Below are 55,473 nucleotides of genomic sequence, written 5' to 3'. Positions count from 1 at the left end.
TTGCGTCGCCGTGCTGTGCGTTCAGATCGAACACGACGTAGTTGAGCACCTGAGCCAGGTCTTCATCGCTTGCGCTCGCAAAGCTCGGCATCTTGAAGTTGTAGCTCTTGTCGTTCACCTTGATCTCGCCAAACATGCCGTGCACCACCGTCGACGTGAGTTGTGCGCGCCCTTGCGCCGTCGTTGAATATCTGCCCGGATACTCCGTGAGCGGCGGCGCGAGTCCGTCCTGACCCTTGCCGCCTGCCTGATGGCAAACGGCGCATTGCGCGTCGAACATGCTCTTGCCCGCGGGGTAGTGCGCGGCCTGTTGCGCGTGCGCGATGCCCGCCGTCGCAAACGATGCAGCCGCCGCGATGCACGCGGCCCCGATTTTTGCAGCGTGATGTGCGTTCATTGTTTGGCTGCTCCCAGCAGGACCGAAACCGAACAGTGATAGTTCGAATTGCCGTTCGCCATACACCAGTTGATGTCGTTGTCGAGCGACAGCTTGTACAGCGGCTTCTCGCGTTCATTGCGATTGCAGAAGCACTTGCCGCATGACGTCTTGCCGCAGCAGTCGTTGTACGAAACGATGTAGTCGGAGCCATCGTGCGGATTGCGGCAGGTGCCGATCCACGTGATCGGCGAAGGGGTCGTGCCCGGCGGGCAGCTGCTCGACGTGCCGCCGCAGCAACTGCACAGCCAGCCGTCGATCGCGCAGTACTTCCAGTAGTCGCAGCTCATCGGGTCGTCGCTCGCACCCGATGCGGCGGCACCCGATGCACCCGATGCACCGGATGCACCGGATGCACCCGGCGCCGCCTCGGCCGCATACGCGGTGCGATCGACGGGCAAGAGCGGCAGCATCGCCGAGCCGACCAGCACCTTGCCGAGCTTCGCCATCGCGCTGCGCCGCGAACTGCGCTGCGCGACGCCGCGCGCCGACTTCTCGAACCATGAATCAAAAACGCCCATATGTTGTTCTCCGCTCAGGTTGAAAGAAGGTTCGGTGCATCACACGTGCTGTGCGTGCTGCTCGTGGCGACGATCGCCGTGCACGAACTCCTGCAGCGACGCGACGCCGCGCTCCTTCGCTTCGAACAGGCTTTCCAGATGCTCGCGTGTGTTCACGAGACCCTTTGCGCGCACCTTGCCGCTGTCATCGAGCAGCACGGCATACGGCAGCTTGCCGATCTGGTAGGCCATGCCGAGCTCTTGCGACAGCACATACGGGAAGCGCTCGAGGTTGTGCTTCTGCGCGAAGCGCGTGTGCCCGGCGAGATCGCCATCGCTCGCGAGCACGATGTTGACGGGCGTCGCTTCGCTGGCTTGCAGCGACGGCAGCAAAGGCAGCAGCTTCTTGCAGACGGGGCACGTCGGCGACAGGAAGAACAGCAGCGTGGCCTTGCCCTGCGCCTCGATGCCGCCCACTTTCACTTGAGAGCCGCGAATGTCGGCGAGTTCGAACGTCGGTGCGATCGCGCCGACGGCGGGCCCTTTGTCGATCATCAATGCGCCTGCGGGCATGATGCGTTCGTACAGAATGCCGACCTGGCGAACGAGAGCGAGACAGATCGCGCCGAGCGCGAGAACGGCGATCCACAACAGCGCGGTGGAAACGGTGAGAGCGGTTTGCATCATGAATTCCTCAAGTGGGAGAGGCGCGGCACGTTGGCGAGCAGCACATCGAAAGTAAGCAGTGCGCAGACGATCAGCAGCACGGCGAAGAAAAGCGTCAGATAGTCGAACCACACGACCGACCGCGCGGCGGGCTCGATGAACGCAGTGGCGGCGAGCGCCGCGAGCAGCAATGCGCGCGCGACATGAAACCAGCCGATGCCGCGCGGCGCGTTTGCTTGCATTGCGGTTTGCGTTGCCGCTTGCGTCGCCGCTTGCGTTGCCGCTTGCATCGCTGCGAAGCCCGAGCAGCCGCAGTCGATATCGGTGTGGCCGCGCACGATGTTGAATGCGAGACCCGCCGCGAATACGAGCAGCAATGCGATGAGCGCGATGGCACCGAAGATGCGCGTATCGGGGAACAGCAGTGCCGCTGCGCCGAGCGTTTCCGTCGCCGCGATGACGAACGCGGCAGGTGCCGTCAACGCATCCGGCAACAATCGATAACCGGCGAGCGCATGACGGAACGCGGCAGGGCGCCGCCATTTGGCGACGGCGCCAAGCAGCATGACAATCGCCGTGCTGGCTTGCGCGAGCGTCGCGAGTACAGGATCGATCATCATTGCGGCCTCACGGATTGACGAGCAACGTCGACGTATTGCCGACCTGCTTTTCGACGTTGCGCAGCTTGCCCGTGTGCGCATTCATCACGACGAGATCCGACGTGCCCGTGATGCCGTAGAAGAGCGGCTGGTCGTCGTCGCTGACCTGGATCGACGCGAGCGGGTCGATCTTCTGCTGCGACAGATCCCAGCGTGCGATGCGCTTCTTCGTCTGCAGGTCGTACACCCAGATTTCCGTGCCGGGGTCCTTGTGCGAGCCTTCTTCGCCCTTGTGCATCGCGACGTAATAGCGATGCAGCTTCGCCTGCACGGCCGTCTGCTGCATGCCGCCCGGACGCCAGCCTTCGGCGCGCTCGGCGTCAGTCAGCAGCGACCACGGCTCGCCGAACACGGGCTTGTCGCCATGAAAATCCGCCGAGCGCACCATGCCGTGAAAAGTCGTGAACAGATAGCCGCCCTGATACGGCGACGCGTTGATAAAGGCCGGGTCCTTGTCGACGTCGATGAACGCATCGGACATCGTGCGCTTCGCTTCCTTGCCGTTCGCATCGAGCGTGACGGTCAGCGCCTTGCCGCTTTCGCACAGCCCCGTGAAGCGGTCATTGCCCGACGGAAACGCGAGCACGCATGCCGCCATGTCGATCTCCGACAGCACCTTCTTCGATGCGACGTCGATCACCGTCACGGAAGCGGCGGGCGTGATGTTCGATACGTAAAGGCGCTTGCCGTCCGCGCTGAACGTGGTGTTGTACGGCGTCGGAATGTGCTGGCCGTGCTTCGGCGGAATCACGATTTCGCCTGTGTGATCGAGCGTCGCGTTGTCGGTCAGCTCGACGACGTCGGTGCGCTCGCCGTGCGAGCCGCGCGCGAAGTAAGTCGTGGAAACGAAGCTCGTCTTGTGATCGGGCGAAATCGCAAAGCCCGGCGCAAAGCCCGCGTCGATCTGGCCGAGCAGCTTGTTCGCGTCGGCGTCGTACAGATAGACGCGCGCATCCGTCATCGACGGCATCGAAATGTCGACGACGAATACCTCGTGCGGATGCCACGGCGGCAGCTTCTGCACGGTCAGTTCTTCGGGCTTTTCGATTGCGTGCGCGCTGCCGATGCATGCAGCCGCGAATGACAGCGTCGCCGCGATGCGCGCGGTTCGTCGCCTTGTTCTCATGTCGCCTCCAGTGATGATTCACGATGTGTGAGGCGACTTTAGATCGACGAAAAATCAGGCCAGCGCCGAAACCGGCAACGCGTGCGTGCCGATTTGGGATATTGGTAGTCTTGCTGAAAGGGATGTAGGGCGTGTGTTGGCTTGCGTTCGGTGGATTCGTCGGCGGTTAGGGTTTGTCACGAGCGGTTCGTCACAAGCGGTTCGTCACGAGAGGGGCAAACAGGTTGCACCCGACCGTGACGCGTCAAGATCACATCGCCGTATCGCCGCCGAGCGAAGGCGAGATCGTGCTGTCGCGGTTCGGATCGTCGACGCGTTCGTCGGCGCTCACGGGCCGCATCGAAACGGGCGGGTGATCGTGGTGGCACGACTCGACGGTGCCGTTGACGAGGCACTGCTGAAATGCGTCGGCGTCCTGTTTGTTCGCGAACGTGTAGGCCGTCTGCTCGACCTGGACTTGCGTGTCGGATGTGCGAATCGTCGTGATGGTCATGATGTGCTCCCTCTTTCCGCGTGTTCACTCACGGTGTTGGGCGCAAACGGTATGCCCACGATTTCGGGCAAAAACAGCGCTGGGCGGAATATCGCTTGCTGCTTCGACACGATGCGAACCTCGATGGAGACGCACATGCATCCGCCTTCGCGCTCGCGAACGATGCTGAGCCGCCGGGCATCGCTGATCTCAGCCGCCGCGCTGCTCGGCGTCCTCTACGCCGGCAGCCCGATCGTCACGCCGCTTTATCCGCTGTATCAGCGCGCGTTCGGCCTTTCGGAGTTGATGGTCACGCTCGTCTATGCGGCATATGTGATCGGTAATCTCGGCGCGCTGTTCGCGTTCGGCCGCGTGTCGGACCGCGCCGGGCGCCGGCCCGTGAGCCTGCTCGTGCTCGCCGTTGCGATAGTCAGTACGCTGCTGTTTCTTTTCGCCATGCATCCCGCGTGGCTCTTCGTCGCGCGCGCGGCGAGCGGTCTCGCCATTGGTGTCGGCGCGGCCACGGCGACGGCATGGATCGCCGAACTGCATCCCGACGACGACAAGGCCGCCGCGAGCCGCCTCGCCGCGGCCGTGAATCTCGCCGGTCTCGCAGCAGGCGTACTGATCGCGGGTCTCCTCGCGCAGTTTGCGCCGTGGCCGCTGCGCACGGTGTTCGTCGTCTACGTGCTGGTTCTGGCCGGCACGACGGCGATGACGGCAAGAGCCTGCGAAACGGTGAACCATCCGGCGCGACGCCTCGCGGAACTGTCGTTCGAGCCGCGCATCGGCGTGCCTTCCGGGCTGTATATGGCGTTCGTCGCGCCCGCCGTCACGGCCTTTGCGACGTTTGCCCTGCTCGGCTTCTATGCGGCGCTGCTGCCGAATCTCATGCAGAACAGCATGCATACGCACAACGCTGCGCTGAGCGGCGCGGTCGTCGCCGAACTGTTCGCGGCGAGCACCGTCACCGTGATCGCGACACGCACACTCGGCGCGCGGGTCGCGATGTCCGCCGGCCTGTGGCTGCTGCCGCCCAGCCTTGCGTTGCTGTTATGGGCGCAGGTCGCGGGCTCGATTGCACTGCTCGTCGTCGCGACGGCGCTCGGTGGCGTTGCGTCGGCACTGGGCTTCCGCGGAAGCCTTCAGGAAGCGAACCGGATGGCGCCCGCCGCGCAGCGCGCGGAATTGTTATCGGCGTATCTGTTGTGCTGCTACACGGGCAACTCGCTGCCTGCCGTGGGCATCGCGCTGCTGTCGCGCAGCGTCGGGCACCTGTGGGCCGATGTGGTGTTTGCGGCCGTGTCCGCGGTGCTCTCCGTCATCGCGCTGACAGTCGGCGGTCGTCATGTGCGGCGCGCGGGGTAATCCGGCTGATCGAACGGGAACGAGCGTTGCTGGTTTGATCGTCTCGGTGCGCGCACTGCGGCCGGAAATTCACGCCACGGAGGCATGAAATGGCAAACACGATCAACGAGCAGCAGAACACGATGGACGAACCGGGTGGACCGGAAGCGCCGCTCGCCGACGAAAACACACGGCGCGCGAAGACGAAAAACAAGCGGACGGACAAGGCAGCGCATGGCGAGCCGACCGATCCTGACTTCGAGCCACCCGTCGTTCCCGGCGATACGAACACAGCGTCGCGCGGTTGAATCATCCGTTGCGCCGACATTGTCTTCCGATCAACACACGGACACACGTCATGCAAACCGATCCGACAATCGATCCCATCGCGGACCCGGCCAATCAGCCACTCGACGAACCCGAAGAGCAGCCGCGTCCGGCGCCGGGCATGCCGCCCGACATGGACCCACTTGCACCCACGCCATCGCCCGAAGAGGAAGAAGAGACGCAGCGCCCAGCACCCGGCGACGACGACGCAAGTTTCAAATAGCGCCCACGACTAACGCGTGCCTGGTGGGCCTTCGCTGTTTCGTATCGGCGAAGGCCCGGCCGCAGCTATTTGTTGCTGCCCGCACCCGTGCCGTACAGGCCGTTATCGAAACCTCCAGCGCCCTCGGCCTTGTGTTCCGGCTTCGCTGTCGCGTCGCGCTCCTTCTGCGCATCGACGGCTTGCGGCCTGCTCGATTCGAGCATATGTGCGGGCGGCGGATCGGACTTCGAGCCCATCGGCGCGCTGCGGTTTTCCTGCGGCATGTTGCCGTTCGGCGCCGTGATCTGCGCGACGGCGGCCGTACATAGCAGCATCGCGCATGCTGCGCTTGCCGAAGAAAGCAGTTGGTGCATCAAGGAAGAGATTCGATTCGTATGCATAGCCGGGTATCCTCGCAAAGTTACTGTAAGCGAGCAGTCCACGTGCCTGCATCTCCTTGCTGCTGCGAATGTGGCTATGCGAATGTGGCTATGTTTGAAGCGCTTGAGTTGTGAAGCGCGAACCGACCTCACGCGGACCATGCTCATGGCACGGTCACCACAACAATGGAACCCAATTCATGGGCGGCTGAGCGCACGGCGTGCGGGAATCGCCGCCGCGCTCGCGGGTCTGGATTTGCGCACGACCTGTCTCGCAGGCAGAAAGCGCCAGACGAGCAGCACGAGCGCAAGCAGAGCGGGGCACCAGCGAACATTGGTCGCGACGGGCGTCGGATGCGCGAACCGCGCGTCGGTCAGCGGCGCGCGCAGCGAATCGGCAGCGGCCAGCCGCTTGTAGCCGAAGCCGAGATGCCCAGCGACGGCTTCGAGATACGTCTCGCGAAGCTCCGACAGTTCTTCGTGGCTCTCCGCTGTGGCGGGCGTGCCGGGCGTCGGCTGAAGCTGGCGCACTTCGTCGGCGCGCCAGAAGCCGGTGCGCACGCCGTCGGCGTTCGTCTTCGGTATCGGCGCCGGCTGATCGCCGCCGACGCCGATCAGCCAGCCATGCACGAGTCCTTGCGGAATGTCGCGCACGCTGGTCTCGTTCGGCGCGACAGGGGGCGCTTCCTGGCCATCGGTGATGAAGACGATATCGGTGTTGTGGCCGAGGTCCGCTGCCGCGCGTATCGCCGAATAGAGGCCGCCTTGCGCGATCACGCTGCTGTTCACCCAGCGCATCTTTCCCGTGATCTGATCGAGCGACGACAGCAACGCATCGTAGTTGCCGCACACTTCGACGGGCGCGAGCAACAGCAGCGAGCGCTGATTCGAGAACACGCTCCAGCCGATCTCCGATCCGCATGGCAGGTGCTGCAACGCATCGCTCATCGCGGCGCGCGCGAAGTCGAGACGGCTGATCGGCTTGCCGTCCATCGAGACGTCCTCGACATCCATGCTCTGCGTAATGTCGAACGTGACGACGTATCGGAAGATGGGGCGCGTGAACTGCACGGGCGGCATCCACACGGCGGCAGCGAGCAGCAGCGACGCCAGCGGAAGCTGCCACCAGCGGCGCCCCAGATGCAGCAGCGATGCGCGTCGCAGCGCCTTCACGGCAGTTCCTCCGGCGCCGCGCCGCGCACGTTGATGTTGTGCTGCTCCTTGACGTCCTTGTCGTCGTCGGCGGTGTCCTGGGCTTCGGGCGCGAGCCGCAGCGCGCGCTCGAGGTTGTAGCGCGCGTCCCAGTCGCCGGGGTCCAGGCGCAGCACCTCGCGATAGCGTGCCTTCGCGTTTTCGAGCATCGGCGGCGAGCGCACGGGCCCTTGCGCGTCGTCGCCCGCGGCTTCGCGCAGATACATGTTGGCGAGATCGTAGAGCGCAATGCGGCCCGTCTCGCTCGACGGCGCGAGCCGCCCAAGATCGTAATAGCGCTTGCCCGCTTCCGCATGCTGGCCCGCGCGCGCGAGCGCGACGGCTTGCGCGAGCCGCACGGCCGGGTCCTGCTGATGCGCGGCTGTCTTGCTCCACTGGCCCGGCGGTTGCGTAGAGATCGCGGCGATCTCGCGATTCGCGCCGGCCACATGCAGCAGGCGCACCGCGTAATATCCGGCGACGGCCGCGCAGCACAGCGTTGCCGCGCCGAACATCAGGTGGATGGGCAGGCGCTTCACGACAGGCTCCGCTTTTGCACGAACCAGATGCACAGCAGCATCACGCAGCAGAGCAAGGCCGTTGCGAAGCACCACGCGCTGCCGTCCTGTCGTGGCAATCGTTCGACGAACGACACGGGCGCGTTCTCGGTGCGTGCGATGTCGGTCATTGCGCGCGCAACCTGTTGAGGGCTGTCCGCCTGGTACAGACGATAGGGCGTCGGCAGTGACAGGAAGAAGCGATGCAGATCGGCTTCGGGCGAATGGTCCGATGCGGCGAGCCGCGCGTGCAGATCGGGGCTGTACACGCCGCTGCGCAGATAGATGAAATACAGCGCGACGCCATTGCGCGCGAGCCCCGCGCGAATGTGCTCGCGCGCGACGTCGTCGAGCAGCGCGCCGCCGTCCGACACCAGCACGATCGCGCGGCTGCTCGTGCGCGCGCGGCCGTCGAACAGCTCGACGGCCGACTGTATGCCGCGATCGAGCAGCGTGTCGGGCATGCCGCGCCCGACGGCCGTCGCATCGATTGCGGCGTCGATCACCGTGCGATCGCGCGTGAACGGCACGGCCAGCATCGGATGCGTGCCGAACAGCATGAACGCGAAGCGATCGTTGACGCGCTGCGCGACGAATGCGCTGATCGCATCGCGCGCCATCTGGTTCTTCGTTTCGCCTGCCGTCGGCGCGTCGGCGACATTCTTGCTCCCGGTGCCCATCGGCGAGTACATGCTGCCGCTTCCATCCATCAGGATCAGGATTTCGGCGCCCGCTCCCGTGATCCGCTTCTGTTCGCCGGAGAAGCCGGGGCCCGCGAGTCCCACGATGACGGCCGCAAGCGCGAGCATCGCGGCCGCTCGCCAGACGAAGGCGACGACGCGGCCCGCGCGGTCGCGCGGCAGCCACGCGACGTACGAATACGGCAGCATGTCGATGCTCCGGCGCAGCAGCGGCAACGCAGCGAGTGGCAGCAGCGCGAGCGCCCACGGATAGAGAAAGTCGGGAGGCGTGCTCATCGGTGATGACGCTTTTCGGCGCGATAGAGCGCGCGGTACAGCTCGCGCAGCGAAAACGGCGTCGCGACGGGCAGATCGCAGAAGAAGCGGTCCGACGATCGCTGGAAGAACTGCTCGATCTGCGGCCGAAGCTCACGCAGATGAGGCGCGTCGTCCGTCAAGCCAGGGATCGAGCCGGCGTGCACGACGCGTCCCGCCGCTTCGTCGAGCGCGCGATGCAGGCCGCGCCATGCATCCGGGTCCGCTTCGAGCGCGGCGTCGTCGTGCTGGCCGAAGCGCGCCCACGCCCGCGCGAACGGAAGCCGCATCGCGTCGCGCCTGTTGCGCGCGATCCACCAACCCAGCCACGCGAGCAGCACCGCGACGGTCAGCGCGATCCAGATGGTCATCGCGCGTTCGAGCGGCGCAGTGGATTGCGCGGCAAGCACCCGGTCGGGCTGAAGCGTCGCGAGGCGTCCTGCGTCGGCCACGCCCAACGGCGCGAGCGGGCCGATCGACAGCGGACTCTGCGCGATATCGAGCGTCGCGCCCGACGTCAGACGCAATTGCAGCGGCGGCGTCGAGGTCACGGTCGGCGCGCGCGGCGAATTCATCACCTGATAGTCGAGCACGAGCCAGCGGCGGCCATCGGCGTCCGTTCGGAGCGTCGGCGGACGGCGTTCGAGCCACGCGTTGACGCGGCCCGTCGATGGCATCGCGGAAAGCGCCGCATCGTGTCCGTGATCGTCGAGCAAGATCTGCTGGGTCAGGATGTCGCCGAGCACATGGCCGAACGCGCGGGGCTGTTGCACGGTGGCCGGTTTGGTCTGCGTTGCTTGTGGCGTTGCTGGTGCTGCATGTGTAGTCTGTGCAGCGATGCTTGCCATCATGAGAACAGCTGCGAGCGCAACGAAGTGCGAGAGCGCGCGTTGCGCCCATGCGCGCGAAGAGTGCATCGGCGACGCGGCGTCAGCGCGATTCATGCCGTCATCTCGAGAAAGTAGCGGCTGAGCGCCTCGGGATTGAACGCGCCACGGTTGAAGAACGGACGGATGCCATGACGCGCAAACGCAGCGACGATCTGCGCTTGCCGTTCGGCGACGGCCTGGTGCCAGCGGTTGCGGACCGAGTCGCGCATCCACATCGTCCGTGCTTCGCCCGATTCGATATCGGCCAGCGACATCCAGCCGTTCTGCGACGGCGGCTCGATTTCGGCGCGGTCCCAGATCACGATGGGGACGACCCACGCGTGAGTCAGCGTGTCCAGCAGTCCCGACAGCGCGTCGAGCGGCCAGTGAAAATCGGAGACCAAAAAGACGAGGCACGCGCGGCCCGCAAGACGCGTGACGGCATCGCGCAAGACGGTCGCGCGCGCCGGCGTGCCCGTTTGCAGCGGCGCCGCCGTTTGCGCAGACGCGCGCAACAGCTCGCCCATCAGCGCGCCCATGCCGCGTGCGTGCCGAGCGGGTACGAAGAGATCTTCGCGCTCGGCATCGTCGAAGGCGATCATGCCGACGGGGTCGCCGATGTGAAACGCGCTGTGTCCGAGCGCCTCGACGAACGTTGCGGCCACATCGAGCTTCGTGTGCGCGGCCCCGAAGCGCATCGAGCCCGACACATCGACGACGGCATGCACGGCCACGGCCACGCGCTGCCGGTGGACGCGCACGAGCCATTCGCGCTGGACCGTGCGCACGCTTGCGCGCACATCGATCCGGCGCGGATCGGGATAGTCGAATAGCCGTGTGTGTGCCGCGAACTCCTGGCCGATGCCGACGCTCGATCCGCGATGTCCGCCGGGCCGCGCGCCCGATACGCGCATCGGCAGCCGGTACTGGAACTCCATCAGCGTGTTCACGGCGCCGCGATCCTCGATACGATCTGCGCGATCAGCGCATCGGCGAGTTCCTGGCGGCGCAGTTCATAGACGGGCGTGAAGTACACGCGATGGCCGAGGGTCGGCAGCAGCACGCGGTGAATGTCCTCGGGCATCAGATACGTGCGCCCTTCGAGCCATGCGACGACGCGCGCCGCGCGCAGCAGCGCGCTCATGCCGCGCGGGCTCGCGCCGGCGAGGATCAGGCGCTGCATGTCCACGTCATCGAGCGCGATATCGAATTGCGTCGGGTTCTCCGTCGCGCGCCAGATGTCGAGCGCGTAGCGTTCGATCGCTTCGCTTGCGTGAATCGTGCGCTGAATCCCCGCCGCGATCGCATTGAGCCGTTGCCACGGCAGCACGTCGGGCGCGACGCGCGCGAGCAGCGCTTCCGTGTCGTGAAAGGCGGGATCGAACACGAGTGCGCGGCGCGCGGGCTGATCGTCGGGCGTCGACATGTTCAGTTCGAACATGAAGCGGTCGCGCGCCGCTGCCGCCAGCTCGAACGTTTCTTCCTTCTCGACCTTGTTGCGATCGGCGAACACGGTCATGTGCGGGAACCGGTATTCGCGGTCGAACGCAAACACGGAACGCTCGGCCATCGCGCGCAGCAGCAGCGATTGCACCTGCGGTCGCGCGCGGTTGATCTCGTTGAAGAAGAATGTCGCGAGCCGTTCGCCGTGCTTGATCAGCGGGCCCGGCTCGATGCGCGGCTTGCCTTCGGCATCGACATACGTGTGATAGACGAGGTCGCCCGGCATCAGATCGATCGTGCCTTCGACGCGCTCGAAGTCGCCGCCGATCGCTCGCGCGAACGCGCGCAGAATGGTCGTCTTGCCGACGCCGACGCCGCCTTCCAGCAACGCGTGGCCGCGCGCGAACAGCGCGACGTTGATCAGACGGATGGTCTCGCGCTGCCCGATGACGGCGTTCTCCACCTGATGCTCGATATCGAGCGCGAGCTTGCGCCAGTCCTCGAGTAGCTCTTCGCTTTCCATCGGATTCGCCTCTGCGGTCGGCCGTTATCGGAAGGGCGACACGTACGCCGGCGAAGCGAAAAGGAAGCGTCGGGGAAGGGCGTGCGTATCAGCGACAGCGTGGCGCGCACGGTTCGTGCCAGGCGAACGACGCGGCGCGCGGCGTGACTTCCGCGTCGGCGCGCGCTGCGCGGACGCGCGGTCCCAGCGTTTGCGGCAGGGGCAGTGTGTCACGCCGGCTGCTACAGAGTGCGTCAGGTTTGATATGCGCATGAACGGGTGTCCGCTTTGCGATCGGAGGAAGTGCGTGACAAGTGTCTTTGCCACCGCAAAGCGGACACCCTTACAGCGGCGGCGGCAACGCGTGCCGCCGATCAGATCAGCGTTGTTCAGCGGAATCGCTCGCCGCGCTTCAGCGTCCTCCCGCCGAGATGCGCGCCGATTCGCTGATGCGCGTGGATTCGTACGGCGTGTCCAGCGACGGCTCCGTATGCTGGAGCGCATACGCGCGCCGCATCGGCTTGAGCACGAACAGCGCCAGCAGCGCCGCGACGGCGGCCATGCCGGATGCCAGCATGAACACGGCATGCCAGCTGCCCGTCGCCGCCGTGACGATGCTCGTGAACGGCACGAGCAACGCGGCCGTGCCTTTCGCCGTGTACAACAAGCCAGCGTTGGTCGCGGCGAACTTCGGTCCGAACGTATCGCCGCACGTGGCCGGGAACAGGCTGTAGATCTCGCCCCACGCGAAGAACACGATGCCCGTCAGCACGACGAACGCAGTCGGGCTGTGGCCGAACTTCGACAGCGCGACAATGCCGATCGCCTCGATCGCAAACGCGACGAACATCGTGTTCTCACGGCCGATGCGGTCGGAGACCCAGCCGAAGAACGGGCGCGTCAAGCCGTTGAGCACGCGGTCGATCGCGAGTGCGAACGTCAGCGCGGGCAGCGTCAGACCGATCAGCGAAACGGGCGAATCGTGCAAGCCGAAGTCCTTGGCGATGGGGCCCAGTTGCGCCGTCGCCATCAGGCCGCCTGCCGCCATCATCACGAACATCAGATACATGACCCAGAACACGGGCGCGGAGACCACTTCGCGAGGCGTGGCGTTGTGAACGACGCGCTTGACCGCGCTCTTCACCGCATGGCTCACATCGACGAGCATGCTGGCGGGCGGCGCAAGCAGGAACAGACCGAGCGCGAACACGACGATCCCCTGGCCGAGGCCGAACCAGAGGAAGGTGGCTTCGTATCCGCTGTGCTTGATCATGTTCGCAATCGGCACGACGGTCGCCGCCGATCCCGCGCCGAATCCCGCCGCTGTGATGCCCGCTGCGAGCCCGCGGCGGCTGGGGAACCACTTCAGCGCATTGCCGACGCACGTGCCATACACGGCCCCCGCGCCGATGCCGCCGATGGCCGCCGCCACGTACAGCAGCGGCAGCGACGACGCCATCGAGTTGATCACCCAGGCGAGCGCGCACAGCAGGCCGCCGCCGACCACGACGGGTTTAGGTCCGTACTTGTCGACGAGGTAGCCCTCGATCGGCACGAGCCATGTCTCCGTCACAACGAAGATGGTGAACGCGACCTGAATGGCGGCGCGGCCCCAGTGGTACTTCTCGTCGATGGGGTTGACGAACAACGTCCAGCCGTATTGCATGTTGGCGATCATTGCCATGCAGATCACGCCGAATACCAGTTGCACCCACGGTGATGCGTACCACGATGCCGCCTGTTCCTGATGCTCCGTCTTCATCACTGTCTCCTTTATCGACGGGAGCCGGCGCTTTCGCGTCGACTCTCGTCCCATGCTCGGTGGTTGCCGACTTGCTTGCCTAATAATTTGCGAAAGCTCGGACTGCGCGCTTCCGATCACCGTCCGCTAAAAAATGCAGCGCTGATAGATCCCATACGATATGTGATATATCAAGTAAGTCAAGTGAAAGAGTCAAGGGGTTTTCACCGAGTCGATTCGTTTGATGAAAGGGATTTGTTGGTGAGCGCCGCTTATGCGGAGGTAGCAAAAAAAAAGCCCGTCGGCTAGCACTGACGGGCTGAGGACATGCAACGAGACAGGCGTGTTCGCGCATGCCCTGTCGTTATAGATGAAAGTAAAACGTAATGGAAGTTTTTTGTTTGTAAGTAAATGGTGGAAAAAACACTTGGGGGCGCAACGATGTTTCGACGGGAGCGCCTGCTACGCTTGATAAGGCATCCGTATCGACGAGCGGTCTCGTGAGGCGGCTTCGGCCATCGGTAGTTACCCTTCGTTGACGCTAGCCGAGCGCAACGGCTAAAGTGTTCGCAATCTGAAAGATTGTGCGATATACGAACAGTTGGCGATGGACGGATATCGACGCCAAAACGTGCGGCTTGCGCCGCTTGACAGGTCCGAAGCGGGGCGTGGAGGTCGGTATCGCGCATCGCTTCCAGGCACTTTAGGACGACTGGACGCAGCACAGCAGGCTGCGCCGTGTGTAGGAGACAGGCGATGAACCGCACTTCCGTCGTGAACGTTCAGACGTTCATCAACGAGCAGCCATTCGGCGGCTTTCAATGGCTCATATTCTTCATGTGCTTCGTGATCGTCCTGCTGGACGGTTTCGACACGGCGGCAATCGGCTTTATTGCGCCGTCGTTGCTCACGGAGTGGCATCTGTCGAGGCCCGATCTCGCGCCCGTGCTGAGCGCCGCGCTGTTCGGCCTCGCATGCGGCGCACTCGGCTCGGGCCCGTTGTCGGACCGCCTCGGACGTCGTTCGCTGCTGCTCGGCTCGGTGTTCCTGTTCGGCGTTGCGTGTCTCGCTTCGGCGTTTTCGTCGAGCATCGGTCAACTGACCGTGCTGCGCTTCGTCACGGGCGTCGGCCTTGGCGCCGCGATGCCGAATGCCGTCACGATGATGGGCGAGTTCTGCCCCGATCGCCGCCGCGCGACGGTGATCAACCTGATGTTCTGCGGCTTTCCGCTTGGCGCGGCGTTCGGCGGCTTTCTCGCCGCGTGGATGATTCCGCATTTCGGCTGGCGCAGCGTGCTGATGCTCGGCGGCGTGACGCCGTTGCTGCTCGGTGTCGTGCTGCTCATCAAGATGCCGGAGTCGGTGCGCTTCATGGTGGCGAACCTTCATGCCGTCGAGCGGATTCGCGCGACGCTCGCGCGCATTTCATCGGCAGCGCTGGATGCCGGTTCCTTCGTGATGACCGAGACCGCGCCGCAAACGGGCGGTAAGGGCGCGGGCGTCGTGCTGTCGCGTTCGTACATCATCGGCTCGGTGATGCTCTGGATCACGTATTTCATGGGCCTCGTGATCTTCTATGCGTCGATCAACTGGATGCCGATTCTGTTGAAGGACGCAGGGCTGACGCCGAAGAGCGCGACGCTGATTTCTGCGCTGTTCCCGCTAGGCGGCGTGGGCGCGGTTTTGTGCGGTGTGCTGATGGATCGCTTCAACGCAAATCGCGTGATCGCCGTCTGTTATGCGCTCACGGCCGTCAGCGTCTATTTCATCGGACAGGCGGCGGGCAATGTCGGCGCGCTCGTGGCGATCGTGTTCATTGCCGGCGTGTTGATGAATACCGCCCAGTCGTCGATGCCGGCGCTTGCCGCTGCGTTCTATCCGACGGAAGGGCGCGGCACGGGCGTGGCATGGATGCTCGGCGTCGGACGCTTCGGCGGAATCGCGGGGTCGTTCCTCGTTGCCGAACTGACGCGCCGGCATTTCACGTTTTCGGGCGTGTTCGCAACGATCGCGGTCGCGGGGCTGATCGCGTGCGTCGCGTTGCTGGTCAAGCAGATGGCGCGGCCGCATGGCGTCGATACGCTGCCGAATAAAGTGGAGTCGCTGGGACATTGATCGAGCGGGCGTCATGCCGTCGCTGACTGCGGCGCTTCCCGCAGGATGTTGACTTGTTATGCGGATGCAGTTAGATAACAAGTTCATTCCGTGTCGGAGCGCCGCAAATGAATCCTGAGGTCGATGCCTTTCTAGGCAAGAACAAAAAATGGCAGCAAGAGTTTGAGAAACTGAGAGCGATCATTCTCGACTGCCAGTTGACGGAAGAAGTGAAGTGGGGCGTCCCCTGCTACACGTTCGATAAAAGAAACGTCGTTCTGATGCACGGATTCAAGGAATATTGCGCGCTTCTGTTTTTCAAAGGTGCACTGCTAAAGGACGCCAAAGGCATTCTGATCGCGCAAACCGAAAACGTGCAGTCGTCACGCCAGATACGGTTCACCGATGTGCGCGACATCGACGCGATGGCCGACGTCCTGAAGTCCTATATCCGCGAAGCCGTCGAAGTAGAAAAAGCCGGCCTGAAGGTGACCTTAAAAAAGACCGCGGAATTCGCCGTTCCAGAAGAATTTCAGAACAAACTGGACGAAACGCCCGAGCTGAAAGACGCTTTCGATGCGCTGACGCCGGGACGCCAACGCGCTTACCTTCTCTATTTCTCCGCGCCCACGCAATCGAAAACCAGGGCGTCGCGAGTCGAAAAGTGCAGGCAGCAGATTCTCGATGGAAAGGGGCTGAATGACCGGTAACAAGCATTTCCGCTTCACGGATAAAGAAGTGGGGATCATTTGCCGTGAGAAACGCACGCTTTAACCGCTTTGTCATTTTTGCCAGCACCTGTTGAAACAACGGCTCAAGTCATCGTCATACCTTGCCGTTAACGCGTGAGGTCTGTTCACCTGCGGGCCGACCGTCATGCAAGGCTGACAGTGCGCATGACAGCCCTCGCCGGCCGTCCGACACGGACCGAATCCGAACACGAGCGTCAATAACAGGAGTCACCGTGATCCACCGTGGCCTCATCGGCTTGCTGACCCTGCTCATCGCGATGAGCACCCTGAGCAGCAACGCATTCGCGCAGAGCGGGCAAAGCGGCCAGAGCGGCCAAAGCGTCCAAAGCGGCGGCCCCGACTGCTCGCGGCCGTTCACGCTCGCGCTGCACGATCACGGCCTGCTGTATTCGCTGGAAACGAACACGGGCATCGACAAGGATTTCGCCGACGAGATGATTCGCCGCAGCGGCTGCGAGATCCGCGTGAGCCTGATGTCGCGGGCGCGCATCTGGAAGCTGATCGAATCCGGCGCGCTCGACTTCAGCCTGTCCGGCATCACGAACGAGGAACGCGACGGCTACGCGTCGTTCGCCTGGTACTTCAGCGACAAGTTCTATCTGCTCGTGCGCAAGGACGCCGGCATCCATCAGTTGTCCGATTTCGAACACAACGACAGGTTTCAACTCGGCGTGATCCGGAGCTTCCGGTATAGTCAGTCGGCCAACGAACTGGTCGATACGCTTGCTGCGGGCAATCGCGTCAGTCAGGCGGGCGGCCTCGAGCCGCTTTACCAGGCGCTGATGCGCAGCAGCATTCAGGGGATGATCATCGAGCCGTTCGACTATCCGGCGCTGGATGAGAAGCGCATCCACGACATCACCACGATCATCGAATTCAACGACGCCGCGGTGCCGCACGGCCTCATCATGTCGAAGAAGGCGCTGTCGCCCGAGGAGCGGGAGAAGTGGCGCGCGCTCGTCGCCGCGATGCGCGCGGACGGCACCGTGCGCCGCATTTTCAGGAAGTATTTCAAACCCGAGCTGGCCGATTCGATGGTCGATTTCACGACACCGTGATGAACCGCGCGCGCCTCATCCTGCTGCCGCTGCTGATTCTCGTGACCGGATTGGCGATCACCTGGTCCGTATGGGATCACGAGCGCCAGGCGGCGAGGCGTGAACTGCTTTCCGAATTCAACTTCGCGCTGGGCGATTCCGTCAGCCGCGTCGAGCAGCGGATGGCGACCTACGAGCAGATGCTGCGCGGCGTGCAGGGCATGTTCGCGGCGCGCGGCTCGCTCGATCTGCAGGCGTTTCATGGCTATCTCGGCGCCGTCAACGCCGACGCGAACTTCTCGGGCGTGCAGGCAATCGGCATCGTCCAATGGGTGCCCGCCAGCAGGCACGACGCGCACATGGCCGACATGCGCGGGCGCTTCGGCCGGCGCTATGCGATCGATCCGCCCGGCGAGCGTGCCGGCTACGCGCCCGTGATCGGCCGCGAGCCGCCGCTCGCCGACGGCGGCAATCTGCTCGGCTACGACGCGTGGGCCAGTCCCGTGCGCCGCCAGGCGATGGAGCGCTCGCGCGATTCAGGGCTCGCCGTGGTGTCGGGCAAGGTGCAGCTCGCATCGGATGCGGGTGCGCCGCCGCTGCCCGGTTTCGTCATGTACCTGCCCATCTACGAGCAAGGCAAGCCGCAAGACACCGTCGACGACCGCCGCGCGCATCTGCTCGGCTGGGTGTATGCGGCGTTTCGCATGCGCGACGTGCTCGCGAGTCTCTATGGCGAACAGCCGCCCGGTCTCTATCTGTCGATTTACGACGGCACGCAGCCGTCGCCGGAGTCGCTGCTCTACCGGTCGTCGGAACCGAAGAGCCGCGAGGTGATCTCGGCGAACGAATATCTCGTGGTGGGCGGGCACGACTGGACGCTGTCGATGACGGCGCAGGACGACTTCAAGGCGCGCTTCGGGCGCAACGCGAAGCTGCTGATCGCCTGCACGGGCACGGGGCTTTCGCTGTTGCTCGCGCTGCTTGCGTGGAGCCTCGCGAGCGGCCGCAGCCGCGCGATGCGGCTCGCTTCGAAGATGACGGCCGAGGTTCGCGAGAGCGAGGCGGAGCTGCGCATCGCCGCCGTCGCGTTCGATTCGCTGGAAGGCATGATGGTCACGGACGCCAAAGGCACGATCCTGCGCGTCAATTCGGCGTTCACGCAATGCACGGGCTACACGGCCGAAGAAGTGGTCGGCAAGAATCCGCGCATGCTCAGCTCGGGCCGTCACGAGCCCGCGTTCTTTCGCGAGATGTGGGACACCATCCATCGCGTCGGCGGCTGGCAGGGCGAGATCTGGGATCGCCGCAAGAACGGCGAAATCTATCCGAAGTGGCTGACGATCACGGCCGTCACCGCGCAGGACGGCCGCGTCACGCATTACGTCGGCACGCATTACGACATCACGGAGCGCAAGCTCGCGGAAGAGCAGATCAAGGAGCTGGCGTTCTTCGACGCGCTCACGCATCTGCCGAACCGCACGCTGCTGCGCGACCGGCTGAAGCAGGTGATCGCGCTCAGCGCGCAGAACCATACGCACGGCGCGCTGCTGTTCGTCGATCTCGACAACTTCAAGACGCTCAACGACACGCTCGGCCACGACAAGGGCGATCTGCTGCTGAGCCAGGTCGCGTACCGGTTGCTGTCGGCCGTGCGCGAAGGCGATACGGTCGCGCGCATGGGCGGCGACGAATTCGTGGTCGTGCTGAGCGACCTGAGCCGCAACCGCCAGGACGCGGCCGCCGAAACCGAGGCTGCCGCCGAAAAGGTGCTGGTGGCGCTTTCGCGGACGTACCATCTCGACGGCACGGAATTCCGCACGACGGCGAGCATCGGCGCGACGCTCTTCACGGGACACGAAACGTCGATCGACGAGCTGCTGAAACAGTCCGACCTTGCGATGTACAAGTCGAAGGAAAGCGGGCGCAACGCGATCTGTTTCTTCGATCCGGCGATGCAGACGGTCGTGATGGAACGCGCGGCGCTGGAAGCGGCGCTGCGCCGCGCAATCGACGAAGACCAGTTGCTCGTGCACTACCAGGCGCAGGTGTTCAACGGCGACCGCGTGACGGGCGCTGAGGCGCTCGTGCGCTGGCAGCATCCCGAGCACGGGCTGATTCCGCCCGCCGAGTTCATCCCGCTCGCGGAAGAGACGGGCCTGATTCTCGCGCTCGGCGACACGGTGCTGGAAACGGCTTGCCGGCAGCTCGCGCAATGGGCGGCGCGTGCGGACAGGGCGCATCTGTCGATCGCCGTCAACGTGAGCGTGCAGCAGCTTCGCGAAGTCGATTTCGTCGCCAGCGTGCTCGACGTGCTGGCGCGCACGGGCGCCGATCCGAGCCGTCTGAAACTCGAGCTGACGGAAAGCGTGCTGGTCGACAACGTCGAGGACATCATCCGCAAGATGACGTTGCTGCGCGCAAAGGGCGTGGTGTTTTCGCTCGACGACTTCGGCGTCGGCTACTCGTCGCTGTCGTATCTGAAGCGCTTGCCGCTCGGGCAATTGAAGATCGACAGGTCGTTCGTGCGCGATGTGCTCGACGATCCGAACGATGCCGTGATCGCGCGCGCGATCGTCGCGCTCGCGCAAAGCCTCGGGCTGGGCGTGATCGCGGAGGGCGTCGAGACGGAAGCGCAGCGTCGGTTTCTTGCCGACGCGGGATGTCATGCGTATCAGGGCTATCTGTTCTGCCGCCCGCTTCCCATCGAAGGCTTCGAAGCATTCGCCGATACCTTCGATTCGCGGCAATGGGCCGTCGAGATGCCCTGAAGTCACTGCGTTCGCTGCGCGCAGCGAACGCGTGAAGAAGCGCGTGAAGAAACGCGTGAAGGCCCGCGGCATGCCGGGATGCCGCCGGCCGGTTCCTGCGCTGCGCACTTCGCGTCCTGGGACCTCGTGGGCGGCCTCACTGCGCCGCCCCACTTGCCGTGCGGCGTTACTTCGAAGCTGCCGTGGTCGGCGTGCCGATGTAGTGCAGGCCTTCGAGGTCCTTGTTGGCGACCTCCGACGATTCCAGCGAAGGGATGATGCGGCCGACCAGCAGGCCCAGGCCGACGCTCGTCTTCACGTATTTCGTTTCGCCCGCTTCGAGCTTGAACGAGAGCGTCTTCTTGGTTTCGGTGGTGGTCGAGACGACATAGTCGCCGGCCGGCTCGTCGACGTAGAAGAAGCCGCCCGGCTTCGATTTGCCGACAGCCTGATCGTTCAGGTTGATGTCCGGCTGCAGGGCCGCGCCGATCAGCGAGTTCGAACGATAGAAGTAGATGCGGCCTTGCGATTCCTTGATCGTCGGGATCGACGACGCAACGTCCTTGAATTCGGGGCCGCTGGCGCAGCCCGTTGCGAGCAGTGCGGCTGCCGATGCAGCGATAAGGACTCGGGAAAGCTTAATCATGGAGGGTCTCGGTAGTTATCGATTGTGTGGGATCGAGCGGGGAGAAATGCGATTCGCCGGGCAGATAGAAGCCCACCAGGCGCTCGTTTTTCACCACGAGCCAGGCCTCGTGCACCTGCCGGCCTTCGACGGTGAACACGTCGTTGATCGGCCTGTACGCAAAACCCTGCGGAAGCTCGCCTGCCAGACGCCAGAGCGAACCGCTCGAAATGCGCCGCGAATACCCCGTCGAGAGTCGGATATGCACGGTGTCGACTATCCGCATGCGCTGCTGCTGTGTGGCGGCCACCGGCGTGAACTGAACGCCCTGAACGGGCACGGACGGCGCGCATGCGCACAACGCAACAGAGGCGGCAATCGACGCCAGCCATATCTTCGTTTTCAAAGCGGGGTCTCTCAGGTGTGTCGGCAATTGCTGTATCGGCCGATGGACGCAAATCTTGAGCGCCGCGTGACGACCCGCCCGCTGATGGAAACGAGGTACCTGGCCATCCGGCTGACTGCTCATCGCGAGCGGAGTTGATACACTCTGCGGATTCAATTGCGCGCTTCACACGCCGTGCCGTTGTACGTGAGGCGCTTCGTCATCCACGAGGAAAAGCACATGATCGATTTGCGCAGCGATACCGTGACCCGACCGAGCAAGGACATGCTCGCCGCGATGACAGCCGCCGAAGTCGGCGACGATGTCTGGGGAGACGACCCGACGGTCCAGCGTCTGCAAGACACCGTCGCCGGGCGTGCGGGCAAGGAGGCAGGGCTGTTCTTCCCGAGCGGCACGCAGAGCAATCTCGCCGCATTGATGGCGCATTGCGCGCGCGGCGACGAGTACATCGTTGGGCAAGCCGCGCACACGTACAAGTACGAGGGCGGCGGCGCGGCCGTGCTCGGCAGCATCCAGCCGCAGCCGATCGAGAATGCGCTCGACGGCTCGCTTCCTCTCGACAAGATCGTGGCCGCGATCAAGCCCATCGACAATCACTTCGCGCGCACGCGTCTGCTCGCGCTCGAAAACACGATCGGCGGCAAGGTGCTGCTCGCGGGCTATGTCGCCGAGGCCACGCAGCTCGCGCGCGAACGCGGGCTGTCCACGCATCTCGACGGCGCGCGCGTGTTCAATGCAGCCGTCGCGTCGAAGCGACCCGTCGATGCGCTGTGCGCGCCGTTCGATACGGTATCGATCTGCTTTTCGAAGGGGCTGGGCGCGCCTGTGGGTTCGGTGCTGGTCGGCAGCAAGGCGCTGATCGACGTCGCGCACCGCTGGCGCAAGGTGCTGGGCGGCGGCATGCGGCAGGCGGGGCTGCTCGCGGCGGCGTGTCTGTATGCGCTCGAGCACAACGTCGAACGTCTCGCCGAAGACCACGATAATGCCGCGCATCTCGCCGCGGGTCTCGCGCAGATCGATCAGTTGAAGGTGCAGTCGCACGCCACCAACATGGTGTTCGCGCAGTTTCCGCAAGAGCATTGCGCGCCGCTCGAAGCGTGGCTCAAGGAACGCGGCATCCTCACGCAGATGTTGTACGCGTCGCGCTTCGTCACGCACATGGACGTGTCGCGTGCCGATATCGATACGTTCGTCACCGCTGTGAAGGGATATTTCGCGCGCTGATCGGCGCGCTGATCGGCGCGCTGTGCGCTGTTCGCTGTGCGCTGCCTTCGTGTTGTGCACCGAACGGCGCGCCGTGTTTTCTGCAGCCCGCGCGCGCCTTGCCGCCTATTGCTCCTTCGCCGCCGTCATGGTCGCGGCGGTGGTCTGCGCGCGATGCGACGGCGCGAAGAGCCGCAAGCCGCTCGCGATGCTGGCCGCGCCGGCGAACACGGCGCCCGTCGCTAGCGACAGCGTCGGGCCATGGCGGCCCGCAATGCTGAAGCTCAGCGCGACGAGGGCCGCGCCCGTCGTCTGCCCGATCAGCCTCGATGTCGCGATGATGCCGCTCGCGCCGCCGCTGCGATGAGGCGGCGCGCTTGCCATCAGTGCTTTCAGGTTGGGCGACTGGAAAAAGCCGAAGCCCGCGCCGCAGATCGCCATGCGAATCGTGATGTCGAGCACGGGCGGATGCGGCGGCAGCATCGCGAGCGAGGCCATGCCGCCGCATAGAATCGCGAGGCCGATCGCGCCGAGCAGCCCCGGCGGATAGCGGTCCGACAGACGTCCCGCAAATGGCGCCGCAAGCGCGACGATCACGGGCCAGGGCGTCATCAGAAAGCCGGTCTCGACCTGGCTGCGATGCAAGACATCCTCGAAATAGAACGGCAGCGAGACAAACGCGAGCCCTTGCGCGGCGAACGAGCACACGGCCGTCAGCGACGAAAGCGCGAACACGGGCAGCCTGAACAGATCGACGGGCAGCATCGGCGCAGGGTGGCCCGCTTCGCGGCGCATCAGCAGCGCGCCGAACACGATGGCGACGGCGGCGGCACCCAGCACGAGCGTCGACGGCGCGCGCTGCGCCGCTTCGCCCAACGCGAAGATCAGCGCGGCAAACGTGACGACGTTCAGCAGTGCCGCGATCCTGTCGAATTGATGCACGCCGCGCGGCGTGCGCGGCAGTCCCGGCAGCGCGAACGAGAGCGCCAATATGCCGAGCGGCACGTTGACGGCAAAGAGCCACGGCCAGCTCGCGACAGACAGGATCAGCGACGCCACCGTCGGTCCCACGGCGAACGACACGCCCACGACCAGCGCATTGAGCCCCACGCCGCGCCCCAGCTGATGCGGCGGGTACATATGTTTGATCAGCGCCGTGTTGACGCTCATGATGGCGGCCGCGCCGAGTCCCTGCACGACGCGGGCGCCTGCGAGCACGGGCAGCGTCGGCGAGAGCGCGCACGCGAGCGAGGCCGCCGTGAAGATCGCGATGCCGCAGATATAGATGCGCCGGTGTTCGACGATATCGCCGAGCGCGGCGAGCGGCAGCAGCGTCGCGACCATTGCAAGCTGATACGCGTTGATGATCCACACGGACGCGGCCGGCTTCGCATGCAGATTCGCGGCCATTGCGGGCAACGCGGTGTTGGCGATCGCGGTATCGAGCGAGGCGAGCGCGACGGACAGCATGATCGCCGCCAACGCATAGCGGTGACGGGTGGACATGGGCGCATCGGCGACGCGCGCCGGGTTGGGCGTGATCTCTGACAAGGACGGCTCGGCAAGGGCTGGAATGGCACAACAGGCGCGCGCCGGGGAGCAGCGCAACGGTGCAGCGGCGCTCGGCGCGAATGTAGCAATTGTTGCAGAGCCGCGCGGATCGTGCTCGGAGCCAGGCAGAAATGGCCTGTATGAAAGGTGGTTGCAAGCGGGCGCTGGAGTGTGAGGCACGCGTGCGTCGTCGGAAACTATGCGGTAGCGTGTGATGCAACTAACCGCCAGGTCCACGCCGCGCAGATGAGTTTGGGATGCGACGGCGGCGAACGAGCGAACGCGCGAACGCGCTGCGCGATCCCACGGCAAGCGATTCGCCATCCAGCGCGGTCGCCGGTTTCAACTACACGACGCGAGCAGGATCGACAGCTTGCGGAGATGTGCCCTGAATGCTTCCGTCAATTCACGGTCATGGCCGTCGCTCAGATGCGGTGCCTCGGCAAGTTCGACCTGGCCGTGAAACTCATCGGAAACCTTGCGCCGCGCGTCGGGTGGCAGCGCGCGGATGAGGGATACGATCAGCAGTTCCTGCGCGTGGATCATACCGAGCACGGATTGTGCGTTCATTTCGACCTCCATCGGAGCGCGGCGACGCGAGCGGCTGAGCAGCGGCTGAGCAACGGCATGCAACGGCATGCAACGGGACGGGGAACGGCGCGGCAGAACCATGCTGTCTCCGATCCGCCTTGTTACTCATCCATACTAGTGCAAGGAACAGAGCCTTCTGCACCCGCATCGTGCGAAACGCAAAGACGCGAGGCGCCATGCAGATCGAATCTCAAGCCAGCGAACATGGAACTGTGCGGCTGCCGCCCGTGTCTGCTTGGATAGATAGCGGGTGCAATCCGGCACCAGGACGCCGGAAGCAACGCGCGAACCCAGCGACACAACGAACGGCGGCAGACGCGGGATCACGCAAAATGTCCTACTCTGCTTATTTATCCACCAGACCGGCTCGCGCCGCCCGCGCATGAGACGCATGCAATAAAGCGCGCGCCGCGTCGATTTACCGGAGGTTTCGATGACAGCGGTGGATCTGGAATTCGACCAGCTCAACAGTACCGTCGATGCGCTGCGGCGCTCGATCTCCAACCGCATGATGTACGGTGTCGGCAAGGACGCCGTGACAGCGCGCCCGCAAGACTGGCTGCACGCCGCGGCGCTCACTGTGCGCGACCGGCTCGTCGCGCGCTGGATGAAAACCACGCGCCTGCAATACGAGCAGGATGTGAAGCGTGTGTATTACCTGTCGATGGAATTTCTGATCGGGCGCACGTTCACGAATGCGCTGCTCGCGCTCGGCATCTATGACCAGATGAAGGAAGCGCTGGCGGGCCTCGGCGTCGATATGGAATCGCTGACCGATCTCGAGCCGGATGCCGCGCTCGGCAATGGCGGCCTCGGACGGCTCGCCGCGTGCTTCCTGGATTCGATGGCGACGCTCGGCATTCCGGGCTTCGGCTATGGCATCCGCTACGAATACGGGATGTTCAAGCAGCAGATCGTCGATGGCGAGCAGATCGAAACGCCGGACTACTGGCTGCGCGCGGGCAACCCGTGGGAATTTCCGCGCCCTGAAGTGCAGTACATCGTGCATTTCGGCGGACGCACGGTGCAGCGCGACGGCCACGTCGAGTGGATCGAAACGCAGCATGTGAACGCGATGGCCTACGACACCGTGATCCCCGGCTTCGCGACGAGCGCGACGAACACGCTGCGCCTGTGGTCCGCGCGCGCGACGGAAGAGCTCGATCTGTCGGCGTTCAATCAGGGCGACTATCGCCGCGCCGTCGATGCGAAGAACATGTCGGAGAACGTATCGCGCCTGCTCTATCCCGACGACTCCACGCCCGCCGGCCGCGAGTTGCGCTTGCGTCAGGAGTACTTCTTCGTGTCGGCGACGATGCAGGACCTGATCCGCCGCTATCAGCGCACGCACAGCACGTTCGGCCGCTTCGCCGAGAAGGTCGCCGTGCATCTGAACGACACGCACCCGGTGCTCGCGATTCCCGAACTGATGCGTCTGCTCGTCGACGTGCATCACGTGCCGTGGGCGAAAGCATGGAAAGACGTGCAGCAGATGTTCTCGTACACGAATCACACGCTGATGCCCGAAGCGCTCGAAACGTGGGACGTGGAGACACTCGCGCGCCTGTTGCCGCGCCACCTCGAAATCATCTTCGAGATCAACGCCGAGTTTCTCAAGCACGTGAGCGAGCACTCGGGCCATGACGTCGACATGATCCGGCGTATTTCGCTCGTCGACGAATACGGGCAGCGGCGCGTGCGGATGGCGCATCTCGCGATCGTCGCGAGCCAGAAAGTAAACGGCGTCTCGAAGTTGCACTCGCAACTGATGACGCGCGATATCTTCGCGGACTTCGCGCGCATGTTCCCCGAGCGCTTCACGAACGTGACGAACGGCGTGACGCCGCGCCGCTGGCTCGCACAGGCGAGTCCGTCGATGTCGAAGCTGATCGACGACCAGATCGGCACGCACTGGCGGCGTGATCTGTTCGAACTGTCGAAGCTGCGCGATCTGCGCAACGACGCCGCGTTTATCGACGCCTTCCATGAAGCGAAGCGTCAGAACAAGATGCGTCTGATCCATCGGCTTCAGCAGCACACGAAGATGGCGTTCGATCCCGAAGCGCTCTTCGATCTGCAGGTCAAGCGCATCCACGAATACAAGCGGCAATTGCTGAACGTGCTGCACGTCATCGTGCGCTACAACCGCATTCGCTCGCATCCGGAGCGCGACTGGGTGCCGCGTGTCGTGATGTTCGCGGGCAAGGCGGCCTCCGCTTACCGGATGGCGAAGACGATCATCAAGCTGATCGGCGACGTGGCCCAGAAGGTGAACAACGATCCGCTGATCGGCGACAAGCTCAAGGTCGTGTTCGTGCCGAACTACGGCGTGAGCGTCGCCGAACTGATCATTCCCGCCGCCGATCTGTCCGAGCAGATTTCGATGGCGGGCACGGAAGCGTCGGGCACGGGCAACATGAAGCTCGCGCTGAACGGCGCGCTGACGATCGGCACGATGGATGGCGCGAACATCGAGATCAGCGAAGCCGTCGGCCGCGAGAACATCTTCATCTTCGGGCATACGGCCGATCAGGTCGACGATCTGCGCGCGATGGGGTATCGGCCGCGCGAGATCTACGAGCACGACCCGGAACTGCGCGTGGCGCTCGATCAGATCCGCACGGGGTTCTTCTCGCCGGACGATCCGCTGCGCTTCTCGGATATCTTCCACACGCTCGTCGATTGGGGCGATCACTACATGGTGCTCGCGGATTTCGCGGCGTTTGCGAAGGCGCAGGAAGAGGTCGACAGACGCTACGTCGATCGGCGCGGCTGGACGTCGAGCGCGATCGAAAACGTCGCGGGCATGGGGCAATTCTCGTCGGACCGCACGATCGCCGAGTACGCACGCGATATCTGGAACGTGAAGCCCGTCGACATCGAATGATCGTCGACTCGTTCGGCTTGTTCGACTCGTTCGACGATTGAAAAAGCCGCCGCGCGATGACGAATCGCGTGGCGGCTGCTTTTATGTCGGCTATGTTGGCTTCGTATCTTCGCTTCGTATGTTCGCTTCGGCTGAAGCGCGCGTGTTTCAGCCGCCCATCCGTTCGATCTCTTTCGACGCGCGCAAGCCGAGCTTGCCGTTGGTGAAATCGAACAGCACGTCGATGCTCTGCAGCGACATCAGCCCGATCACGATACGGTTCGCGCCCGGCGCGGCTTTTACGATGGCCGTTTGCGCATCGTTGAAGCGATGCGCCCAGTCGCCGACGCCGAGCACCACGTCGTAGTTGCCTTGCGCGAATGCCTTGTGCTCGTCGGTATCGCCGGCCCAGTCGGGGGCCTTGTCGGTCTCGACGCGGATCATGTCCGTGCCGCCCGTCGAAAAGACGACGGGCGCGCAAAAGCGCATCTTGCTGGCCACTTGCACGCAGCCCGTCGGCCATTGCGTCGAGCCGTCCTTCGCGACGGCGAACGGCACGAGCGTGAAGTCTTTGGTCAGCGCATTCGACGGGCTCAGCACGAGAAACGGGCGATTGAGGTTCGAGCGCACCAGATAGCGTTGACCGATGTTCGCGGGCAGCGCGCGCAGGGGCTGCGTGCAGCACGCGTCGCGCGGCTCATCGGCGCCGATGCCCAGGAGGCCCGAGAACGCCCAGCCGAATTCGCCCGTGTAGCCGTCCTGCGCGACGCAGTGCTTATTGGTCTTCAGACAGCTGACTTCGTCGACGGCTTGCGCGGCGACATCGACGGGCTTCGTGCCCGCGATGCTCAGCGGCACGTTGACGACGGCGCCGGAAACCTGCGCGTCCGTCGCGAAGGCGAGCGAAGTCCGCGCGCCCGCTGCCGGATAGTTCGAACGAGGCAGGACGGACGACAGCACACGCACGCCGCGCGTGCCCGTATCGAGCATCAGATAGACCGCCTTGCCGTCCATCTGCACGGGCAGGCCGATCGACGTGCGGCCGTGCGTGTCGCTGCGTTCGGCGTTCAGCGGCACGAGCAGTCCGTCGCGTCCTTCGTTGATGAGGCTCGCTTTCATCTGTGGCGGAACGGGCGTCGAGATCGGCGTGGAGCAGGCCGCGAGCGCGAGCACGGTCAGTACGCCGGCAAGGCCGGCCTTGCACCGGAAGAGATGAGCGGACAGCGAGGCAAACAGCGGCGCAAAGAACGAGCCAAACAGCAGGACAAACAGCAGGAAAAACGACGGAACAAACGACGGAACAAACATCGGGACAGGCATCGCACACACCTTGCAGAAAATGCGTGGTCCCGGCGACAGCCACGCTCCGCAGGGCAGGCGTGGCGCTTCAGGTTTCGGCGAACGCGGACGGCTTTTCGTTCGCAATGCGCGGTTGGCCTGGCGCAAGGGCACGCGAGATGACAGGACCGCCGACTCTACGCGCGCGGTCTGAGCCACCTGCAAAAATGTGTGTACGTGGCGCGGCGTCGCGCCTGTTCGCCGCGGCGCCCGGTCAGTGGCGTCGCGCGATCGGATGCGTGACGCAGACGGCGTGCACGCGGCCGATGGTGGCGCGGCGCAGTGCGCCCGCGAGTGCGCCGACCACATCGCCGACGCTGCGCGCCATCACATCGATGCGAAAGGTGATGCACGCGTTGCGTTTGTCGAGGTCGATCACGAAGAGACGCGAGCCTTCGCCGAGCGCTTTCTGCAATGCACGGCGGCCCGACGCCGACGAGGTGCCCGGCACGGTCACGTCGATCGTCACGAGGGACAACGCCGGTTGCTGCGCGCGGTCCGTGGCCGGCGTGCGGCGCGAAGCGGCGCGCGATGAAGCGAGGATGGGTTGCGATTGCATCGTCGATGCGCCGCCGCGTGATTGGCGGCGCGGCTGTTGAGACGCGTCCACTGTAGCGGGCAGCATCTCAAGCTCGTGAAAAAAGGAACCGCGGGCGCCGTCAATTTTCCGTAAAGACGGCGCGTGCAGTCGTGGGTCGTCAGTTCTTCTGCGCAGGGGCGGCGAGCGCCTCACGGACCGTCTGCGCGACGCGCTCGACGAACGGCAGGTCGATGCTGGACAACGCTTCGCGTTCGGCGTCGCCAGTCTGGATCATCAGGCGATGCGTGACGTCCTGCGTGCGCCACGTGAGCCAGCCGACCACGATCAGCATCACGCCGCACACGATGCCCGCGGGCGACGCATAGATGCCGCCGACAACCGCGCCCGCTGCGCCGATCAGCGAAATCGCGTACGGCAGGACCTTGTTCTTGTACACGGTGACGACGCGCACGTTCCGGATGTCGCGCAACGGAAAAACCTGGCCGGCCGCCGACAAGGCATTGCGCGTGACCGAGACGCCGCGTTCGTTGAATGGAATTTCCATCTTCACAGATTCAGGCTGAGGGAAAGGGCGCAGCGTAACAGATCGGACGGCGGGCCGGTTGGCACGCCATGTCCGGGAACAGGTGTTGCGGCGTTGGGTCGCGTCCGCTTCGACGACGGCCGTTCGACGCATGGCACCGAGCCGCGCGCGAGTGCGTTCGTGTACGCATCGCGGCAGGAATTCCCGCATCCCCATAAAATCATCACGCGCCGGCGTAAAGGCGGGCGCAGTGCTTTTGAACGTAGCTGGCGCGGCGTGCGGCGTTTTCATATGACCGCGCCTGAAGGATGTATCCGTGATGGAAGAGGTTTTCGTATCGAGATCGAGCGCGGTCGCACGCATTCTGACCGCGCGGCAGGCGCTGCTGAAGGATTCGGATGACGCCGTTGGGTTGACCGCGGGCGAAAAGGCGGCGCAGGTCGAACGGCTCGACCGGCTGCTCTTCGACGTGCGCGCGGGCCGCACGTGCGACTTCACCATGCCGACGCCGAACGGGGAGATACGGATATTCGTGACGCCGGACTAGCGCCGCGACGCGCAGTGGCGCATCAGAAAAAGAAAACGCTCTGCGAGCGGAGCGTTCTCCATCCAGTCCATCTGCGCGGAAGCGAAGTGCCCAGCGGCACCTCGCTTCGCGGCACAGCTTAGAACTTGTGGCGCATGCCGACGCGGAACGCCAGCTGGTTCTGCGAACCCGAACCCGACGTGTTGAAGTACGACGTCGACGAACCGATCTGAGCCTGGATCGGCGTGGTACCCGTCTTGCCCGACGCGTCTTGATAGATCGCGAGCGCGTAGACATCGGTGCGCTTCGACAGTGCGTAGTCGACGCTTGCGTCCACCTGGTTGAAGTGGCCATGCGTCGCGCCCGTCAGTTGCGAGTACGTGTAGCCGAGGCCGCCTGCCAGCGCCGGCGTGAACGCGTACTTGACGCCGCCTTCATAGTTGTTGAACGTCGTCGATGCGCCCGTGATCGGCTCCAAGTGCGTGTTCGTCCACAGCGCGTAGAGCGTAGCCGGTCCGATGATGTAGCGGCCGCCGAGGCCGAACGTGCGCAGGTCGCGCACGGTGCCCGTGCCGACGTTTGCGATCGACGTCGAGAAGGCGGGCGTTGCCTGGCTCGGGAAGCGGATGTCCGTGTACGCTGCGCCGAGGCCGATCGGGCCGTTCGCGTAGTTCAGGCCGAAGCTGTACGCGCGCGACGAGCCTGCGACGGGATTAGCCGCCGTGCCCGATGCCGGTGCGCCGGCGAATGCCGTCGAGTTCGAGAAGCCGTACATCGCACCGAACGTGAAGCCCGCGAAGTTCGCGCTGCTGAACTTGACTGCGTTGTTGATGCGGCTCGACGTCAGCTGGTCGACGTCGTTGATGTGGTAAGCGTAGTTACCGGCAACCGTCAGGCCGCCCGTCGAATAGTTGCCGCCCAAGTAGTCGGTCGAGAACGAATATTGACGACCGAACGTCAGCGAGCCGATGCCATCCTTCGACACACCGACATACGCCTGGCGGCCGAACAGCGCGCCGCCCTGGCCCGACGTACCGTTGCCGCTGTTGAAGCCGCTTTCCAGCACGAACAGTGCCTTCAGGCCGCCGCCCAGGTCTTCCGTGCCGCGCAGGCCCCAACGGCTGCCTTGCGCGACGCCGTCGTCATACTTGAACAGCTTTTCCGAGCCGCCTGATGCCGTCTTCGAGTGATTCGCGTAGCTGATACCAGCGTCGATCAGGCCATACAGCGTGACGCTGCTTTGTGCGTGTGCGGAGCCTGCAAAAGCCGAGGCGAGTAGAGCGGTGGTAATGATCTTCTTGTTCAAAAGCTTTCTCCGGTTTTTAAGGTGCAATCGCGAGCCTGGCTCTCCGGCAGGTCGCGCGACGGGCGGAAATTTATAGGGAGCAAGAGAAAGCAATATGACAGTAAATATTTCTAATAGATTTGTCGTACAAATGCGACAGATGATCATTCGCGTACGAAAGGCTTGTGCGCGAACCTGTGCATATGCGCTGCGCGGCGCCGTTGACAGGCGCGCAAGCGCACAAGCGCTTCAAGCGCTGCAAACAGAATCGCCCGCGCAAGGCGGGCGATTCGTTGCGAAGCGAGGCGGCGCTCGCCGCACGGCATCCTTATGCCGACAGCAATTGCCCCGTGCGATACGCCTTCGCGCCCGCAATGCGCGCGATCTCCATTCCGGCCTGGGCAAAGCGCGACAGATGGCGCGCGTACATCACGCCCGCCACGTTCGTCTTGAGTGTGACGACGCGGTTCGTCAGCGGATCGACGATATCGGCGACGGGCTCGCCCGCTTCGACCCACTTGCCCACTTCCTGGCGATACACGACGACGCCGCTTGCGGGCGTCACGATCGGCTCGGTGCCTGCGAGCGGCGTCGCGGCGAACTCGAGCGGCGGCAGCGGCGCGGCTTCGCCCGCGATCAGGCCGCGATGCGTCAGGTATTCGATGATGCCTTGCGCGTCGTGCTCGGCGAACTCGTATGAGACGTCGCGCTGGCTGCGCAACTCGATCGTCACCGAGATCGAGCCGTTCGGAATCGGGAAGCGGTCGCCGACGCGCGTGCGCAGTTCGGACCAGCAGAAGCTGTGAATCTCATCGAACGGATTGCCGACGGAATCGACTGCGAGCAGCGACGCTTTCGAATCCAGATAGCGCGCGAGCGGCTCGACGTCGGGCCACAGGTCCGGGTTCGTGTACAGATGCAGCGCCGCTTCCCAGTCGCAATGCAGGTCGAGCACGATGTCCGCGTCGTACGACAGCTGTTGCAGCGCGAGACGCTGCGATTCGATTTCGGTGCGGGGCTTTTGCGTGTCTAGCGCTTCGCGCATCGCCTGGCGGACGATCATGCGGTTCTGGTCCGCGTCGCCCGTCAGACGCTCTTCGATCACGGGCTCGATCAGATCGAACAGGTTGTAGAAGTTGCGATTGAAGTTCTGCGCGGTGTTCGTTTCGAAGCGGCCGGCGAGCAGCCCGAGCACATGCTGGTTCAGCCCGATCGGGTTCGCGACGGGCACGACGACGACTTCGCCGCGCAGCTTGCCCGCGGCTTCGAGCGCTTCGAGCTTGCGGCGCAGCGCCCACGACACCAGCATGCCGGGCAGCTCGTCCGCGTGCAGCGACGACTGGATATAGACCTTCTGGCTGCCGCTCGGACCGTAGTGGAAGCTCGTCAGGCTGCGAGCGGTGCCGAGGGTCGGGGAAATCAGCGGATGATTGTGGGTTTGCATGATCGATGTGGCGCTGCGAACGACGCGGAACGTGCGCTGTAGTTGCAAAGGGATGAGGCTGAAAACGGTGGCGCGCACAACAAATCAACGATCGCGCCGATGAACCGTTCGATCTTAGCCCATTTGGGCGGCGCGGGCGAACGGGGCGGCTCGTTGCCTGGGCCAAAAAACGAAACGGGCTCCGAAGGGAGCCCGTCTGCGTAGCGTCGCGAGGCGCGGCGCTGCGTGCCTCGCGCGATGCGGCGACGATCAGCCGCCGTACACGTCGAAGTCGAAGTACTTCTTCTCGATCTTCTTGTACGTGCCGTCCTTGATGATGTCGGCGATGGCCTTGTCGACCTTCGCCTTCAGATCGGTGTCTTCCTTGCGCATGCCGATGCCAGCGCCTTCGCCCAGGATCTTCTTGTCTTCGAGATCCTTGCCGACGAACTGGAAGCCCGCGCCGCGCGGCGTCTTCAGGAAGCCGATTTCAGCCTGCACGGCGTCTTGCAGCGCAGCGTCCAGACGGCCCGAGATCAGGTCAGCATAAACCTGGTCCTGGTTCTGGTACGGCACGACCTTCGCGCCCTTCGGCTCCCAGTAGGTCTTTGCGTACGTTTCCTGGATCGTGCCCTGTTCGACGCCGACCGACTTGCCCGACAGCGATTCCGCCGTCGGCAGGATGTTCGAGCCCTTCTTCGCGACGAGGCGCGTCGGCGTGTTGAACAGCTTCGACGAGAAAGCGATCTGTTCGGCGCGTTGCGGCGTCATCGACATCGACGACAGCACGCCGTCGAACTTCTTCGCCTTCAGCGCCGGGATCATGCCGTCGAAGTCGTTCTCGACCCACACGCACTTCGCCTTCAGGCGCGCGCAGATCTCGTTGCCGAGATCGATGTCGAAGCCGACCAGCTTGCCGTCGGAGCCCTTCGATTCAAACGGCGGATAGCTGGCGTCGACGCCGAAACGGATGGTGGTCCAGTCTTTTGCGTGTGCGCCGATCGAAACGGTGGCGAGCAGGGCAACCGTCAAAGCCGCAAGCAGTTTTTTCACTGATGTACTCCCGGGAGTGGTTCGAAGTGTCCCGCATGCGGTCGTGCCGCTGCGCGACGATGCCCGGCCGTTGTGTCCGGGCTTGTCTATGGCCGCTGGCCAGCCGCCAGCAGCGCGCGCCAAGCTTAACAAATCAAAATATTTGCGGTGCTAGTGAAACACCGGATGGCACAGGAGTATTGCCTCTAAAGGGCGGTTTTGTGATATGGGGCAAGAAGACGAGCCGAAAGCCAATCGACAGCCTCCGATCGACAGCCGCCGACTGGCACGCGCGACGCGGCGGGGCGCTTTTGGCGGGAGCGCTTGCCGCTCATGCGGCAGTGCGGCAAACGCTTTTCCATCAGTGCTTTCGCTCAGCGACCCGAACGGGCCGAGACGGGCCGGGCGGCCCGTACAGAAGCCGTATCGAACACGCTATCAGGTGGCGCTTATCAAACGATCCGCTCACCCGCGCGGTATGTTGCGCGCGGGACGGGCAATGCATCCAGCATCGTCACGCGGACGAAATCCGCGCGCAGCCCGATTTCGATCGCGCCGCGGTCATGCAGGCCGGCCGTGCGCGCCGGTTCCGCCGACACGGTTGCCATCGCCTGCGGCAGCGACCAGTCGGCCTTGTCCACAAGCTCGAAGGCGGCCGTCAGCAGGCTCGACGGCACGTAGTCGGACGAGAGGATATCGAGCAGCCCCGCCTTCGCCAGCTCCAGCGCCGACACGTTGCCCGAGTGCGAGCCGCCGCGCACGATGTTCGGCGCGCCCATGATCGTCGCGATGCCGTGACGGTGCGCCGCTTCGGCGGCGACGCGCGTGGTCGGGAATTCGGCGAGTACGATGCCCTCGTCAGCGGCCTGCCGCACGTGCTCGACGAGCGTGTCGTCGTGGCTCGCGACGGGCACGCCCAGCGCCTTGCAGCGCTCGACGATCTCATGGCGATGCCGGTCTGCGAAGCGCTGCTGTTCGTCTTCGAGCGCGACGAGCGTCGCGGCCACGTGTTCGTCCGTCATCTTGCCGTGGCGCTCCTGGAAGCGGCGCCATTGCTCGCGGTCGTGCCATTGGCGCTGGCCGGGCGTGTGATCCATCACGGAAGCGAGACGCAGCAGCGGATGGTCCTTCAGCGTATCGAACACTTCGACGACATCGGGCGTCGCGATCTCGCAGCGCAGATGCAGGAAGTGCTCGGCGCGCAGCAGCTTGCGCTCGGAGAAGCGCTGCAGCGCCTGCGCGCAACGCGTCTGCGTATCGCGGCCGCGCAAGCCGACGTTCGATCGCGAGCCGATCGCGAGCGCATCGAACACCGTCGTGATGCCGGCGGCCGCCACCTGCGCGTCGTGGATCACGAACGCGGCATCCGTATTCCATTCGACGCCCGGACGCGGCACCAGATGCTTCTCGAGATTGTCCGTATGCAGTTCGATCAGGCCCGGCAACAGGTAGTCGCCGTCCCAGTCCTGGGCGTCGGCGGCGGATGTGGTGCCGCGCGCGACATCGCGAATCACGCCGTCTTCGACCTGCACGACGCCGTTGAAAACTTCGTCCCGCGTCACGACGCGAGCGTTCTTGATCAACATCTGGGTGCTCCGTATCCGATCGATATCAGTGTAGTGCCGGTGTATGACGCAGCGGTGGACGCAGTTCGAGCCGTCGCGTGGCGACTTTCGCGCGCGTGTCTTCGTCATGGAAGATGCCGACGATGGCCGCGCCGCGCTCGCGCGCTTCGACGATCAGGTCCGCGACGATGTCGCGGTTCTCCGCATCGAGTGAAGCCGTCGGTTCGTCGAGTAGCAGCACGGGATGTTCCGCGATCAGGCCGCGCGCGATATTCACGCGCTGCTGCTCGCCGCCCGAAAACGTCGCGGGCGCGAGCGGCCATAAACGTTCCGGCACGTTGAGCCGCGCGAGCAATGCGGCGGCGCGCTCATGCGCTTCATTTTCATCGACGCCGCGCGAGACGAGCGGCTCGGCGACGAGATCGAGCGCACTTACGCGCGGAATCACGCGCAGGAACTGGCTCACGTAGCCGACGACGCTGCGCCGCAAATACAGCACGTCGCGCGGCTCGGCGCCCGTGATCCGCACGTGCTTCGCTTCGTGCGCTTCGTCGCGGATCGCGATCGTGCCCGCGCTCGCCAGATAGTTGCCGTACAGGCAGCGCAGGAACGTGCTCTTGCCCGCGCCCGACGGCCCCACCAGCACCACGCATTCGCCGCGCACGACGTCGAGCGACACGCCCGCGAGCGCTTCGATCTGCACGCCGCCCTGGCCGTGCAGCGTGAACGTCTTGCCGATATTGACGGCGCGCAGCATCAGCGCTTTGTTGTCGACGAACGATGTTTCGATTGACGTTGTCATCGCCAGGACCTCAAACGGGAAGAACGGAAGAGACGAGCGTCTGCGTGTACGGGTGCTGCGGGTCGTCGAGGACTTGATCCGTGAGACCCGCCTCGACCACTTCGCCGCCTTGCATCACCATCAGCCGATGCGCGAGCAGACGCGCCACGCCGATGTCGTGCGTGACGATCAGCACGGACAGATGCAGCGTCGACGTCAGCGTGCGCAGCAGATCGAGCAGGCGCGCCTGCACGGATACGTCGAGACCCGCCGTAGGTTCGTCCATGAACACGAGCCGCGGGCCCGTCACGAGATTGCGCGCGATCTGCAGACGCTGCTGCATGCCGCCCGAAAACGCCGACGGCAGTTCATCGATACGCGATGCGTCGAGCTCGACGCGCGACATCCATTGCGTCGCCGTATCGCGAATCTTGCCGTAGTGGCGCGCGCCGACAGCCATCAACGGCTCGCCGATATTCGCGCCCGCCGACACGCCGTTGCGCAAACCGTCGCGCGGATTCTGCTGCACGAAGCCCCACTCGGTGCGCATCAAAAGACGCTTGCGCGGCTCCGACAACGCGAGCAGATCGAGTCGATCGTCCATGCCGCCATGCGCGCTCGCATAATGCAGCGTACCGGCATCGGCGCTCATGCGCAGCGCGAGCGTGTTCAGCAGCGTCGATTTGCCCGAACCCGATTCGCCGACGATGCACAGCACTTCGCCCGGATAGAGATCGAAGCTGACGTTGCGGCAACCGTTGCGGCCGCCATATTGTTTGGTGAGCGCGCGTGCGCTCAGAAGCGGCGTCATGCGCTTTCTCCTTCGTTGTGTTTCCCGATCTGTTCGATCCCTTGCTGTTCGCGGCGCTCGTGGCAGTAGTCGCTGTCCGAGCAGACGAACATCCGCTTGCCCGCATCGTCGACGATCATTTCATCGAGGAAGCTCTCCGTCGATCCGCACAGCGCGCACGCATGCTCCCAACGCTGCACCTCGAACGGGTGATCGTCGAAATCGAGGCTTTTTACGGGCGTGTACGGCGGAATCGCGTGGATGCGCCGCTCGCGTCCCGCGCCGAACAGTTGCAGCGCGGGGTTCATGTGCATCTTCGGGTTGTCGTACTTCGGGATCGGCGACGGCGACGCGAGATAGCGTCCGTTGACGATCACCGGGTAGTCGTACGTCGTCGCGATGCTGCCGTGATGCACGATGTCCTCGTACAGCTTCACGCTGATGAGACCGTAGTCGGCGAGCGCGTGCAGCTTCTTGCACTCGGCTACACGCGGCTCGAGCCGGAACAGCGGCTCAGGCATCGGCACCTGATAGACGAGAATCTGCTTGTCGGTGAGCGGCGTTTCGGGAATGCGGTGACGCGTCTGCACGATGGTCGCCTCGCTCGTCTTGCGGGTCGTGCTGACGCCCGTCGTGCGCGCGAAGAAGCGGCGAATGTTGACGGCGTTCGTCGTTTCGTCGGAGCCCTGGTCGATCACTTTCAGCGTGTCGTCACGCCCGATGATCGATGCCGTCACCTGAATGCCGCCCGTGCCCCAGCCGAATGGCAGCGGCATTTCGCGCGATGCGAACGGCACCTGATAGCCCGGCACGGCCACTGCCTTCAGCAGCGCGCGGCGGATCATGCGCTTGGTCTGTTCGTCGAGATACGCAAAGTTGTAGCCCTCGGCGGCGCTGTCATGCGCCGAACTTTGCATCGTCGTGTCGGGCGCGTTCATGCCGCTTGCTCCTCTTTGTTCTCTTTGCCGTTCGGGTCGCTGTCGTCGCGCTGATCGCGTGCCGCGTGTTTCGCGCGCAGACGGCGCACGAGTTCGAGTTCGGACTGGAAGTCGACGTAATGCGGCAGTTTCAGATGCTGCACGAAGCCCGATGCCTCGACGTTATCGCTGTGCGACAGCATGAATTCGACGTCCTGCGTCGGCGAGCCGAGCGTTTCGCCGAGTTCTTCAGCGCGCAGCGCGCGATCGACCAACGCCATCGCCATCGCCTTGCGCTCCGAATGACCGAACGCGAGACCGTAGCCTTGCGTGAAGGTGGGCGGCACTTCGCTGCTGCCCGCGAACTGGTTGATCATCTGGCATTCCGTCACGTCGATTTCGCCGATCTCGACGGCCTCGCCGAGTTCGTCGAGCTCCATCTCGACGGCCACCGTGCCGAAGCGGATCTCGCCCGCGAACGGATGCGAGTGCGCGTAGCCGCGCTGGGTCGCGTAGCCCATCGCGAGCAGAAAGCCTTCGTCGCCGCGAGCGAGGTTTTGCAGGCGCGTCGCGCGGCTCGCGGGAAAAGACAGCGGCTCGCGCGACAGATCGCCGGGTTCGGGTGTGTCTTCGGACACGCATTCCTGTTCGATCAGGCCTTCCTTGTCGAGCAGCGAGACGACGCGCGGCATCGCTTCTTCGCTTGCGCTTTCGCTGCGCTTTGCGGGCGCGGCGGCATCTTCGTCGTCGCCTTCGGCGAGCAAAGTGAAATCGAGCAGCCGCTGCGTGTAGTCATACGTCGCGCCGAGCATCTGGCCGCCGGGCACGTCCTTGAACGTCGCGGAGATGCGCCGCTCGATGTGCATGTCTTCCGTGTCGACGGGCTGCGTGTAGCCGAAGCGCGGCAGCGTCGTGCGATAGGCGCGCAGCAGGAAGATCGCTTCGACGAGATCGCCGGCTGCCTGTTTGATCGCGAGCGCGGCTAGCTCTTCGTCGTAGACCGAGCCTTCCGTCATCACGCGCGCGACGGCGAGGCGCAACTGCGTGCGAATCTGCGCGACGCTCAGTTCGGCGAACTGCGTATCGCCGCGGCGCGCCTTGTCGAGCAGACGCCACGATGCTTCGATCGCGCGTTCTCCACCTTTGACGGCAACGTACATTAGTTCAGCTCCACTCGGGTTGTGCGCGGCAGGCCGATGAGCGTGTCGCCGCAGACGAGACAACAGTCGATGCCGCACGGAAAGAGCGGCGCGAGTTCGGCGCGCTCGCGCCAGAAACGCTCTGGCAGGCCGGACGGCGCGATCGTGTGTGTGTCTTCGATGCCGGGGCCACGTAACGCGACGGGCGCTCCTTGCGTCAAGGAATCGACGCGCACGAGCAGTGTCACCGATTGCTCCGGCGTTTCGGGCGCGCCGAGCGCGAAGCTCGTGAGCGGCGGCAGCGTGCTCGCGTCGTGCACATAGGCGAACGCGGCCTTTTGCGGCTCGTCGACGAGCGGCGCGCCCGTATGAAAGCGCAACGCCGAGCCGAGCACGGCATCGGGCTGCGAGAGCCACACGGGCGTCGAGTAGTCGCACAGCGCGAGCAGCGCGGCGAAAACCGCAAGATCGGCGCGCGCGTGCGGCAGGTTGTTGCGCGCGTCGCTGCGCGAAGCGGGCAGCACGTTGTCGATCGTGCCGATCTTGCCCGGACGCGACAGCGCATCGAGCAGCGTGCGAAACACCGTCTGCGTATCGTGGACGGGATCGGCGAAGCCCGGCGTCAGCATGGAGAGCGCGATCTGCGCGGATTGCGGGGAAGGGTTCATCAGTCGCCTCGGACCATCGTGAAGAATTCGACGCGCGTCGATGCGGCGTCCTGTTGACGTTGCGCACGTTTCGCCGCGAGTTGCGTAGCGAGCGGCGCGATCAGCTGCTGCTGCAGACGTTCGCGATGCTGCGGCGTTTGCAGCAGTGCGTCTGCGATAGCAGCGAGTTCGGCGCGGCGGCGGTCGCGTCCCAGATGACACGCGACGCCGACCGTTGCGCTCTCATCCGTATCGTCATTGGCCGCGCGCAGACGCAGCGTGGCGCGCGTGACCGTCGCTTCTCCGAGATTGAATGCATCGCCCGTGCCGCCGATGCGTCCGCGCACCATCGCAAGCCCGATCTCGGGCGGACGCAGCCAATCGAATGCGGGGAATGGCGTGCCTTCCATCGCGCGGCTCAGCGCGGTTTCGAGATCGGCGCGCGGCGCGCGGGCGAGGACGGCCATCCATGCGCGGCGCGCGGCGTTGGCTGAGGCAGGGGAGGCGGTGGCAGGCGGAGAAGCGGGGGCGCTCATCGGCATTTCCTGGAAGTGGACGATCAGTGGACCATCGGTGGCAAGTGCAGACATTTGAGCATCTATTCGTCTAAACGTCTAGACGTTTAGAGCTAAAACGTCGCTGTCCCGTGACAGAAGGCGCATTTCATATTTCCGCCACGGCTCGCGGACTACAATGCAAAGAACGCTTATTTGAACGGAAGGGAATGACAGCACCATGACATCGAACGACGACGCAGCGCCGGGCACGATGCTCGAACGGGGAGCGGGCGTTGCCGTGTGGCGGCAGATCGAGCAGATTCTCGCGAAGGAGATCGCGGCAAGCGGCTTCGGCGAGGACGGACGTCTGCCGAGCGAAGGCGAGCTTGCGCGGCGCTTCGACGTGAACCGCCATACGATCCGCCGTGCGATGCTGGGCCTCGCCGCGCAAGGACTCGTCAGCGTCGAGCAGGGACGCGGCACGTTCGTGCAGCCGGGTGCCATCGACTATACGATCGGCCGCCGCACGCGCTTCACCGAGAACCTGCGGCAGCAGCATCATTCGGCGGCGGGCACGATGCTGTCGGCGGCGCGCGTGAAGGCCGATCCCACCGTCGCGAAGGCGCTGGGCCTGCGCGCGGGCGCGTTCGTGTATCGCATCGAGTCGCTGCATGAAGCGGACGGCGTGCCGCTCACGTTCGCGCGCAACTTCTATCCGGCCGCGCGTTTCGCGGATCTGCCCGACGTGCTCGAACGCGTGGGCGGCATCACGAAGGCGATGGCCGAATATGGCGTGAACGATTATCTGCGCAAGTGGAGCCGTATCGGCAGCGTATTGCCCGAGCCGGAAGTCGCGCGGCGTCTCGGCATCAACCGGCAGCAGCCGGTGCTCTGGGTCGAGAACGTCGACGTCGATACGGAAGGCACGCCAATCAAGTACGGCTTCACGCACTTCGCCGCGGACCGCGTGCAACTGATGGTCGAGCACGACGTATGAGCACAGCCACGATGAATGCCTGGTCCGCGCAGGCGCGCTTCGCGATCTATTACGCGCCGGCGCGCGCGTCGGGCTGGTGGGATGCGGGCTGCGCGTGGCTCGGCCGCGATGCCGAGAGCGGCGCTTCGATCGACCCGCAACAAGCGCCCGCGCTGTCCGAACCGCTTGCGCAACTGACGGCATCGCCGCGCCGCTATGGCTGGCACGGCACGCTCGTCGCGCCGTTCCGTCTTGCCGGTCGCGCAACCGTCGCCGATCTGCTCGAAGCCGCTGAAAACTGGGCGCATACGCAGAGGCCTTTCGCATTGCACGTCGAAGCGGCGACGTTGGGCGACTTCGTGGCGATGCGTCCCGCGACGCCATCGGGAGACGAACAGATGTGCGCGCTCGCCGCCGATGCGCTGCACACTTTCGCGCCGCTGCGCGAGAAGCCGTCCGCCGCCGATATCGCAAAGCGCATGCAGGCTCCGCTGACGGAACGCCAGCGCGAACTGCTCGTCGAATGGGGATATCCGTATGTGCTCGACGAGTTTCGTTTCCATATGACGCTGTCCAATTCGCTCGACAATGCCGCCGACCGCGCCGCGATCGTCGGATGGTGGCATCGCGAGGCGCAGCGTCTCGGGCCGTTGTCCATCGACGGCGCGGCGATCTGCGTCGAGCCTGCGCCTGGCGAGCCGTTCATGCTGTGGCAGCGGCTCCCATTTACGGCAGAACACGAGGCGTGAATGAAGGAGTGAATGAACGCATGAAGGGCCGTTTGATCTACGTGATCGGACCATCGGGCGCCGGCAAGGATTCGCTGCTGCACTACGCGCGCGATCATGTCGCCGGCACGCGCGTCGTCTTTGCGCATCGCTACATCACGCGCGGCACGGGGCACAACGAAAATCACATCGCGTTGACGCACGAAGAGTTCGCCGCGCGTTCGGCGCACGGTCTCTTTGCGCTTGAATGGTCGAGTCATGAACTGCACTACGGCATCGGGATCGAGATCGACGCGTGGCTGGCGCGCGGCTGCACGGTCGTCATCAATGGGTCGCGTGCGTATCTGTCGCGTGCGCTGAAGCGCTATCCGCATCTCGAAGTCGTGCATATCCATGCCGCGCCTCATATTCTCGCGCAACGTCTCGTGGCGCGCGGACGCGAGACGCAGGAGCAGGTCGAGGCACGCCTTGCGCGCCAGGCGCCGTTCACGCTGCCCGATGGCGCGCATCTCACGCATATCGATAATTCCGGCACGCTCGAAGCAGCCGGCCATGCGTTCGTCGATGTGTTGAAGCATGAAGCGTCGGCGCAGCTGTCGCGTGAGCCCGGGACCGATGCGCCCGTTCCCGATGAAAGCGTTAAGTAAGTCAGACGCACGACCGTCTTACGGGAAAGACCTCGCGTTGCTATAGTCTGCGGATTGACGCTGCGCACGAGACGCGGCGAAGAGACCAGAACAAACCCGCGGAGCACCCTTGATGACCGACGCCAGCCCTCTGACCGAAATCGCCGACCTCGAACCCGCCGCTGCTTCACTGCGCGATATCCGCCACCACATTCACCACCATCCCGAACTCGCGTACGAAGAAGTGGCGACGGCGGCGCTCGTCGCCGAAAAGCTGGAGGCGTGGGGCTGGAAGGTGACGCGCGGGGTCGGCAAGACGGGTGTGGTCGGCACGTTGAAGGTCGGCGACGGCACGCGCAGCATCGGGCTGCGCGCGGACATGGACGCACTGCCCATCGTCGAGCAGACGGGCCTGCCGTATGCGAGCGGAAGGCACGGCAGGATGCACGCATGCGGCCACGACGGCCACACGACGATGCTGCTCGGCGCGGCCCAGCATCTGGCGAAGACACGCCGCTTCTCGGGCACGGTGCATCTGTACTTTCAGCCGGCCGAGGAAAGCGGGATCGACAGCGGCGCGAAGAAGATGATCGAAGACGGCCTGTTCGAGCGCTTTACGTGCGACGCCGTGTTCGGCGTGCACAACCATCCGGGCGCGGAGCCGGGCAAGTTTCTGTTCCGCAAGGGCGCGTTCATGGCCGCGGGCGACAAGGCGACGATCACAATCGAAGGCGTCGGCGGCCACGCGGCGCGTCCGCATCTCGCCGTCGATCCCATCGTGATCGCGTCGAGCATCGTGATGGCGCTGCAGACCATCGTCGCGCGCAACGTGAACCCGGCGCAGCCCGCTGTCGTGACGGTCGGCACGATGCATTCGGGCGTCGCGAACAACGTGATTCCGTCGAGCGCGAAGCTCGAACTGAGCGTGCGCTCGTTCAGCCCGGAAGTGCGGGCGCTTCTGAAGCAGCGCATCACCGAACTCGCCGAAGCGCAGGCCGCGAGCTATGGCGGCAAGGCGCACGTCGACTACATCGAAGGCTATCCCGTCGTCGTCAATACGGATGCCGAAACGGAGTTCGCGATTCAGGTCGCGCGCGAACTGGTGGGCGCCGAAAACGTCGAGCCGAACGCCGACATCCTGATGGGCAGCGAAGACTTCGCGTTCATGCTGGAACAGCGGCCGGGGTCGTTCCTGCGCCTGGGCAACGGTGTCGGCGAAGACGGCTGCATGGTGCACAACCCGCACTACGATTTCAACGACCGCAACCTGCCGATCGGGGCCGCGTACTGGGCGCGTCTCGTGGAGCGTTATCTGGGGCGTTGATGGGCCGGTGATGGGCCGTTGATGGATAGGCGTTTGAACCGGCGCCCTATGCGCGGCTTCGCTCTCGCGGTTCGCCGACGCGAAGCCACTGACGCACGCGTCGCTCGCACTCTTCACGCTGCGCAAGCAAGCCGCACGCGATCGCGATCAACCGCACGCAACCGCAATCAACCGCGCAGCGCGACCATCTCCGACACGGACTGCGCCGCTTTTTGCAGCGGCTCAAGAAACGCCTTCACCATCTGCTTCGCGGAATTGCGCTGCGCGTTGCCGCTGATATTCATCGCCGCGATGATCTGTCCGCGCCGGTTGCGGATCGGCGCGGATAGTGAAATCAGCCCGCCTTCCAGTTCCTGATCGACGACGGCCCAGCCCTGGCTGCGCACTTGCGCAATCGCCTTCTTCAACTCGTTCCTGTCGGTGATCGTGCGCGGCGTGTGCGCGACGATGGGCGAGGCGTCGAGCGTCGCGTCGAGTGTCGCTTCGTCAAGCGACGACAGCAGTACGCGTCCCATCGACGTGCAATACGCGGGCAAACGGCTGCCGATCGACAGATTGATCGTCATGATCTTGTGCGTCGGCACGCGCAGCACGTATACGATTTCCGTGCGGTCGAGCACGGCCGCCGAACAGCTTTCGTGCACCTGCGCCGACAGTTCTTCCATGAAGGGCTCGGCGAGATTCCAGAACGGCATCGACGTCAGATACGCGAAACCGAGATCGAGAATCTTCGGCGTTAGCCGAAACAGACGCCCTTCGGCCTCGACGTAGCCGAGCGTTTGCAGCGTCAGCAAAATGCGGCGCGCGCCCGCGCGCGTGAGGCCCGTCGCCGATGCGACGTCGGTGAGCGTCTGCTCGGGACGCTCGGCGTTGAACGCGCGGATCACCGCGAGGCCGCGCGCGAACGATTGCACGTACGAGTCGCCCGGTTTGTCGGGCGCGTCCCCATCGTTGACGGAAACGGCTTGTGACGCTGGTGGGACTTTGCTCATGGGCCTATGCACGATACGTTCAAACGTTGGACAGCCTTCGTTAGCCTGCGGAAAGCCGTGACGATAGCGCAAGCGCCCGGATTCGCCAACTTCGCCACAGCTTTCCGCGCGCCGCCGCTTCCTGCCGGTTTCTGCCGGACTCTGCCGTTTTCAGCGACACCTCATAGCGGATTTCGTCGCGCACTCGCGCGCCTTCGCGCTTGACAGTCTTTCCGTCAGCCGCCTATCATCAAACCTGAATTGTTCGATATATGATCGTTTGTTCGAGTATAGAACAAATATCGGTTCATCGGCATGTTTTCCGGCGCTCCCCATGCGCCGATGCTGGCGCCTTCCACGATACGCCAGCCTGCCATTACTGGAGACATCTCATGACGGAAGCTTTCCTGTGCGACGCGATTCGCACGCCGATTGGCCGCTATGCGGGTTCGCTGTCGTCGGTGCGCGCCGACGATCTGGGCGCCGTGCCGCTCAAGGCGCTGATGGAGCGCAACAAGGAAGTCGACTGGAGCGCGATCGACGACGTGATCTACGGCTGCGCGAACCAGGCCGGCGAGGACAACCGCAACGTCGCGCGCATGTCGCTGCTGCTGGCGGGCCTGCCGAAGGACGTGCCGGGATCGACCGTCAACCGTCTGTGCGGCTCGGGCATGGACGCCGTCGGCATTGCGGCGCGCGCGATCAAATCGGGTGAGGCGGGGTTAATGGTCGCGGGCGGCGTCGAGAGCATGAGCCGCGCGCCGTTCGTGATGGGCAAGGCGACGAGCGCGTTCTCGCGTCAGGCCGACATCCATGACACGACGATCGGCTGGCGTTTCGTCAATCCGCTGATGAAGCGGCTGTACGGTGTCGACTCGATGCCGGAGACGGGTGAGAACGTCGCAACCGATTACAACGTCAGCCGCGCCGATCAGGATGCGTTCGCGCTGCGCAGCCAGCAGAAGGCGGCGCGCGCGCAGCAGGACGGCACGCTCGCGCAGGAAATCGTTTCCGTGACGATTCCGCAGAAGAAGGGCGACGCGATCGTCGTATCGAAGGACGAGCATCCGCGCGAGACGAGCCTCGAAGCGCTCGCGAAGCTGAAGGGCGTCGTGCGCCCGGACGGCACGGTGACGGCGGGCAACGCGTCGGGCGTCAACGACGGCGCGGCCGCCTTGCTGCTCGCGAACGCCGAGACCGCGAAGCGTTACGGGCTGACGCCGCGCGCACGCGTGCTCGGCATCGCGACGGCAGGCGTCGATCCGCGCGTGATGGGCATCGGCCCTGCACCCGCGACGCAGAAGCTGCTTGCGCGACTGAACATGAACATCAACCAGTTCGACGTGATCGAGCTGAACGAAGCGTTTGCATCGCAAGGCCTTGCCGTGCTGCGCGCGCTGGGTGTCGCCGATGACGACGCGCGCGTGAATCCGAACGGCGGCGCGATCGCATTGGGCCATCCGCTCGGCATGAGCGGCGCGCGCCTCGTGACGACCGCGATGTATCAGCTGCAACGCACGCAAGGGCGTTTCGCGCTGTGCACGATGTGCATCGGCGTCGGGCAAGGCATCGCGATCGCGATCGAACGGGTTTGATCGTTTAATCGCGTTTGAAGCGCTGACGTGCGCATTGCGTGGCGAAAGCGTCATGCGATGCGCCGCGCACCGTTCAGTTCAGAACGTCAGATCGTGCAGCTTGCGCATGCCATCGAGCAGCCATTGAAAGATCGACTGCTCCGACTGGGCGACGGGTGTCGGCGCGCCGAGCTTGCCTAGCGTATCCTGGCGGCGCGACAGCAGGCGGCACATCAGCTTTGCGACGTCGGGGTTGTCCTTGAGCAGCGGCGTCACGTCGTCTTTCTTCAACTGATAGACGACGGCTTGCGTCAGCGCCGAAATCTTCACGCGCGCGGGCATGCCCGCGAGCAGCCCCGCTTCGCCCATTGCATCGCCGGGACCGAGGCGGTTCACTTCGACGGTACCGGACGCATTTTCCGCAACGACCGACAGCACGCCCGAATCGACGATGCTCAGATTATCGGGGACGGTTTCGGGTGTGAGCACGATGTCGCCGCGGTCATATTCGTGGCGCGAAAGCAGTGGCGCGAGCCGCGCCAGTTCTTCCTGCGTCAATGCGGCGAACAGTTCGACGCGCCTGAGCAGGCCGATCTTGCGATCGACCTGCGCTGCGGGCGCGGGCGGCGCATACGGGACGCCCAGCGGACGCAGCTCGACGCCCGCTGCCGCGAGATGCCGGTAGCACAGGTCGTAAAGCTCGTTCGTGGCAGCGAGCTTCTTGCTCATGTCGTCGACGTACGCCGTCGCTTCGTACTGGATCGACGTGACGGTGGTCCTCTTCACGAGCGCATACGGCGCGGGGTCGGCGATCACGGCGCGCACGCCCGCCAGCGCGCGTTCGAGCGCGGCCAGCACGACGCCCGGGCGTGCTTCGGGCGTGATCTCGAGCGTGACGGTCACGCCATGCAGCGTCGGCGGGCGGCTGCTGTTCGTGATCTTTGCCTTGGCCGCGACGGCGTTCGGCACGATGACGATGTTGCCTTGCGACGTCAGCAGATGCGTCGCGCGCCAGTTCATCTCCAGCACCTTGCCCTCGACGCCGTCGATTGAAACCCAGTTGCCGATGTGATACGGCTCGGTCGTGTTGATCACGATGCCCGCGAACACATCGCTGAGCGTGCTTTGAATCGCGAGGCCCAGCACGATCGCGAGCGCGCCCGATGTCGCGACGAGCCCGCGCACGGGCAGTTCGAGCACGAAGCCGAGCGCGGCGACGACGGCGGCGAGAAACACGAGCGCGCCGAACACGTCCTGAAAGAGCCGCTGACGGCGCCAGGTCCTGGGCAGGAGCAGCGTGTCGAGCGCCATGCTGAGCAGGCGCGCGCCCATCAGCCACCAGATGATTTCGAGCACCTGGCCGATCACGTGCAGCGGCCGCGAATTCAAATAAGGCGCCTGTGAGAACGGGCTCAGGTTCGAGCTGAACAGCAGCGCGCTAAAGGCCGCATAGATGCAGAGCCGCACCAGCAGCCGCGCGACTTCGTTTCTGGGTATCGCGCAACGCCATACCACCACATCGAGCGCGACGAGCGCAAAGCCGATAATCAGCGGATTGTTCACGCGCACTCCGTGGCGGAATGGAACGATGAAGAAACGTGCGTGCCGGTTGCTGCGACAGTAGCACGGCCTCATGCGACGCGGCGCGATGGCCGATGCGATGCCGCGATCGCTACACGTTCGAGCCCATTTTTTACGACATTTTTTCTTGTTGCGCATCAGAGCCGTCCCTGGACTGCAGGCATCGATCGTTGAACGGAGAGGCCATGCAGAAACCGCACGCAGTCGTCAGCCGGAACGCGCACTGTTCGGGCATTCGTCACGGAGCGGACAGCATCGTGCGGCGTTTCGATCCCGCGCGCGACTCGTACGCGCAACTCACCGCGATGCACTGCATCGCGCATTCGCGAGGCTCGGGATGATGGGGCTCAACTGCACGTGTGTCGATCAGTCCATCGCGGTGACGCAGTAACGCGCATCGGCAGGCGACTGTTTCGTCGCGGTGTGCAACGGCAAGATCGTGGGCACGATGACGCTCTATGCGCGCGACGCCGGCTCGCCATGCGAGCTTTATCAGCGCGACGATGTGGCGAGTGTGCGCCAGCTCGGCATCGATCCGATGTGGCAAGGGCGCGGCATCGGCAAGTCGATGCTGACGTTCGCCGAGCATTGGGCCGCGACGCGCGGCTTTGGCGAGCTCGCGCTCGATACGCCGGCGCCGCTGTACATCTGATCGCGTTCTATCGCGCGCATGGCTTTCGCATCGTCGATACGCATCGCTTCGAAGGCAAGCGCTACGACAGCGCGATACTCAGCAAGCCGCCCGTTGCCGTTCGCATGATGGCGACGTGGTCGCGGCGTCTGGAATTGCCGCGTGCAGTGCCGCGCGCCACGAACCAGCGCGCGGCGTGAGCGTCATCGGGCGCTTGCGTCGCGGCACGTAGTCATCGCTTCATCACTTCACGTTGAACGAATAATCACCGTGCGTGCGATGGCCGTCCGATGCGACGGCAACCCAATGCACGGTGTACTTGCCGGCAGGCAAAGCGGGCAGCGCGACCGATTCGACGCGCGGCTGCTGCGCGTCGACGGCCGATTTCGCGGTGTTGACCTGCTTGCCCGACGCATCGGTGACGGTCAGCGTGCTGAATGCCGGTTCGAGCGGTCCGTCGAATGTGACGACTACCCTGGCCGGTGTTTCGACCGTCGCGCCCGCGCCGGGCTCCTGCTTCTGCGGAAACACGTGTGCGTTGGCGGCGAGCGGGCTCAGCGCCAACAGCATGCCGCCTGCGATTGCAATTCGTGTCATGTTCATTGCGATGTCCTCGTTACGGGAAGAGCGGCTTGCCGATCGTCGTCGGCGCGATGTCGTCGAAGAAGATATGCGCCTGCACCAGCACGCCGACATGCGAGCCGCTCGCGCGGTTGATGGGTATCTGCGCTTCGATGCCCAGTTGCCCATAACGATTGACCCAGATAAAGCCCGGATTCACCGTGCCCGTTGTTTGCCCCTGACTGCGCGATAGCGGAATTTCGACGATGGGGATCACGCTCGCGAGCGGCTGTGGCAAGCCGACGTCGCGCACGTGCTGCTGCAAATAGGGCAGGCTGTATTGCACTGTCACGCCGTAGTTGAACGCGTTGGGCTGGCCCGCGCCCGTCGTGAAGGCGGGACCGGCTTCGCCCGTGATCGCGACCGGGCGCAGCCACGCGAGCGAATCGGGCAGGTCTCCGAAACCTTTGCCCGCGAAGATCGTCGGCGAGATCGTCGAGAAGCTGTCGCCGATCGCGTGACTGCCCGTGCCGCCGAGATCCGCGTCGACGCCAATCGACGTCATGAATTCGTGCGCTTCGTTCACGTACAGCAGGTACTTGAGGCCGACGCTGAAGTTGTCGAAACCGTGTGCCGTCGGATTGTTCTGCCCGACGTAAGCGCCTGCGACCGATACCGCAAGGCGCGGCGTGATCAGCTTGTCGTATTCGAAGCTGAACGTGTTGAGGCTCTGGTCGCCATCGTCGCCGGGCACGCGCTGCTGGCCGTATTGCAAGTTGAGTTCGTCGCCGACGCCGGGGTCGTCGACGGCCATCGTGGCGGGGAATACGCGATTGCCCGCAATCGCGTGCGCGTGTGAGAGCGCCGGAAAGAGCAAGGCCGCGGCAATGCAGCAGGCGAGCGGCAGTGTGCCGCGCCTGTCGAGTGTGATGTTCATGGGTCATCCCGAGTATGGGCGCGTGCGTGAGCGGCTTGCGCTGCGCGAAGCGGCACACGCGCGAAAACAGCAAGGCCGTCATGGCATTGCCGGAACGCGATTCGACTCAGAGATGAACGGGCGGCGCGCGCGGTTGCGCGGCTTGATAGGGCGTGGCGAGCGCGACGCTGTCGAAGCGCGCGGCGGCCTGTTGCGTGATGGCCGTGACGATCAGCGCAAACGTCGACGCCGACGCGGGCAGCACGGGGAAATGCGCGAGCAGGCTGCAATAGCCGCAAGCGTGCCAATGCGAGGCGAGCGTGTGAGTGTCGGTAGGGTCGTCTTCGTGCGTGTCGGCGAGCGTGGCCGTGTGCGACGAGCAGAGCGCTGCGGCAGGATCGTACGCGCCGCGGCTTGCTGCAATAGCCTGCGAGACAGTGGGCGCGAGCGTCGCCATCAGGATCGCAAGCAATCCGAGGATGCTGCCAATCTTCCGATGGAACCGGCTCGACATGTCGAAAGGGTTGTTGAAGGCTGCGCGGATTATGCCACGGCGCAACGCGCGTCATCGACGTGCGCTTGAATAAGGAAAATCATTGCGATGCTGTCGATTTGCTGCCGCCTCGCTCGTCGTGTGTGTAGAACCAGGCAACGGCGCGAGATATGCCTGGGTTCTCACGAAACCGCACATGGAGGCTGCAATGAATTATGTGGACGGATTTGTCGTCGGTGTAAAGGAGGAGAATCGCGAGATTTACCGTAGGCATGCCCAGATTGCGGCAGGCGTTTTCAAGGAATACGGCGCACTGAATGTCGTCGAATGCTGGGGCGACGACGTGCCGGAAGGCAAGCTCACGTCGTTTCCGATGGCCGTCAAGCTCGAACCCGGTGAGGTCGTGGTCTTTTCGTGGGTCGTGTGGCCTTCGCGCGCGGCACGCGACGAAGGCATGAAGAAAGTAATGGCCGACCCGCGCACGCAGCCCGATACGCTGCCGATGCCGTTCGACGGCAAGCGTCTGATCTACGGCGGCTTCGAAGTGATCGTCGACGTCTAGGGCGAGACGTCTAGCGCGAGACTTCCGCATTCGGCGCGTTAGAGCTAAAGCGTTTCGGTGAACATGGGCGTCGTGCCGTCGGTGCTCTCGTAGTACTCCGCCGACGCTTGCGCTTTCTGCGCGCCTTGTCCGAGCCGGATGATCGTGAAGCCGTGCATGTAGACCTTGTTCGCCTGTTTCAGCAGGACGTTCTGCAACGCGGGCGGATTGACGACGCGCGGGTCGGACGCGTTCTCGGGGCCATTGACGAGCACGGGCACGGCGCCGTGTCCGATGCAACGTCCGCGCGTCAAGCCGAGGTACGGCTGATACACGCTCAGGTTGTGCTCATGGCCCCAGAACCATGCGGAAATCGGCTGCGTCGCGGCCTGCGAAAAGCGTCGAAAGCTCGCGAGCAGCCGCGGATTGTACGCCGTGAGTTTGCCGTCCGTTTGCGGCGGTCCGATCTGCGAGAGCGCGGAAAAGAGCTGGTGATGCGAGAGCAGAATCGTCTTGCCGCTGAATTCGGCGATGCGCTCGACAATCCAGTCCTCTTCGTCCTGCTCCAGAAAAGTGACGACATCATTCACTGTGAACGGGTTGTAGTCGTGCAGGCCCGTGTCCATCGCGATGAACTGCCAGTCGTCGTTGCGCAGACAGAAGAAGCTGGCGGGCTGCAGTCGCGCGTGATCGTTGAGCGTGTCGATCAGCCCGTAGTAGCCGGCGCCGCCTGAGTACATGTCGTGATTGCCGGAAAGCGTATAGACGGGCACGTCCTTCGTATCGCGCGAAAGCACGGCATCGACGATCTTCCTGAAGTTCGCGTCGCATTCCTGCGGCGTGCCCGAGTAGTAGATGTCGCCGAGATGGATCACAACGTCCGGGCTTTGCAGCGCGGCCTGTTTCAGCAGATCGGCGGCGACCTGGGTGCCCGTGCCCCAGTCGGCGATCAGCGCGACCGTGGCGCCCGCTTTCAGCGGAACCGTGACGGGTCCGATCGCGGCCGCGCGCCGGTAGGGAATCGCGGCGCGCTTGCCGTCCGGGCCGAAGTACTGCATGTAGTTTTCGATGACCGTGATCCACGCCGGGTCGCAGACGTTGTAGCGGATGTCGTTCTGGATGCTTTCGGCCGTCGCGCTGTCGCCGCGTGCGCGCGCCTCCATCAGATCGAGGCCCATCTTTGCGCACGTCCACGCGTCCTGCGCGATTTGGCCCGGCGCAACATCTGGCAGCGATGCCTCGCCTTGCGCCTTCAGTTGCGCGATCGTCGCGGCGGCGCTGACGAACGGGTTGTCGAGGCCTGGCCGCGATGTGAGACGCGTGGAAGGCGTCGTGCTGCGCACGACTTCGTCGACGGCGGACTGAAACATCGAGACGAACTGATCGCGGAAACTTTCGGGCTCGGTGGCCATGACGCTCTCCCGTTCAATGCGGATGGGCTTGTTGTGCGAAAGCTGCAAGTAAAGTTGCGGTGTCGAAGCTATCGGCGGACTTGAGGATCGTTCCGGCAACACCAAGACGATTGGCTCGCCGCAAATTGCACAAAAGGCGCTGCGCGATCGGATATAGCAGGGCATTTTTCCGGCTGCAACAGACGGGACGCTGCGGGGCGCGTTTGCAAATGCGCGCGGGCTCAAGCTTTTCGCTGCGATGCCGTTATCGTGACTGGCCATCCCTCTGCAAAGCCTTCACCCAAGATGCGTTTGACGAAGCTCGAGTCAGTACTTTTAGCCGTAGCGGTATTCGCCGTCGTGAGTTTCAGCGGATGGCTCCAGCGCGAAATGAAGCACGCGGCGCGTGAGCGCAACCGGCACGACATCGGCACGATCGTCGATGCGGCGTGCGCGAACCTGACGGCCGCCGAACTCGAATCGAACGACAACGGCCAGTTACAATGCGGCGCGGTGATGCTCGAAGCGCCGCGCGAAGCATCGGCGGCAGACGGTGCGTTGACGGCGTCTGTAAACGGCCCCGCGACGAGCGTCCCGAATCCCTAAGCTGCGACAGCACGCCGCCCGCGCCCCACGCCAGGCGGGACGCGCCGCCCGTCGACAATACCTCACACACTGATATACTAAATACGTCACCAGTCCGCGTGGCGATGGACGCGCGCGGCACGATACGGGCGCGGCGCATCAGGCCGCTTGAACAACCACGGTGTTCAAGACACCGACCCATCAGAGGCGATGCATGTCGTCAGAACTGGACAGCCAGCCAGCGGCAACGCCGTTCACCCTGTCATTGCAACCTATCGGGACCAGCGCGAGCCTGCGCGATCGCGCGTACGCGATGCTGCGCCAGGCGATCGCGGATGCGGACATCTACGCGTCGCGCGAAGAAATCCGTCTCGACGATCGCGCGCTGAGCGAATCGCTCGGCGTGAGCCGCACGCCCGTGCGCGAGGCGATGACGCTGCTCGAGCAGGAAGGCTTCGTGCGCACGATTCCGCGCCGGGGCATCTACATCGTGCGCAAGAGCAAGCGCGAGATCGTCGAAATGGTGCAGATGTGGGCCGCGCTCGAAAGCATGGCCGCACGTCTCGCGACACTGCACGCGACGGACGAAGAGATCGCGCGGCTGCGTCACATGTTCGACCAGTTCCGCGATTCGACGCCCGCCGAGCATATCGCCGAGTACTCGGATGCGAACATCGCGTTCCATCAGGCGATCGTCGAGCTGTCGAAGTCGCAGATCATTCTCGACACGATCAAGAACATCTTCATTCATGTGCGCGCGATTCGCCGGATGACGATTTCGCAGAGCGACCGCGCGTCGCGCTCGATCGTCGACCACTTGCGGATCATCGAGGCGCTGGAAAAGCGCGACACCGAACTCGCCGAACGCCTGGTGCGTCAGCACTCGCTCGATCTCGCCGCATTCATCGAGGCGAACTGCGATTTCCTCGACTGAGCGCAGCGCGTTTTCGGCAGTACTGTTCCCTGTTCTCTAGCGGACATCCATTTTCCGGATGTCCGCATCTTCCCTCATTGCCAAGCGGCAAGCTCCGCTGCGCGTCCCGCGCCATCGCTTCCATAAACGATCGTTTATCGATTCGATAACTATCTTTAATTATTCGCAATTCGCTACAGCCGCTTAGGATGGGTTCGCCCGGAATGAGTCCTTGGGTTAAGGGTTAACGCCTGCCTTTGCGCTTCAATGTGCATCGCATAGGGAAAATCCGCAGCCCGTTGGAATAAAAATGAAAAGACTGCAGCCTGTTTGAATGGTTAACTACGCAGGTCTGTCGAAAGTCACCCAGCGCCGGGTAGAAAACGAGTAGGCGCTTGCGGGCGCAACGATCCTTGATCGCGCGGTCCGCATCGAAAACATTAGAACGCAACATTTTGCATGCGACGGGAGAGAGCGCTAAAGCGCCGATTCCCGTCGAGAGCGGAGACGATGCACATGAATGGAAACACCCGACAGGCGACGGGAAGCGGTTTCTTTTCGAACCGTTGGTGTCAGCTGATCATCGGCATGCTATGCATGGCGCTGGTGGCGAATCTTCAATATGCGTGGACGCTCTTCGTCGCCCCGATGAATGCGCGGCACCACTGGGGCGAAGCATCGATTCAGCTTGCCTTCTCAATCTTCATTCTCACTGAAACGTGGCTCGTGCCCGTCGAAGGGTGGCTCGTCGACCGCTTCGGTCCGCGTCCCGTCGTGGCGGGCGGCGCGCTCTGCGCGGGCCTTGCATGGGTGCTGAATTCATACGCGACGACGCTGCCTGAACTCTACGCGGCGTCCGTGATTGCCGGCATCGGCGCGGGCGGCGTGTACGGCACGTGCGTCGGCAATGCGCTCAAGTGGTTCCCGGACAAGCGCGGCCTCGCCGCGGGCCTGACGGCGGCGGGCTTCGGCGCGGGCGCGGCCATCACGGTGATCCCCATCGCGAACATGATCACGGCCAAGGGCTACGAGCACACGTTCCTGTTCTTCGGCATCCTGCAAGGCGTGGCGATCTTCGTGCTCGCGATGCTGCTGCGCAAGCCCGACACCGCAAAAGCGCCGCCTGCGAAACGCAAGTTCGCGGTGACCAAGGCCGATTACACGCCGGGTCAGATGATCAAGGCGCCCGTGTTCTGGGTGATCTATCTGTGTTTCGTCGCGGTTGCAGCGGGCGGCCTGATGGCGACCGCGCAAATCGGGCCGATCGCGAAAGACTGGGGCCTCGCGAACCTGCCGATGACGCTCTTCGGCGCCACGCTGCCGCTGCTCACGATGACGCTGTCGGTCGACAACATCTGCAACGGCTTCACGCG

The 55,473-nt window shown here is 64.3% G+C and carries 56 protein-coding genes and 1 pseudogene (1 of these 57 only partly in view); 20 read left to right on the top strand and 37 right to left on the bottom strand.

The annotated features are described in order from the left end of the window. The 6 genes from BMW76_RS22225 to BMW76_RS22200 all read right to left on the bottom strand — a co-directional run. A protein-coding gene (locus tag BMW76_RS22225) for a c-type cytochrome (RefSeq protein ID WP_090868986.1) crosses the window boundary here: on the bottom strand, positions 1-397 show its 5' portion. It extends 104 nt beyond the left edge of the window; the window shows 397 of its 501 coding nt (coding positions 1-397); its start codon is at positions 395-397; the stop codon falls past the left edge of the window. After that, the gene (locus BMW76_RS22220) at positions 394-957 is read right to left on the bottom strand and encodes a methylamine dehydrogenase light chain (RefSeq protein WP_090868984.1); all 564 of its coding nucleotides are present in this window, start codon (positions 955-957) and stop codon (positions 394-396) included. The genes BMW76_RS22225 and BMW76_RS22220 overlap by 4 nt, the downstream gene beginning before the upstream one ends. Positions 958-996: 39 nt before the next feature. After that, positions 997-1,623: a methylamine dehydrogenase accessory protein MauD gene (gene mauD / locus BMW76_RS22215; protein WP_090868982.1), complete on the bottom strand. Its 627-nt coding sequence runs from the start codon at positions 1,621-1,623 to the stop codon at positions 997-999. Continuing rightward, positions 1,620-2,222: a MauE/DoxX family redox-associated membrane protein gene (locus BMW76_RS22210; RefSeq protein WP_090868981.1), complete on the bottom strand. Its 603-nt coding sequence runs from the start codon at positions 2,220-2,222 to the stop codon at positions 1,620-1,622. The genes mauD and BMW76_RS22210 overlap by 4 nt, the downstream gene beginning before the upstream one ends. A 7-nt stretch (positions 2,223-2,229) precedes the next feature. Continuing rightward, positions 2,230-3,387, bottom strand: coding sequence for an amine dehydrogenase large subunit (locus BMW76_RS22205; protein ID WP_090868979.1), 1,158 nt, complete (start codon positions 3,385-3,387; stop codon positions 2,230-2,232). 250 nt (positions 3,388-3,637) lie between these two features. Next, entirely contained in the window at positions 3,638-3,880 is a 243-nt protein-coding gene (locus tag BMW76_RS22200) for a hypothetical protein (RefSeq protein WP_090868977.1), read from the bottom strand. Positions 3,881-4,015: 135 nt separating this feature from the next. On the opposite strand from BMW76_RS22200, the gene BMW76_RS22195 reads away from it, so the two are divergent. From BMW76_RS22195 to BMW76_RS22185, 3 genes are all read left to right on the top strand, one after another. Next, positions 4,016-5,227: an MFS transporter gene (locus tag BMW76_RS22195; protein ID WP_245763317.1), complete on the top strand. Its 1,212-nt coding sequence runs from the start codon at positions 4,016-4,018 to the stop codon at positions 5,225-5,227. 89 nt (positions 5,228-5,316) lie between these two features. Beyond that, complete coding sequence (locus tag BMW76_RS22190) at positions 5,317-5,514, top strand: hypothetical protein (RefSeq protein ID WP_090868975.1); 198 nt, start codon at positions 5,317-5,319, stop codon at positions 5,512-5,514. Between the two features lie 50 nt (positions 5,515-5,564). Further along, positions 5,565-5,756: a hypothetical protein gene (locus BMW76_RS22185; protein ID WP_090868973.1), complete on the top strand. Its 192-nt coding sequence runs from the start codon at positions 5,565-5,567 to the stop codon at positions 5,754-5,756. A 65-nt stretch (positions 5,757-5,821) separates the two neighbouring features. Here BMW76_RS22185 and BMW76_RS22180 read toward each other — a convergent pair whose 3' ends face one another. The 8 genes from BMW76_RS22180 to oxlT (BMW76_RS22145) all read right to left on the bottom strand — a co-directional run bounded on the left by BMW76_RS22180 (position 5,822) and on the right by oxlT (BMW76_RS22145) (position 13,434). Next, positions 5,822-6,070, bottom strand: a complete 249-nt coding sequence (locus tag BMW76_RS22180; RefSeq protein ID WP_245763316.1) for a hypothetical protein — start codon at positions 6,068-6,070, stop codon at positions 5,822-5,824. Between the two features lie 243 nt (positions 6,071-6,313). Then, positions 6,314-7,279, bottom strand: coding sequence for a vWA domain-containing protein (locus BMW76_RS22175; protein WP_407669005.1), 966 nt, complete (start codon positions 7,277-7,279; stop codon positions 6,314-6,316). Between the two features lie 5 nt (positions 7,280-7,284). Continuing rightward, positions 7,285-7,845 carry an MxaK protein gene (locus BMW76_RS22170; protein WP_090868967.1) on the bottom strand — a complete coding sequence of 187 codons (561 nt, stop codon included), beginning with the start codon at positions 7,843-7,845 and terminating at the stop codon, positions 7,285-7,287. After that, positions 7,842-8,840 (bottom strand): vWA domain-containing protein, encoded by a 999-nt coding sequence (locus tag BMW76_RS22165; RefSeq protein WP_090868966.1) that lies wholly within the window; start codon positions 8,838-8,840, stop codon positions 7,842-7,844. The genes BMW76_RS22170 and BMW76_RS22165 overlap by 4 nt, the downstream gene beginning before the upstream one ends. Beyond that, a complete protein-coding gene (locus tag BMW76_RS22160; protein ID WP_245763315.1) occupies positions 8,837-9,802 on the bottom strand; it encodes a hypothetical protein in 966 nt (321 codons plus the stop codon). Before BMW76_RS22160 ends, BMW76_RS22165 begins: the two co-directional genes overlap by 4 nt. Continuing rightward, the gene (locus BMW76_RS22155; RefSeq protein WP_090868964.1) at positions 9,799-10,677 is read right to left on the bottom strand and encodes a DUF58 domain-containing protein; all 879 of its coding nucleotides are present in this window, start codon (positions 10,675-10,677) and stop codon (positions 9,799-9,801) included. Before BMW76_RS22155 ends, BMW76_RS22160 begins: the two co-directional genes overlap by 4 nt. Beyond that, positions 10,674-11,693 carry an AAA family ATPase gene (locus tag BMW76_RS22150; protein ID WP_090868962.1) on the bottom strand — a complete coding sequence of 340 codons (1,020 nt, stop codon included), beginning with the start codon at positions 11,691-11,693 and terminating at the stop codon, positions 10,674-10,676. Before BMW76_RS22150 ends, BMW76_RS22155 begins: the two co-directional genes overlap by 4 nt. A gap of 391 nt (positions 11,694-12,084) precedes the next feature. After that, positions 12,085-13,434, bottom strand: coding sequence for an oxalate/formate MFS antiporter (gene oxlT / locus BMW76_RS22145; protein WP_090868960.1), 1,350 nt, complete (start codon positions 13,432-13,434; stop codon positions 12,085-12,087). A gap of 735 nt (positions 13,435-14,169) precedes the next feature. Here oxlT (BMW76_RS22145) and BMW76_RS22140 point away from each other — a divergent pair. The 4 genes from BMW76_RS22140 to BMW76_RS22125 all read left to right on the top strand — a co-directional run bounded on the left by BMW76_RS22140 (position 14,170) and on the right by BMW76_RS22125 (position 20,064). Next, positions 14,170-15,528: an MFS transporter gene (locus BMW76_RS22140; protein ID WP_090868958.1), complete on the top strand. Its 1,359-nt coding sequence runs from the start codon at positions 14,170-14,172 to the stop codon at positions 15,526-15,528. 107 nt (positions 15,529-15,635) lie between these two features. Then, positions 15,636-16,217: a YdeI/OmpD-associated family protein gene (locus BMW76_RS22135; RefSeq protein WP_090868956.1), complete on the top strand. Its 582-nt coding sequence runs from the start codon at positions 15,636-15,638 to the stop codon at positions 16,215-16,217. 254 nt (positions 16,218-16,471) lie between these two features. Continuing rightward, positions 16,472-17,317 (top strand): substrate-binding periplasmic protein, encoded by an 846-nt coding sequence (locus tag BMW76_RS22130; protein ID WP_090868954.1) that lies wholly within the window; start codon positions 16,472-16,474, stop codon positions 17,315-17,317. After that, positions 17,317-20,064, top strand: a complete 2,748-nt coding sequence (locus BMW76_RS22125; protein WP_090868952.1) for a bifunctional diguanylate cyclase/phosphodiesterase — start codon at positions 17,317-17,319, stop codon at positions 20,062-20,064. The genes BMW76_RS22130 and BMW76_RS22125 overlap by 1 nt, the downstream gene beginning before the upstream one ends. A gap of 166 nt (positions 20,065-20,230) precedes the next feature. Here the strand turns inward: BMW76_RS22125 and BMW76_RS22120 are convergent, their stop codons facing one another. Next, positions 20,231-20,689 (bottom strand): DUF2846 domain-containing protein, encoded by a 459-nt coding sequence (locus BMW76_RS22120; protein ID WP_090868950.1) that lies wholly within the window; start codon positions 20,687-20,689, stop codon positions 20,231-20,233. Further along, positions 20,682-21,197 (bottom strand): hypothetical protein, encoded by a 516-nt coding sequence (locus BMW76_RS22115; protein ID WP_245763314.1) that lies wholly within the window; start codon positions 21,195-21,197, stop codon positions 20,682-20,684. Before BMW76_RS22115 ends, BMW76_RS22120 begins: the two co-directional genes overlap by 8 nt. Before the next feature lie 96 nt (positions 21,198-21,293). Here BMW76_RS22115 and ltaE point away from each other — a divergent pair, with 96 nt between their 5' ends. Next, complete coding sequence (ltaE, locus tag BMW76_RS22110) at positions 21,294-22,298, top strand: low-specificity L-threonine aldolase (protein WP_090868948.1); 1,005 nt, start codon at positions 21,294-21,296, stop codon at positions 22,296-22,298. Positions 22,299-22,403: 105 nt separating this feature from the next. On the opposite strand, the gene BMW76_RS22105 is transcribed toward ltaE, so the two are convergent. Together BMW76_RS22105 and BMW76_RS22100 are read right to left on the bottom strand one after the other, a co-directional pair. Continuing rightward, the gene (locus BMW76_RS22105; protein WP_090869138.1) at positions 22,404-23,783 is read right to left on the bottom strand and encodes an MFS transporter; all 1,380 of its coding nucleotides are present in this window, start codon (positions 23,781-23,783) and stop codon (positions 22,404-22,406) included. Positions 23,784-24,170: 387 nt separating this feature from the next. After that, positions 24,171-24,398, bottom strand: coding sequence for a hypothetical protein (locus BMW76_RS22100; RefSeq protein ID WP_090869136.1), 228 nt, complete (start codon positions 24,396-24,398; stop codon positions 24,171-24,173). Positions 24,399-24,852: 454 nt separating this feature from the next. On the opposite strand from BMW76_RS22100, the gene BMW76_RS22095 reads away from it, so the two are divergent. Then, positions 24,853-27,306: a glycogen/starch/alpha-glucan phosphorylase gene (locus BMW76_RS22095; protein ID WP_090868946.1), complete on the top strand. Its 2,454-nt coding sequence runs from the start codon at positions 24,853-24,855 to the stop codon at positions 27,304-27,306. A gap of 147 nt (positions 27,307-27,453) precedes the next feature. Here BMW76_RS22095 and BMW76_RS22090 read toward each other — a convergent pair whose 3' ends face one another. The 3 genes from BMW76_RS22090 to BMW76_RS22080 form a co-directional block, all read right to left on the bottom strand. Next, on the bottom strand, positions 27,454-28,605 hold the full coding sequence (locus BMW76_RS22090; RefSeq protein WP_245763313.1) for a hypothetical protein: 1,152 nt from the start codon (positions 28,603-28,605) through the stop codon (positions 27,454-27,456). A 232-nt stretch (positions 28,606-28,837) separates the two neighbouring features. Continuing rightward, positions 28,838-29,182, bottom strand: a complete 345-nt coding sequence (locus BMW76_RS22085) for a hypothetical protein (RefSeq protein ID WP_090869132.1) — start codon at positions 29,180-29,182, stop codon at positions 28,838-28,840. Positions 29,183-29,321: 139 nt separating this feature from the next. Next, positions 29,322-29,708, bottom strand: a complete 387-nt coding sequence (locus BMW76_RS22080; RefSeq protein ID WP_090868944.1) for a DUF6232 family protein — start codon at positions 29,706-29,708, stop codon at positions 29,322-29,324. 298 nt (positions 29,709-30,006) lie between these two features. Between BMW76_RS22080 and BMW76_RS22075 the strand changes: the two genes are divergently transcribed. Next, complete coding sequence (locus BMW76_RS22075) at positions 30,007-30,234, top strand: hypothetical protein (protein WP_090868942.1); 228 nt, start codon at positions 30,007-30,009, stop codon at positions 30,232-30,234. A gap of 118 nt (positions 30,235-30,352) precedes the next feature. Here BMW76_RS22075 and BMW76_RS22070 read toward each other — a convergent pair whose 3' ends face one another. The 10 genes from BMW76_RS22070 to phnG all read right to left on the bottom strand — a co-directional run bounded on the left by BMW76_RS22070 (position 30,353) and on the right by phnG (position 40,328). Next, positions 30,353-31,519, bottom strand: a complete 1,167-nt coding sequence (locus BMW76_RS22070; RefSeq protein WP_090868938.1) for a porin — start codon at positions 31,517-31,519, stop codon at positions 30,353-30,355. A gap of 307 nt (positions 31,520-31,826) precedes the next feature. Further along, positions 31,827-32,942, bottom strand: coding sequence for a succinylglutamate desuccinylase/aspartoacylase family protein (locus tag BMW76_RS22065; RefSeq protein ID WP_090869130.1), 1,116 nt, complete (start codon positions 32,940-32,942; stop codon positions 31,827-31,829). A gap of 249 nt (positions 32,943-33,191) precedes the next feature. Beyond that, the gene (locus tag BMW76_RS22060) at positions 33,192-33,974 is read right to left on the bottom strand and encodes an ABC transporter substrate-binding protein (RefSeq protein ID WP_090868936.1); all 783 of its coding nucleotides are present in this window, start codon (positions 33,972-33,974) and stop codon (positions 33,192-33,194) included. Positions 33,975-34,405: 431 nt separating this feature from the next. Then, positions 34,406-35,539, bottom strand: coding sequence for an alpha-D-ribose 1-methylphosphonate 5-triphosphate diphosphatase (locus BMW76_RS22055; protein ID WP_090868933.1), 1,134 nt, complete (start codon positions 35,537-35,539; stop codon positions 34,406-34,408). Positions 35,540-35,564: 25 nt separating this feature from the next. Then, positions 35,565-36,320, bottom strand: coding sequence for a phosphonate C-P lyase system protein PhnL (phnL, locus tag BMW76_RS22050; RefSeq protein WP_090868932.1), 756 nt, complete (start codon positions 36,318-36,320; stop codon positions 35,565-35,567). A 10-nt stretch (positions 36,321-36,330) separates the two neighbouring features. Then, entirely contained in the window at positions 36,331-37,110 is a 780-nt protein-coding gene (gene phnK / locus BMW76_RS22045) for a phosphonate C-P lyase system protein PhnK (RefSeq protein WP_090868930.1), read from the bottom strand. After that, complete coding sequence (locus BMW76_RS22040) at positions 37,107-38,027, bottom strand: alpha-D-ribose 1-methylphosphonate 5-phosphate C-P-lyase PhnJ (protein ID WP_090868928.1); 921 nt, start codon at positions 38,025-38,027, stop codon at positions 37,107-37,109. Before BMW76_RS22040 ends, phnK begins: the two co-directional genes overlap by 4 nt. Further along, the gene (locus BMW76_RS22035) at positions 38,024-39,166 is read right to left on the bottom strand and encodes a carbon-phosphorus lyase complex subunit PhnI (protein ID WP_090868926.1); all 1,143 of its coding nucleotides are present in this window, start codon (positions 39,164-39,166) and stop codon (positions 38,024-38,026) included. The genes BMW76_RS22040 and BMW76_RS22035 overlap by 4 nt, the downstream gene beginning before the upstream one ends. After that, the gene (phnH, locus tag BMW76_RS22030; RefSeq protein WP_090868924.1) at positions 39,166-39,813 is read right to left on the bottom strand and encodes a phosphonate C-P lyase system protein PhnH; all 648 of its coding nucleotides are present in this window, start codon (positions 39,811-39,813) and stop codon (positions 39,166-39,168) included. Before phnH ends, BMW76_RS22035 begins: the two co-directional genes overlap by 1 nt. Then, positions 39,813-40,328, bottom strand: coding sequence for a phosphonate C-P lyase system protein PhnG (gene phnG, locus BMW76_RS22025; RefSeq protein ID WP_090868922.1), 516 nt, complete (start codon positions 40,326-40,328; stop codon positions 39,813-39,815). The genes phnH and phnG overlap by 1 nt, the downstream gene beginning before the upstream one ends. 199 nt (positions 40,329-40,527) lie before the next feature. On the opposite strand from phnG, the gene phnF reads away from it, so the two are divergent. From phnF to BMW76_RS22005, 4 genes are all read left to right on the top strand, one after another. Continuing rightward, complete coding sequence (phnF, locus tag BMW76_RS22020; protein WP_090868920.1) at positions 40,528-41,286, top strand: phosphonate metabolism transcriptional regulator PhnF; 759 nt, start codon at positions 40,528-40,530, stop codon at positions 41,284-41,286. Continuing rightward, on the top strand, positions 41,283-42,014 hold the full coding sequence (locus BMW76_RS22015; RefSeq protein ID WP_090868918.1) for a DUF1045 domain-containing protein: 732 nt from the start codon (positions 41,283-41,285) through the stop codon (positions 42,012-42,014). Before phnF ends, BMW76_RS22015 begins: the two co-directional genes overlap by 4 nt. A 20-nt stretch (positions 42,015-42,034) precedes the next feature. Then, positions 42,035-42,640, top strand: a complete 606-nt coding sequence (gene phnN / locus BMW76_RS22010; RefSeq protein WP_090868916.1) for a phosphonate metabolism protein/1,5-bisphosphokinase (PRPP-forming) PhnN — start codon at positions 42,035-42,037, stop codon at positions 42,638-42,640. A gap of 112 nt (positions 42,641-42,752) precedes the next feature. Beyond that, a complete protein-coding gene (locus BMW76_RS22005) occupies positions 42,753-43,943 on the top strand; it encodes a M20 aminoacylase family protein (protein ID WP_090868914.1) in 1,191 nt (396 codons plus the stop codon). 167 nt (positions 43,944-44,110) lie between these two features. Here BMW76_RS22005 and BMW76_RS22000 read toward each other — a convergent pair whose 3' ends face one another. Further along, positions 44,111-44,935 carry an IclR family transcriptional regulator gene (locus BMW76_RS22000; protein WP_090868912.1) on the bottom strand — a complete coding sequence of 275 codons (825 nt, stop codon included), beginning with the start codon at positions 44,933-44,935 and terminating at the stop codon, positions 44,111-44,113. Between the two features lie 371 nt (positions 44,936-45,306). Here BMW76_RS22000 and pcaF point away from each other — a divergent pair, with 371 nt between their 5' ends. Further along, on the top strand, positions 45,307-46,509 hold the full coding sequence (pcaF, locus tag BMW76_RS21995; protein WP_090868909.1) for a 3-oxoadipyl-CoA thiolase: 1,203 nt from the start codon (positions 45,307-45,309) through the stop codon (positions 46,507-46,509). 78 nt (positions 46,510-46,587) lie between these two features. Here pcaF and BMW76_RS21990 read toward each other — a convergent pair whose 3' ends face one another. After that, on the bottom strand, positions 46,588-48,051 hold the full coding sequence (locus BMW76_RS21990; protein ID WP_090869128.1) for a mechanosensitive ion channel family protein: 1,464 nt from the start codon (positions 48,049-48,051) through the stop codon (positions 46,588-46,590). 203 nt (positions 48,052-48,254) lie between these two features. On the opposite strand from BMW76_RS21990, the pseudogene BMW76_RS21985 reads away from it, so the two are divergent. Then, a pseudogene (locus tag BMW76_RS21985) lies at positions 48,255-48,900 on the top strand (GNAT family N-acetyltransferase). Positions 48,901-48,943: 43 nt separating this feature from the next. Here the strand turns inward: BMW76_RS21985 and BMW76_RS21980 are convergent. From BMW76_RS21980 to BMW76_RS21970, 3 genes are all read right to left on the bottom strand, one after another. After that, positions 48,944-49,303 (bottom strand): copper resistance CopC family protein, encoded by a 360-nt coding sequence (locus BMW76_RS21980; RefSeq protein ID WP_090868907.1) that lies wholly within the window; start codon positions 49,301-49,303, stop codon positions 48,944-48,946. Positions 49,304-49,316: 13 nt separating this feature from the next. Next, positions 49,317-50,198 (bottom strand): hypothetical protein, encoded by an 882-nt coding sequence (locus BMW76_RS21975; RefSeq protein WP_090868905.1) that lies wholly within the window; start codon positions 50,196-50,198, stop codon positions 49,317-49,319. 106 nt (positions 50,199-50,304) lie between these two features. Further along, positions 50,305-50,691, bottom strand: a complete 387-nt coding sequence (locus BMW76_RS21970) for a DUF2946 domain-containing protein (RefSeq protein WP_090868903.1) — start codon at positions 50,689-50,691, stop codon at positions 50,305-50,307. A 187-nt stretch (positions 50,692-50,878) separates the two neighbouring features. On the opposite strand from BMW76_RS21970, the gene BMW76_RS21965 reads away from it, so the two are divergent. Beyond that, the gene (locus tag BMW76_RS21965; protein ID WP_090869126.1) at positions 50,879-51,232 is read left to right on the top strand and encodes a DUF1428 domain-containing protein; all 354 of its coding nucleotides are present in this window, start codon (positions 50,879-50,881) and stop codon (positions 51,230-51,232) included. 44 nt (positions 51,233-51,276) lie between these two features. On the opposite strand, the gene BMW76_RS21960 is transcribed toward BMW76_RS21965, so the two are convergent. After that, a complete protein-coding gene (locus BMW76_RS21960; RefSeq protein ID WP_090868901.1) occupies positions 51,277-52,623 on the bottom strand; it encodes a metallophosphoesterase family protein in 1,347 nt (448 codons plus the stop codon). A 369-nt stretch (positions 52,624-52,992) separates the two neighbouring features. On the opposite strand from BMW76_RS21960, the gene BMW76_RS21955 reads away from it, so the two are divergent. From BMW76_RS21955 to oxlT (BMW76_RS21945), 3 genes are all read left to right on the top strand, one after another. Continuing rightward, complete coding sequence (locus BMW76_RS21955; RefSeq protein ID WP_245763312.1) at positions 52,993-53,208, top strand: hypothetical protein; 216 nt, start codon at positions 52,993-52,995, stop codon at positions 53,206-53,208. Positions 53,209-53,401: 193 nt separating this feature from the next. Next, positions 53,402-54,121 (top strand): GntR family transcriptional regulator, encoded by a 720-nt coding sequence (locus BMW76_RS21950; protein ID WP_090868897.1) that lies wholly within the window; start codon positions 53,402-53,404, stop codon positions 54,119-54,121. Positions 54,122-54,616: 495 nt separating this feature from the next. Beyond that, the coding region (gene oxlT / locus BMW76_RS21945; protein ID WP_090869124.1) for an oxalate/formate MFS antiporter at positions 54,617-55,473 on the top strand (857 nt) is incomplete at its 3' end.

It is taken from the genome of Paraburkholderia diazotrophica, from assembly GCF_900108945.1.
GTDB lineage: Bacteria > Pseudomonadota > Gammaproteobacteria > Burkholderiales > Burkholderiaceae > Paraburkholderia > Paraburkholderia diazotrophica.
This window is presented reverse-complemented; position numbering and strand designations above follow the sequence as displayed.

Excerpts from the sequence above, each read along its gene's own strand:
- BMW76_RS21960 (WP_090868901.1), bottom strand. The coding sequence starts at position 52,623 with ATGGCCACCGAGCCCGAAAGTTTCCGCGATCAGTTCGTCTCGATGTTT.
- BMW76_RS22205 (WP_090868979.1), bottom strand. The coding sequence starts at position 3,387 with ATGAGAACAAGGCGACGAACCGCGCGCATCGCGGCGACGCTGTCATTC.
- phnF (WP_090868920.1), top strand. The coding sequence starts at position 40,528 with ATGACATCGAACGACGACGCAGCGCCGGGCACGATGCTCGAACGGGGA.
- BMW76_RS22190 (WP_090868975.1), top strand. The coding sequence starts at position 5,317 with ATGGCAAACACGATCAACGAGCAGCAGAACACGATGGACGAACCGGGT.
- oxlT (WP_090868960.1), bottom strand. The coding sequence starts at position 13,434 with ATGAAGACGGAGCATCAGGAACAGGCGGCATCGTGGTACGCATCACCG.
- phnH (WP_090868924.1), bottom strand. The coding sequence starts at position 39,813 with ATGAACCCTTCCCCGCAATCCGCGCAGATCGCGCTCTCCATGCTGACG.
- BMW76_RS22210 (WP_090868981.1), bottom strand. The coding sequence starts at position 2,222 with ATGATGATCGATCCTGTACTCGCGACGCTCGCGCAAGCCAGCACGGCG.
- mauD (WP_090868982.1), bottom strand. The coding sequence starts at position 1,623 with ATGATGCAAACCGCTCTCACCGTTTCCACCGCGCTGTTGTGGATCGCC.
- ltaE (WP_090868948.1), top strand. The coding sequence starts at position 21,294 with ATGATCGATTTGCGCAGCGATACCGTGACCCGACCGAGCAAGGACATG.
- BMW76_RS22035 (WP_090868926.1), bottom strand. The coding sequence starts at position 39,166 with ATGTACGTTGCCGTCAAAGGTGGAGAACGCGCGATCGAAGCATCGTGG.
- BMW76_RS22185 (WP_090868973.1), top strand. The coding sequence starts at position 5,565 with ATGCAAACCGATCCGACAATCGATCCCATCGCGGACCCGGCCAATCAG.
- BMW76_RS21950 (WP_090868897.1), top strand. The coding sequence starts at position 53,402 with ATGTCGTCAGAACTGGACAGCCAGCCAGCGGCAACGCCGTTCACCCTG.
- pcaF (WP_090868909.1), top strand. The coding sequence starts at position 45,307 with ATGACGGAAGCTTTCCTGTGCGACGCGATTCGCACGCCGATTGGCCGC.
- BMW76_RS21980 (WP_090868907.1), bottom strand. The coding sequence starts at position 49,303 with ATGAACATGACACGAATTGCAATCGCAGGCGGCATGCTGTTGGCGCTG.
- BMW76_RS22135 (WP_090868956.1), top strand. The coding sequence starts at position 15,636 with ATGAATCCTGAGGTCGATGCCTTTCTAGGCAAGAACAAAAAATGGCAG.
- BMW76_RS22200 (WP_090868977.1), bottom strand. The coding sequence starts at position 3,880 with ATGACCATCACGACGATTCGCACATCCGACACGCAAGTCCAGGTCGAG.
- BMW76_RS22055 (WP_090868933.1), bottom strand. The coding sequence starts at position 35,539 with ATGTTGATCAAGAACGCTCGCGTCGTGACGCGGGACGAAGTTTTCAAC.
- BMW76_RS22080 (WP_090868944.1), bottom strand. The coding sequence starts at position 29,708 with ATGGAAATTCCATTCAACGAACGCGGCGTCTCGGTCACGCGCAATGCC.
- BMW76_RS22065 (WP_090869130.1), bottom strand. The coding sequence starts at position 32,942 with ATGCAAACCCACAATCATCCGCTGATTTCCCCGACCCTCGGCACCGCT.
- BMW76_RS22195 (WP_245763317.1), top strand. The coding sequence starts at position 4,016 with ATGCATCCGCCTTCGCGCTCGCGAACGATGCTGAGCCGCCGGGCATCG.
- BMW76_RS22125 (WP_090868952.1), top strand. The coding sequence starts at position 17,317 with ATGAACCGCGCGCGCCTCATCCTGCTGCCGCTGCTGATTCTCGTGACC.
- BMW76_RS22180 (WP_245763316.1), bottom strand. The coding sequence starts at position 6,070 with ATGCTGCTATGTACGGCCGCCGTCGCGCAGATCACGGCGCCGAACGGC.
- BMW76_RS22100 (WP_090869136.1), bottom strand. The coding sequence starts at position 24,398 with ATGAACGCACAATCCGTGCTCGGTATGATCCACGCGCAGGAACTGCTG.
- BMW76_RS21975 (WP_090868905.1), bottom strand. The coding sequence starts at position 50,198 with ATGAACATCACACTCGACAGGCGCGGCACACTGCCGCTCGCCTGCTGC.
- BMW76_RS22075 (WP_090868942.1), top strand. The coding sequence starts at position 30,007 with ATGGAAGAGGTTTTCGTATCGAGATCGAGCGCGGTCGCACGCATTCTG.
- BMW76_RS22150 (WP_090868962.1), bottom strand. The coding sequence starts at position 11,693 with ATGGAAAGCGAAGAGCTACTCGAGGACTGGCGCAAGCTCGCGCTCGAT.
- BMW76_RS22005 (WP_090868914.1), top strand. The coding sequence starts at position 42,753 with ATGACCGACGCCAGCCCTCTGACCGAAATCGCCGACCTCGAACCCGCC.
- BMW76_RS22040 (WP_090868928.1), bottom strand. The coding sequence starts at position 38,027 with ATGAACGCGCCCGACACGACGATGCAAAGTTCGGCGCATGACAGCGCC.
- BMW76_RS21965 (WP_090869126.1), top strand. The coding sequence starts at position 50,879 with ATGAATTATGTGGACGGATTTGTCGTCGGTGTAAAGGAGGAGAATCGC.
- BMW76_RS22090 (WP_245763313.1), bottom strand. The coding sequence starts at position 28,605 with ATGCCTGTCCCGATGTTTGTTCCGTCGTTTGTTCCGTCGTTTTTCCTG.
- BMW76_RS22000 (WP_090868912.1), bottom strand. The coding sequence starts at position 44,935 with ATGAGCAAAGTCCCACCAGCGTCACAAGCCGTTTCCGTCAACGATGGG.
- BMW76_RS22220 (WP_090868984.1), bottom strand. The coding sequence starts at position 957 with ATGGGCGTTTTTGATTCATGGTTCGAGAAGTCGGCGCGCGGCGTCGCG.
- BMW76_RS22015 (WP_090868918.1), top strand. The coding sequence starts at position 41,283 with ATGAGCACAGCCACGATGAATGCCTGGTCCGCGCAGGCGCGCTTCGCG.
- BMW76_RS22160 (WP_245763315.1), bottom strand. The coding sequence starts at position 9,802 with ATGAATCGCGCTGACGCCGCGTCGCCGATGCACTCTTCGCGCGCATGG.
- phnL (WP_090868932.1), bottom strand. The coding sequence starts at position 36,320 with ATGACAACGTCAATCGAAACATCGTTCGTCGACAACAAAGCGCTGATG.
- BMW76_RS22105 (WP_090869138.1), bottom strand. The coding sequence starts at position 23,783 with ATGTCCACCCGTCACCGCTATGCGTTGGCGGCGATCATGCTGTCCGTC.
- phnK (WP_090868930.1), bottom strand. The coding sequence starts at position 37,110 with ATGACGCCGCTTCTGAGCGCACGCGCGCTCACCAAACAATATGGCGGC.
- BMW76_RS22095 (WP_090868946.1), top strand. The coding sequence starts at position 24,853 with ATGACAGCGGTGGATCTGGAATTCGACCAGCTCAACAGTACCGTCGAT.
- phnN (WP_090868916.1), top strand. The coding sequence starts at position 42,035 with ATGAAGGGCCGTTTGATCTACGTGATCGGACCATCGGGCGCCGGCAAG.
- BMW76_RS22120 (WP_090868950.1), bottom strand. The coding sequence starts at position 20,689 with ATGATTAAGCTTTCCCGAGTCCTTATCGCTGCATCGGCAGCCGCACTG.
- BMW76_RS21970 (WP_090868903.1), bottom strand. The coding sequence starts at position 50,691 with ATGTCGAGCCGGTTCCATCGGAAGATTGGCAGCATCCTCGGATTGCTT.
- BMW76_RS22115 (WP_245763314.1), bottom strand. The coding sequence starts at position 21,197 with ATGAGCAGTCAGCCGGATGGCCAGGTACCTCGTTTCCATCAGCGGGCG.
- BMW76_RS22165 (WP_090868966.1), bottom strand. The coding sequence starts at position 8,840 with ATGAGCACGCCTCCCGACTTTCTCTATCCGTGGGCGCTCGCGCTGCTG.
- BMW76_RS22085 (WP_090869132.1), bottom strand. The coding sequence starts at position 29,182 with ATGCAATCGCAACCCATCCTCGCTTCATCGCGCGCCGCTTCGCGCCGC.
- BMW76_RS22140 (WP_090868958.1), top strand. The coding sequence starts at position 14,170 with ATGAACCGCACTTCCGTCGTGAACGTTCAGACGTTCATCAACGAGCAG.
- phnG (WP_090868922.1), bottom strand. The coding sequence starts at position 40,328 with ATGAGCGCCCCCGCTTCTCCGCCTGCCACCGCCTCCCCTGCCTCAGCC.
- BMW76_RS21955 (WP_245763312.1), top strand. The coding sequence starts at position 52,993 with ATGAAGCACGCGGCGCGTGAGCGCAACCGGCACGACATCGGCACGATC.